The organism is Roseomonas sp. BN140053 (genome assembly GCF_047690175.1).
Lineage (GTDB): Bacteria > Pseudomonadota > Alphaproteobacteria > Acetobacterales > Acetobacteraceae > Roseomonas.
Genome location: NZ_JBLLEB010000003.1, coordinates 166,455 through 222,497 on the forward strand (window position 1 = coordinate 166,455; position 56,043 = coordinate 222,497).

The 56,043-nt window shown below is 73.2% G+C and carries 49 protein-coding genes (1 of these 49 cut by a window edge); 24 read left to right on the top strand and 25 right to left on the bottom strand.

All coding sequences use genetic code 11. From position 1 onward, the window contains the following. Positions 1–244 precede the first annotated feature (244 nt). Positions 245–1,138, bottom strand: coding sequence for a LysR family transcriptional regulator (locus ACLIBK_RS04745; protein ID WP_415386076.1), 894 nt, complete (start codon positions 1,136–1,138; stop codon positions 245–247). 28 nt (positions 1,139–1,166) lie between these two features. Then, the gene (gene trxB, locus ACLIBK_RS04750) at positions 1,167–2,183 is read right to left on the bottom strand and encodes a thioredoxin-disulfide reductase (RefSeq protein ID WP_415386077.1); all 1,017 of its coding nucleotides are present in this window, start codon (positions 2,181–2,183) and stop codon (positions 1,167–1,169) included. Positions 2,184–2,303: 120 nt separating this feature from the next. Between trxB and ACLIBK_RS04755 the strand changes: the two genes are divergently transcribed. Next, a complete protein-coding gene (locus ACLIBK_RS04755; RefSeq protein ID WP_415386078.1) occupies positions 2,304–2,792 on the top strand; it encodes an Lrp/AsnC family transcriptional regulator in 489 nt (162 codons plus the stop codon). 121 nt (positions 2,793–2,913) lie between these two features. On the opposite strand, the gene ACLIBK_RS04760 is transcribed toward ACLIBK_RS04755, so the two are convergent. The 6 genes from ACLIBK_RS04760 to carA all read right to left on the bottom strand — a co-directional run bounded on the left by ACLIBK_RS04760 (position 2,914) and on the right by carA (position 10,640). Continuing rightward, a complete protein-coding gene (locus ACLIBK_RS04760) occupies positions 2,914–4,140 on the bottom strand; it encodes a threonine ammonia-lyase (protein WP_415386079.1) in 1,227 nt (408 codons plus the stop codon). A gap of 315 nt (positions 4,141–4,455) precedes the next feature. Beyond that, positions 4,456–4,926, bottom strand: coding sequence for a transcription elongation factor GreA (gene greA, locus ACLIBK_RS04765; RefSeq protein WP_415386080.1), 471 nt, complete (start codon positions 4,924–4,926; stop codon positions 4,456–4,458). Positions 4,927–5,077: 151 nt separating this feature from the next. After that, positions 5,078–8,323 carry a carbamoyl-phosphate synthase large subunit gene (carB, locus tag ACLIBK_RS04770; protein ID WP_415386081.1) on the bottom strand — a complete coding sequence of 1,082 codons (3,246 nt, stop codon included), beginning with the start codon at positions 8,321–8,323 and terminating at the stop codon, positions 5,078–5,080. Positions 8,324–8,357: 34 nt separating this feature from the next. After that, positions 8,358–8,651: a hypothetical protein gene (locus tag ACLIBK_RS04775; protein ID WP_415386082.1), complete on the bottom strand. Its 294-nt coding sequence runs from the start codon at positions 8,649–8,651 to the stop codon at positions 8,358–8,360. 52 nt (positions 8,652–8,703) lie between these two features. Beyond that, complete coding sequence (locus tag ACLIBK_RS04780) at positions 8,704–9,258, bottom strand: hypothetical protein (RefSeq protein WP_415386083.1); 555 nt, start codon at positions 9,256–9,258, stop codon at positions 8,704–8,706. Next, positions 9,255–10,640, bottom strand: a complete 1,386-nt coding sequence (gene carA, locus ACLIBK_RS04785) for a glutamine-hydrolyzing carbamoyl-phosphate synthase small subunit (RefSeq protein ID WP_415386084.1) — start codon at positions 10,638–10,640, stop codon at positions 9,255–9,257. Before carA ends, ACLIBK_RS04780 begins: the two co-directional genes overlap by 4 nt. 96 nt (positions 10,641–10,736) lie before the next feature. Between carA and ACLIBK_RS04790 the strand changes: the two genes are divergently transcribed. From ACLIBK_RS04790 to ACLIBK_RS04805, 4 genes are all read left to right on the top strand, one after another. Beyond that, the gene (locus ACLIBK_RS04790; protein ID WP_415386085.1) at positions 10,737–11,195 is read left to right on the top strand and encodes a GatB/YqeY domain-containing protein; all 459 of its coding nucleotides are present in this window, start codon (positions 10,737–10,739) and stop codon (positions 11,193–11,195) included. A 325-nt stretch (positions 11,196–11,520) separates the two neighbouring features. After that, on the top strand, positions 11,521–13,428 hold the full coding sequence (dnaG, locus tag ACLIBK_RS04795) for a DNA primase (protein WP_415386086.1): 1,908 nt from the start codon (positions 11,521–11,523) through the stop codon (positions 13,426–13,428). 325 nt (positions 13,429–13,753) lie between these two features. Continuing rightward, entirely contained in the window at positions 13,754–15,679 is a 1,926-nt protein-coding gene (rpoD, locus tag ACLIBK_RS04800; RefSeq protein ID WP_415386087.1) for an RNA polymerase sigma factor RpoD, read from the top strand. Beyond that, complete coding sequence (locus tag ACLIBK_RS04805) at positions 15,679–16,260, top strand: GNAT family N-acetyltransferase (RefSeq protein WP_415386088.1); 582 nt, start codon at positions 15,679–15,681, stop codon at positions 16,258–16,260. Before rpoD ends, ACLIBK_RS04805 begins: the two co-directional genes overlap by 1 nt. 187 nt (positions 16,261–16,447) lie before the next feature. Here ACLIBK_RS04805 and ACLIBK_RS04810 read toward each other — a convergent pair whose 3' ends face one another. Further along, the gene (locus ACLIBK_RS04810; protein WP_415386089.1) at positions 16,448–17,329 is read right to left on the bottom strand and encodes a hypothetical protein; all 882 of its coding nucleotides are present in this window, start codon (positions 17,327–17,329) and stop codon (positions 16,448–16,450) included. Positions 17,330–17,409: 80 nt separating this feature from the next. Between ACLIBK_RS04810 and ACLIBK_RS04815 the strand changes: the two genes are divergently transcribed. Together ACLIBK_RS04815 and ACLIBK_RS04820 are read left to right on the top strand one after the other, a co-directional pair. Further along, the gene (locus ACLIBK_RS04815; protein ID WP_415386090.1) at positions 17,410–17,895 is read left to right on the top strand and encodes a DUF3237 domain-containing protein; all 486 of its coding nucleotides are present in this window, start codon (positions 17,410–17,412) and stop codon (positions 17,893–17,895) included. A gap of 85 nt (positions 17,896–17,980) precedes the next feature. Then, positions 17,981–19,198 (top strand): ABC transporter substrate-binding protein, encoded by a 1,218-nt coding sequence (locus tag ACLIBK_RS04820; RefSeq protein WP_415386091.1) that lies wholly within the window; start codon positions 17,981–17,983, stop codon positions 19,196–19,198. A gap of 351 nt (positions 19,199–19,549) precedes the next feature. On the opposite strand, the gene ACLIBK_RS04825 is transcribed toward ACLIBK_RS04820, so the two are convergent. The 3 genes from ACLIBK_RS04825 to ACLIBK_RS04835 all read right to left on the bottom strand — a co-directional run bounded on the left by ACLIBK_RS04825 (position 19,550) and on the right by ACLIBK_RS04835 (position 21,238). Beyond that, positions 19,550–20,029 carry a CinA family protein gene (locus ACLIBK_RS04825; RefSeq protein ID WP_415386092.1) on the bottom strand — a complete coding sequence of 160 codons (480 nt, stop codon included), beginning with the start codon at positions 20,027–20,029 and terminating at the stop codon, positions 19,550–19,552. Continuing rightward, positions 20,026–20,334: a putative quinol monooxygenase gene (locus tag ACLIBK_RS04830; RefSeq protein ID WP_415386093.1), complete on the bottom strand. Its 309-nt coding sequence runs from the start codon at positions 20,332–20,334 to the stop codon at positions 20,026–20,028. The genes ACLIBK_RS04825 and ACLIBK_RS04830 overlap by 4 nt, the downstream gene beginning before the upstream one ends. Positions 20,335–20,518: 184 nt before the next feature. After that, a complete protein-coding gene (locus ACLIBK_RS04835) occupies positions 20,519–21,238 on the bottom strand; it encodes a histidine phosphatase family protein (RefSeq protein WP_415386094.1) in 720 nt (239 codons plus the stop codon). A gap of 139 nt (positions 21,239–21,377) precedes the next feature. On the opposite strand from ACLIBK_RS04835, the gene ACLIBK_RS04840 reads away from it, so the two are divergent. After that, a complete protein-coding gene (locus tag ACLIBK_RS04840; RefSeq protein WP_415386095.1) occupies positions 21,378–23,672 on the top strand; it encodes a xanthine dehydrogenase family protein molybdopterin-binding subunit in 2,295 nt (764 codons plus the stop codon). Positions 23,673–23,851: 179 nt separating this feature from the next. Here the strand turns inward: ACLIBK_RS04840 and ACLIBK_RS04845 are convergent, their stop codons facing one another. Further along, entirely contained in the window at positions 23,852–24,637 is a 786-nt protein-coding gene (locus ACLIBK_RS04845; protein WP_415386096.1) for a hypothetical protein, read from the bottom strand. A gap of 122 nt (positions 24,638–24,759) precedes the next feature. Between ACLIBK_RS04845 and ACLIBK_RS04850 the strand changes: the two genes are divergently transcribed. From ACLIBK_RS04850 to ACLIBK_RS04860, 3 genes are all read left to right on the top strand, one after another. Then, on the top strand, positions 24,760–27,024 hold the full coding sequence (locus ACLIBK_RS04850) for a hypothetical protein (protein WP_415386097.1): 2,265 nt from the start codon (positions 24,760–24,762) through the stop codon (positions 27,022–27,024). A gap of 328 nt (positions 27,025–27,352) precedes the next feature. Next, a complete protein-coding gene (locus ACLIBK_RS04855; protein WP_415386098.1) occupies positions 27,353–28,363 on the top strand; it encodes a tripartite tricarboxylate transporter substrate binding protein in 1,011 nt (336 codons plus the stop codon). A 136-nt stretch (positions 28,364–28,499) separates the two neighbouring features. Next, complete coding sequence (locus ACLIBK_RS04860) at positions 28,500–28,979, top strand: cupin domain-containing protein (RefSeq protein ID WP_415386099.1); 480 nt, start codon at positions 28,500–28,502, stop codon at positions 28,977–28,979. A gap of 288 nt (positions 28,980–29,267) precedes the next feature. Here the strand turns inward: ACLIBK_RS04860 and ACLIBK_RS04865 are convergent, their stop codons facing one another. After that, complete coding sequence (locus tag ACLIBK_RS04865; RefSeq protein WP_415386100.1) at positions 29,268–31,100, bottom strand: gamma-glutamyltransferase family protein; 1,833 nt, start codon at positions 31,098–31,100, stop codon at positions 29,268–29,270. 339 nt (positions 31,101–31,439) lie between these two features. Here ACLIBK_RS04865 and ACLIBK_RS04870 point away from each other — a divergent pair, with 339 nt between their 5' ends. Both ACLIBK_RS04870 and ACLIBK_RS04875 read left to right on the top strand, forming a co-directional pair. Then, positions 31,440–32,120 carry a hypothetical protein gene (locus tag ACLIBK_RS04870; protein ID WP_415386101.1) on the top strand — a complete coding sequence of 227 codons (681 nt, stop codon included), beginning with the start codon at positions 31,440–31,442 and terminating at the stop codon, positions 32,118–32,120. A 251-nt stretch (positions 32,121–32,371) separates the two neighbouring features. Further along, positions 32,372–33,703: an MFS transporter gene (locus ACLIBK_RS04875; protein WP_415386102.1), complete on the top strand. Its 1,332-nt coding sequence runs from the start codon at positions 32,372–32,374 to the stop codon at positions 33,701–33,703. 120 nt (positions 33,704–33,823) lie between these two features. On the opposite strand, the gene ACLIBK_RS04880 is transcribed toward ACLIBK_RS04875, so the two are convergent. After that, the gene (locus ACLIBK_RS04880; protein ID WP_415386103.1) at positions 33,824–35,089 is read right to left on the bottom strand and encodes an alpha-hydroxy acid oxidase; all 1,266 of its coding nucleotides are present in this window, start codon (positions 35,087–35,089) and stop codon (positions 33,824–33,826) included. Beyond that, on the bottom strand, positions 35,086–35,784 hold the full coding sequence (locus ACLIBK_RS04885) for an HpcH/HpaI aldolase family protein (protein WP_415386104.1): 699 nt from the start codon (positions 35,782–35,784) through the stop codon (positions 35,086–35,088). Before ACLIBK_RS04885 ends, ACLIBK_RS04880 begins: the two co-directional genes overlap by 4 nt. Before the next feature lie 95 nt (positions 35,785–35,879). Between ACLIBK_RS04885 and ACLIBK_RS04890 the strand changes: the two genes are divergently transcribed. Then, entirely contained in the window at positions 35,880–36,635 is a 756-nt protein-coding gene (locus ACLIBK_RS04890) for an IclR family transcriptional regulator (RefSeq protein WP_415386105.1), read from the top strand. A gap of 119 nt (positions 36,636–36,754) precedes the next feature. Here ACLIBK_RS04890 and ACLIBK_RS04895 read toward each other — a convergent pair whose 3' ends face one another. Together ACLIBK_RS04895 and ACLIBK_RS04900 are read right to left on the bottom strand one after the other, a co-directional pair. Next, the gene (locus ACLIBK_RS04895) at positions 36,755–37,726 is read right to left on the bottom strand and encodes a Bug family tripartite tricarboxylate transporter substrate binding protein (protein WP_415386106.1); all 972 of its coding nucleotides are present in this window, start codon (positions 37,724–37,726) and stop codon (positions 36,755–36,757) included. 56 nt (positions 37,727–37,782) lie between these two features. Then, positions 37,783–38,754 carry a 2-hydroxyacid dehydrogenase gene (locus ACLIBK_RS04900; RefSeq protein ID WP_415386107.1) on the bottom strand — a complete coding sequence of 324 codons (972 nt, stop codon included), beginning with the start codon at positions 38,752–38,754 and terminating at the stop codon, positions 37,783–37,785. A gap of 317 nt (positions 38,755–39,071) precedes the next feature. Between ACLIBK_RS04900 and ACLIBK_RS04905 the strand changes: the two genes are divergently transcribed. Then, on the top strand, positions 39,072–40,412 hold the full coding sequence (locus ACLIBK_RS04905) for an MmgE/PrpD family protein (RefSeq protein ID WP_415386108.1): 1,341 nt from the start codon (positions 39,072–39,074) through the stop codon (positions 40,410–40,412). Between the two features lie 150 nt (positions 40,413–40,562). Here ACLIBK_RS04905 and ACLIBK_RS04910 read toward each other — a convergent pair whose 3' ends face one another. After that, on the bottom strand, positions 40,563–41,219 hold the full coding sequence (locus tag ACLIBK_RS04910) for a TetR/AcrR family transcriptional regulator (protein ID WP_415386109.1): 657 nt from the start codon (positions 41,217–41,219) through the stop codon (positions 40,563–40,565). A 292-nt stretch (positions 41,220–41,511) separates the two neighbouring features. On the opposite strand from ACLIBK_RS04910, the gene ACLIBK_RS04915 reads away from it, so the two are divergent. The 3 genes from ACLIBK_RS04915 to ACLIBK_RS04925 all read left to right on the top strand — a co-directional run bounded on the left by ACLIBK_RS04915 (position 41,512) and on the right by ACLIBK_RS04925 (position 44,017). Beyond that, complete coding sequence (locus ACLIBK_RS04915) at positions 41,512–42,834, top strand: MFS transporter (protein WP_415386110.1); 1,323 nt, start codon at positions 41,512–41,514, stop codon at positions 42,832–42,834. A gap of 115 nt (positions 42,835–42,949) precedes the next feature. Then, a complete protein-coding gene (locus ACLIBK_RS04920) occupies positions 42,950–43,348 on the top strand; it encodes a hypothetical protein (protein WP_415386111.1) in 399 nt (132 codons plus the stop codon). Between the two features lie 126 nt (positions 43,349–43,474). After that, a complete protein-coding gene (locus ACLIBK_RS04925) occupies positions 43,475–44,017 on the top strand; it encodes a DUF1003 domain-containing protein (protein ID WP_415386112.1) in 543 nt (180 codons plus the stop codon). 422 nt (positions 44,018–44,439) lie between these two features. Here the strand turns inward: ACLIBK_RS04925 and ACLIBK_RS04930 are convergent, their stop codons facing one another. Next, the gene (locus tag ACLIBK_RS04930) at positions 44,440–44,658 is read right to left on the bottom strand and encodes a tautomerase family protein (protein ID WP_415386113.1); all 219 of its coding nucleotides are present in this window, start codon (positions 44,656–44,658) and stop codon (positions 44,440–44,442) included. Between the two features lie 23 nt (positions 44,659–44,681). Next, the gene (locus ACLIBK_RS04935; protein ID WP_415386114.1) at positions 44,682–45,422 is read right to left on the bottom strand and encodes an SDR family oxidoreductase; all 741 of its coding nucleotides are present in this window, start codon (positions 45,420–45,422) and stop codon (positions 44,682–44,684) included. A 102-nt stretch (positions 45,423–45,524) separates the two neighbouring features. On the opposite strand from ACLIBK_RS04935, the gene ACLIBK_RS04940 reads away from it, so the two are divergent. After that, entirely contained in the window at positions 45,525–46,460 is a 936-nt protein-coding gene (locus tag ACLIBK_RS04940; protein ID WP_415386115.1) for a LysR family transcriptional regulator, read from the top strand. An 83-nt stretch (positions 46,461–46,543) separates the two neighbouring features. On the opposite strand, the gene ACLIBK_RS04945 is transcribed toward ACLIBK_RS04940, so the two are convergent. Beyond that, positions 46,544–47,224, bottom strand: coding sequence for an alpha/beta fold hydrolase (locus ACLIBK_RS04945; RefSeq protein ID WP_415386116.1), 681 nt, complete (start codon positions 47,222–47,224; stop codon positions 46,544–46,546). Between the two features lie 271 nt (positions 47,225–47,495). On the opposite strand from ACLIBK_RS04945, the gene ACLIBK_RS04950 reads away from it, so the two are divergent. After that, entirely contained in the window at positions 47,496–47,972 is a 477-nt protein-coding gene (locus ACLIBK_RS04950) for a hypothetical protein (protein ID WP_415386117.1), read from the top strand. Positions 47,973–48,260: 288 nt separating this feature from the next. Next, complete coding sequence (locus tag ACLIBK_RS04955; RefSeq protein ID WP_415386118.1) at positions 48,261–48,881, top strand: pyridoxamine 5'-phosphate oxidase family protein; 621 nt, start codon at positions 48,261–48,263, stop codon at positions 48,879–48,881. A gap of 37 nt (positions 48,882–48,918) precedes the next feature. Here the strand turns inward: ACLIBK_RS04955 and kynA are convergent, their stop codons facing one another. Next, a complete protein-coding gene (kynA, locus tag ACLIBK_RS04960; protein WP_415386119.1) occupies positions 48,919–49,758 on the bottom strand; it encodes a tryptophan 2,3-dioxygenase in 840 nt (279 codons plus the stop codon). A 116-nt stretch (positions 49,759–49,874) separates the two neighbouring features. Beyond that, the gene (locus ACLIBK_RS04965; protein WP_415386120.1) at positions 49,875–50,474 is read right to left on the bottom strand and encodes a DUF938 domain-containing protein; all 600 of its coding nucleotides are present in this window, start codon (positions 50,472–50,474) and stop codon (positions 49,875–49,877) included. Positions 50,475–50,568: 94 nt separating this feature from the next. On the opposite strand from ACLIBK_RS04965, the gene ACLIBK_RS04970 reads away from it, so the two are divergent. Beyond that, positions 50,569–52,380: an ABC transporter transmembrane domain-containing protein gene (locus tag ACLIBK_RS04970; RefSeq protein ID WP_415386121.1), complete on the top strand. Its 1,812-nt coding sequence runs from the start codon at positions 50,569–50,571 to the stop codon at positions 52,378–52,380. A 254-nt stretch (positions 52,381–52,634) separates the two neighbouring features. On the opposite strand, the gene ACLIBK_RS04975 is transcribed toward ACLIBK_RS04970, so the two are convergent. Next, positions 52,635–54,134 (bottom strand): ABC transporter substrate-binding protein, encoded by a 1,500-nt coding sequence (locus ACLIBK_RS04975; RefSeq protein WP_415386122.1) that lies wholly within the window; start codon positions 54,132–54,134, stop codon positions 52,635–52,637. A 124-nt stretch (positions 54,135–54,258) separates the two neighbouring features. On the opposite strand from ACLIBK_RS04975, the gene ACLIBK_RS04980 reads away from it, so the two are divergent. Next, a complete protein-coding gene (locus tag ACLIBK_RS04980) occupies positions 54,259–55,764 on the top strand; it encodes an ABC transporter substrate-binding protein (protein ID WP_415386123.1) in 1,506 nt (501 codons plus the stop codon). 64 nt (positions 55,765–55,828) lie between these two features. Continuing rightward, positions 55,829–56,043, top strand: partial view of an ABC transporter permease gene (locus ACLIBK_RS04985; protein ID WP_415386124.1) — the 5' portion only. The gene runs 706 nt beyond the window's last position; 215 of the gene's 921 nt are visible here — the first part of the coding sequence; it begins with the start codon at positions 55,829–55,831; its stop codon lies off the right edge, out of view.

Below are 56,043 nucleotides of genomic sequence, written 5' to 3' on the forward strand. Positions count from 1 at the left end.
CGAAGCCTTTGTCCCGAGCCGGGGAGTTACGAACTCCCCGGACCCCGCGTTGAGTGCCTCCGGCGGGGGCGGGATGGCAAAGGTTGGTCATCCGGGTAACGGTGTCCTGACCCGCCCCCGCCGGAGGCACTCATAAGGTCGAGGAGCCTAAGCTCCTCGCGGGGGCTCCAAGGGGGCAGAGCCCCCTTGGCCACGGCCAGCCAACCCAGGCGCAACCGGCCACCGACGAGGCCGGTGCGGGATGTCAGGCCTGCAGGCGGGCCAGTTCGGTGACCAGGAAGTCGCGGAACACGGCCACGCGCTTGGAGTGGCGCATTTCTTCCGGGTACACGAAGAAGGCCTCGATCTTGGGCGTCTTCAGGTCCGGCAGCACGGGGACGAGGTCGGCGATGTCCTCGTCCATGTAGTCCGGCAGCGCCGCCAGCCCGAGGCCGGAGCGCACTGCCCGCAGCATGGCCGGCAGGCTGTTCACCTCCACCGCCGCGCGGCGTGGGCTGCCGGGGCGGCGGCCGGCCTCGGTCAGCCAGTTGATGTCCTCGACGGGCGGGTGATAATCGCCGTAGGTGACGAGGCGGTGGCTATCCAGCTCCTCCGCCCGCTTGGGCGTGCCGGCCGATTTCAGGTAGTCGGCCGAGGCCACCACCTTCCAGCCGAAGGTCGCGACGTGGCGCTGGATCAGGTCCGGCTGCCGCGGCGGGTGCATGCGGATGGCCACGTCCGCCTCGCGCATCGCCAGGTCCAGCTCCGTGTCGTCCAGCAGCAGCGTGATGGTGACGTCGGGATGCTTTTCCAGGAAGCGGTTCAGCCGGGGCGCCAACCACAGCGCGCCGAAGCCGGTGGCGGTGGTGACCTTGAGGCGGCCGGCGGCGCGTTCGCGGCTTTCCGTCAGCAGCGTTTCGGTCATCGCCAGCTTGGCGAAGACCTCGCGCACCGTTCGGTTCAGCGTCTCGCCCTGCTCGGTCAGGATCAGTCCGCGGGCGTGGCGGTGGAACAGCGGCACCGCCAGCGCTTCCTCCAGTGCCTGAATCTGCCGTGACACGGCGGATTGGCTGAGGTTCAACGACTCGCCGGCATGGGTGAAGGACCCGGCCTCGGCCACGGCATGGAAAACCCGCAGCTTGTCCCAATCGAGCGGCATATCTGTTCCTCGGTCCGGGTCGCGCGCGTCAGGTGTAGGCGGCGGGGGCGGGGGCATCCTCGGGGATGCCCGCCAGCCATTTCTCGGCATCCAGCGCCGCCATGCAGCCGGAGCCCGCGGCGGTGACGGCCTGGCGGTAGATGTGGTCCTGCACGTCGCCGGCGGCGAAGACCCCCGGCACGGAGGTCCGCGTGCTGCCGGGGTCGGTCAGCAGGTAGCCGGATTCGTCGGTGGCCAGCTGCCCGGCAAACAGCGCGGTGGCCGGGGCATGGCCGATCGCCACGAAGACGCCGTCCACCGCCAGTTCCGAACGTTCGCCGGTGCGGGCGTGGCGCAGCGCCAGGGCGCGGGCCACCGGCACGCGGCCGGACGGGTCGGACAGCACCTCCTCCACCACCGTGTCCCACAGCACGCGGATGTTGGGCTTGGCGAAGAGGCGGTCCTGCAGGATCTTCTCGGCGCGGAAGCTGTCGCGGCGGTGGATCAGCGTGACCTGCGCCGCCAGCCCCGATAGGTAGAGCGCTTCCTCCACCGCGGTGTTGCCGCCGCCGATCACCGCGACGTTGCGGCCGCGGAAAAAGAAGCCGTCGCAGGTGGCGCAGGCGGACACGCCGAAGCCGGACAGCTCGCGCTCCCCGGGGATGCCCAGCCACTTGGCCTGCGCGCCCGTGGCCACCACCAGGCAGTCGGCCAGAAAGGTGTCGCCCGAGTCGGCCTCGCAGCGGAAGGGCCGGCGGGACAGGTCCACCTGCGTGATGGTGTCGGCGATGATGGTGGTGCCGACATGCGCGGCCTGGGCGTGCATCTGCTCCATCAGCCAGGGCCCCTGGATGGGGTCGGCGAAGCCCGGGTAGTTCTCCACCTCGGTGGTGATGGTCAGCTGCCCGCCCGGCTGCAGCCCCGACACGAGCAGCGGCTTCAGCCCGGCCCGCGCGGCGTAGATCGCCGCCGTGTAGCCGGCCGGGCCGGCGCCAAGGATAAGCATGCGGGTGCGATGGGTTTCGGGCACGAGTTCTTCCTGCGAGTCGCCGGCTACGCGCAGCATATCGGTCAGCCCTGCGCGCGTCGCAACCCAAAGCCGAGAGGGATGGCGCGACGCCTGGGCTGGACGGCACGGCGCATGCAAGGATATTGCGCCGCAACGCCACCACGGGCAACGAACCCTATGTCCAACGACGCGACCGAGCTGGACGCGACCGATCTGCTGATCCTCGACGAGCTCCAGAACGACGGCCGCATGACCAATGTGGAGCTGGCCCGCCGCGTCGGCCTCAGCGCCCCGCCCTGCCTGCGCCGCGTCCGCCGGCTGGAGGAGGCCGGGGTGGTGCGCGGCTACCACGCCGAGGTGGAGCCGGCGGCGCTGGGCTGGGAGATCACCTTCTTCGCGCTGGTGGGGCTGGAAACCCAGAAGCTCGCGGTGCTGGAAGCCTTCGAACGCATGGTGACCGCCTGGCCGGAGGTGCGGGAGTGCCACATGATCCGCGGCGGCGGTGACTTCCTGTTGCGCCTGGTGGCCCGCGACACCGCGCATGAGAACGCCCTGACCTCCCGCCTCACCGGCGCCGACACCGTTTTGCGGGTGCAGACCCTGCAGGTGATCCGCACCGCCAAGGACGCGGTGGGGGTGCCGATCCGCGGCGAAGGCGCCGCCTAGCACCGGCCATGCCGCGGCCCGACCCCGCCCAGCCCCCGGACGCCTTGCTGCGCCGCTTCGCGCGTGGCGGCCGCAGTGCCCCTGCCGGCCCGCCGCCTTGGGCCGCGCCGGAGGCGGCTGATCAGCCCCGGCGCACCACGTAGCTCCCCGCTTCCAGCGCCGCGACGATGGCGTTGCCCTGGGCGGTGTCGCGCACCTCCACCATCAGCTCCAGCTCCGCCGTCTGCACGGAGGGCGCGGCGAAGAGGCGGCGATGGCTCACCTCGATCACGTTGCCGCCGACGGAGGCGACGCGGGTGGAGATGTCGGCCAGCACGCCGGGGCGGTCGGGGATGTCGAGGTGCAGGCGCAGGATGCGCCCGTCGCGCAGCATCTCGCGCAGCAGCACGTTGGCCAGGATGCGCGGGTCGATGTTGCCGCCGCAGACGGGGGTGGCCACGCGCTTGCCGGCGAAGCGTTCGGGAAAGGCCAGGATGGCGGCCAGCCCGGCGGCGCCGGCGCCCTCGGCCACCACCTTGGCGCCCTCGGCCAGCAGCACGATGGCGCGCTCCACCGCGCGTTCCGGCACCACCAGCACTTCCGTGCCGAGCTGCTGCAGCATGGCCGCCGGCAGCTCGCCCACGTCGCGCACGGCGATGCCCTCGGCGATGGTGGGGCCGCCCACGGCCACCGGCTGCCCGGCCAGGCGCTGCGCCATGGCCGGGTAGCCCTCGACCTCCACGCCGAAGACCGGCATCCCCGGGCGCAGCGCCGAGACCACCGCGGCGCAGCCGGCCACCAGCCCGCCGCCGCCCGTGGGGATCACCAACGCGTCCAGGTCGGGCGCGTCCTCCAGGATTTCCAGCGCCAGGGTGCCCTGGCCGGCCACCACCTCGGGGTCGTCGTAGGGGTGCACGAAGACCAGCCCCTCGCGCAGCGCCAGCCCGTGCGCGTGCGCCGCCGCCTCGGCCAGGGTTTCCCCGTGCAGCACCACCCGCGCGCCCCAGCTTTCCGTCCGCACCACCTTGGTGGCAGGGGTGAAGCGCGGCATCACGATGGTGGCAACGACGCCCAGCAGGTGCGCGTGCCGCGCCACCGCCTGGGCGTGGTTGCCCGCGCTCATGGCGATTACGCCGGCTTCCCGCTCGCGCGCGCTCAGCAGCGCCATGCGGTTGGCCGCGCCGCGTTCCTTGAAGGCGCCCGTGGGATGCAGGTTGTCCAGCTTGAGCAGCACCTCCGCCCCCGCCACCCGCGACACGGCGTGCGAGGCCACCAGCGGCGTCCGCAGCACCGTGCCCGCAATTCGCTCCGCCGCGGCCCGCACCTGGGCCAGCGTCACGGGGCGAAGCGGCGCGGTCACGTCGGACATGATGCCGGGGATTCCCTTGCGGTGGTGATGTGTTGCGCGGGTGGCCCGTGGGGGCTCTGCCCCCACGCCCCCGCCGGGGACCTAGGAGGTCCCCGGTGTCCCGCCGTGAGTTGGCGCTGGTGGATGGGGTGTGCCCCACGACGGCGAAGCCGCGTCGTGGGGCACACCCCATCCACCAGCGCCGTAGTTTTACGAATGGGAGGTCCAGGAACATCAGGTTCCTGGCGGGTGGCTCACGAGGGGGCAGAGCCCCCTCGTGAGCCACCCGCGCAAACCCTCCACCACCCCGGGGGAACACCCCCGAGGCATCCGTGTTCAGAACGCGACCGCGGTGATCTCGACCGAGCGGGCGCCGCCGGGGGCGGGGACTTCGACACTGTCGCCGACGCTCTTGCCGATCAGGGCGCGGGCGAGGGGGGAGGAGATGGAGATCGACCCGTTCTTCATGTCGGCCTCGTAGGCGCCGATGATGCGGTAGGTCTTCTCCTCGTCCGACTCCTCGTCGACGATGGTGACGCGGGCGCCGAAGCGCACCTGGTCGCCGGCCATCTTGGAAACGTCGATCACCTCGGAGGAGGGGATGATGGATTCCAGCTCGGCGATGCGGCCCTCGATAAAGGACTGGCGCTCGCGGGCGGCGTGGTACTCGGCATTCTCGGACAGGTCGCCATGGGCGCGGGCTTCGGCGATGGCGCGGATCACGGCGGGACGTTCCTCGGAACGCAGCACCCGCAGCTCGTCCTCGAGCCGGGCCAGCCCTTCGGCGGTGATGGGTAACTTCTGCACGGGCGTCCACCTTCCCTAGAACGCGACGCAACCGCGGCAGCCTCCCGGAGAGTGGGCGGGAAGCCGGCGCGGCGCCGGATACAACTGAAAGGGGCGGGCCCCGGTTCGGGACCCGCCCCGTTGCACTTCGCCCGCTCAGCGGGCGGAATGCTCAGAACGAAGGGACAAAATAGGACTGGAGCGGGGCCACATCAAGCGTGCCGGCCCGCAGCGCCGCGATGGCGTGCACGGCGGCCCTTGCACCCGCGATGGTGGTGTAGTGCGGCACCCCCTGGGTCAGGGCGCCGCGGCGGATCTCGAAACTGTCCGACACGGAACGCCCGGTGCCGGAGGTGTTGATCACCAGGTCGATGGCGCCGGACTTGATGCTGTCCACGCAGTTGGGGCGGCCTTCCAGCACCTTGTTCACCACCGCGACCTCCAGCCCGGCCTCGCGCAGCCGGGCGGCGGTGCCGCGGGTGGCCATCAGCGAGAAGCCCATCTCCGCCAGCCGCCGCCCCAGCGACACGGCGGCCGCCTTGTCGCCGTCGCGCACGGAGATAAAGGCGGTGCCGCGTTCCGGCAGCTTTACCCCCGCGCCCATCTGCGACTTCAGGAAGGCGCGCTCGAAGGAATGGTCGAGGCCCATCACCTCGCCGGTGGACTTCATCTCCGGGCCCAGCAGCACGTCCACGCCGGGGAAGCGGGAGAAGGGGAAGACGGCTTCCTTGACCGCGACATGCGGCGCCACGGCGTCGTCGTCCAGGCGGAACTCGGAAAGCTTGGCGCCGGCCATGACGCGGGCGCCGATCTTGGCCACCGGCACCCCCGTGGCCTTGGCCACGAAGGGCACGGTGCGGGAGGCGCGCGGGTTCACCTCGAGGACGAAGATCTCGTTGTCCTTGACCGCGTACTGCACGTTCATCAGCCCGCGCACCTTGAGCGCCTTGGCCATCGCCTCGGTCTCGGCCTTGAGCTCGGTGATCACCGCGGGGGAGAGCGAGTAGGGCGGCAGGGAACAGGCGCTGTCGCCGGAATGGATGCCGGCTTCCTCGATGTGCTCCATGACGCCCGCGACGTAGACGGCGCCGTCGCTGTCGGCGATGCAGTCCACGTCCACCTCGATGGCGGCGGACAGGTACTGGTCGATCAGGATCGGGTTCTCGCCCGACACCTTCACCGCCTCCGCCCCGAAGCGCATCAGCTGCGCCCGGTCATACGCGATCTCCATGGCGCGGCCGCCCAGCACGTAGGAGGGGCGCACCACGACGGGGTAGCCGATGCGTTCGGCCTCCACCGCGGCTTCCTCCAGCGTGCGGGCGGTGCCGTTGCGCGGCTGCTTCAGGCCGAGGCCGTGCAGCAGGTGCTGGAAGCGCTCGCGGTCCTCGGCGATGTCGATCGCCTCCGCCGAGGTGCCCAGGATGGGGATGCCGGCCTTGTTCAGCGCTTGGCTCAGCTTCAGCGGCGTTTGCCCGCCGTACTGCACGATGCAGCCCAGCACCTCGCCGCGGCTCTGCTCCACCCGCACCAGGGCGATCACGTCCTCCGCCGTCAGCGGCTCGAAGTACAGCCGGTCGGAGGTGTCGTAGTCCGTGCTGACGGTTTCGGGGTTGCAGTTGACCATGATGGTCTCGAACCCGGCCTCGCGCAGCGCGTAGGCAGCGTGCACGCAGCAGTAGTCGAACTCGATGCCCTGGCCGATGCGATTCGGGCCGCCGCCGAGGATCACGATCTTCTGGCGGTCGGTCGGCCGGCTCTCGCATTCCGGGACGCCGAAGCCGCCCTCGTAGGTCGAGTACATGTAGGGCGTGTCGGAGCCGAACTCGGCGGCGCAGGTGTCGATGCGCTTGAACACCGCGCGCACGCCCAGCTCCTCGCGCAGCGCGGCCACGGCGGCTTCCTCCACCCCGGCGAGGGTCGCCAGGCGGCGGTCGGAGAAGCCCAGCGCCTTGAGGCCGCGCAGCGCCGTGGCGTCGCGCGGCAGCCCCTTCGCCCGCACGCCTTCCTCGGCGCGGACGATGCGCTCGATCTCGCGCAGGAACCACGGGTCGAAGCGGCAGGCCGCGTGGATCTCCTCGATGCCCAGGCCGGCGCGCAGCGCCTGCGCCACCACCAGCGAACGGTCGGGGGAGGGGGTGGAAAGGGCGGCCACGTAGGCTTCGCGCGAGCCGTCGCCGGGGGCGGGGATGTCGTCCAGCCCGGTCAGCCCCGTCTCCAGCGAGCGCAGCCCCTTCTGCAGGGCCTCGGCGAAGGAGCGGCCGATCGCCATGGCCTCGCCCACCGACTTCATGGAGGTGGTCAGCGTCGCGGGGGTGCCGGGGAACTTCTCGAAGGTGAAGCGCGGGATCTTCACCACCACGTAGTCGATGGTCGGCTCGAAGGCCGCCGGCGTGGTCTTGGTGATGTCGTTGGCCAGCTCGTCCAGCGTGTAGCCGACGGCCAGCTTGGCGGCGATCTTGGCGATCGGGAAGCCGGTGGCCTTGGAGGCCAGCGCCGAGGAGCGCGACACGCGCGGGTTCATCTCGATCACCACCATGCGGCCGTCGGCGGGGTTGATGCCGAACTGCACGTTGGAGCCGCCGGTGTCGACGCCGATCTCCCGCAGGCAGGCGATCGAGGCGTCGCGCATCCGCTGGTATTCCTTGTCGGTCAGCGTCAGCGCCGGCGCCACCGTCACGGAATCACCCGTGTGGATGCCCATCGGGTCCAGGTTCTCGATGGAGCACACGATGATGCAGTTGTCCGCGCTGTCGCGGACCACCTCCATCTCGTACTCCTTCCAGCCCAGCACACTCTCCTCGATCAGCACCTCCGTGGTCATGGAGGCCGCGAGGCCGGAGGAGACGATCTGCTCGAACTCCTCCTTGTTGTAGGCGATGCCGCCGCCGGTGCCCCCCAGCGTGAAGGAGGGGCGGATGACGCAGGGCAGCTTGACCTGCTCCATCCCCGCCCAGGCTTCCTGCATGGTGTGCGCGATGGCGGAGCGCGGGCTCTCGATGCCGATCTTGCTCATCGCGTCGCGGAACTTCAGCCGGTCCTCGGCCTTGTCGATCACCTCCGCCTTGGCGCCGATCAGCTCGCAGCCGTATTTCGCCAGCACGCCGGCCTCGGCCAGCTTCAGCGCGGTGTTCAGCGCGGTTTGCCCGCCCATGGTCGGCAGGATCGCGTCCGGCCGCTCCTTGGCTATGATCTTCTCCACCACCTCGACCGTGATCGGCTCGATGTAGGTCGCGTCCGCCAGGCTCGGGTCGGTCATGATGGTGGCGGGGTTGGAGTTCACCAGGATCACCCGGTAGCCCTCGGCGCGCAGCGCCTTGCAGGCCTGGGCGCCGGAATAGTCGAACTCGCAGGCCTGCCCGATCACGATGGGGCCGGCGCCGATGATCATGATGGACTGGATGTCGGTGCGCTTGGGCATGGTGTCTCGCTCGAAACGGGGCGGCGGGCCGGGATCAGCTGTGCAGGGTCGCGCGCCAGGTGAGCCAGGCGACGGGCGGGATGTGGAACAGGATGGCGATGTAGAAGGCCTCGATCGGGCCGTTCACCGGAAAGCTCGGCGGCCCGTAGTCGCGCAGGGCGAAGATCAGCACCGCCGTGGCCGCCAGCGAGATCAGCACGCCCGAAGCGCCGGGGTGCCGCCAGTCCGTGTAGCGGCGCAGCAGCACGCGCAGCAGCAGGCTGACGCCCAGGCAGACCAGCGGCGGCAGCACCAGGAAGGCGACCTCGGGGCCGAAGAGCGGGTTCATCGGGAGCCTCCCTGATTCCGGAAACGGCGCGCGGCCGGAACAGCGCGCGGCATCAGCGGAAGGCCTCATCGGGCGCCACGAAGCCCAGCAGGGCGCGCCATTTCCACAGCCGGTCGCGCAGGAAGGCCAGCGGCAGGGCGGTGTCCGCCGGGCGCGCGAACTCCGCCCGCCCCGGCAGCACGGCCGCGTCGGCGGTCCAGCGCACCGGGCCGGGGGCATCGCCCACGCGGCCGAGATCCACCACCCCCGCCACCAGGTCGCGCGCGTCGCGGAGGGAGATCCAGCCGCGCAGCGCCGCCGTGTCCACCGGCGGGGCCTCGCCCTCGCTGCCGGCGGGGGCGACGTTGGGGCTGACGAAGTTCGGCGTGCGGGCGCAGAGCAGCACGGCGGCGTCGCCCTCCGGGCTGGCATCGCGCCACACGGGATCGTCGCAATCCACCCGCACCGGCGGCCACCACAGCACCGCCAGCACGCCCAGCAGCAGCAGCCCGCGCAGCCAGCGGCGCCAGCGCGGCAGGCCCTGGCCGCGCGCCGCGGCGGGCCCGGGCCGGGCCGCGCCCGCGCTGCCGGGGCGCCCGCGGCCCGGCGGCAACCGCGTTTCGCTCACGCCTTGCTCCGGTCCATCATCCCGGTGAAACGATGGAACAGGTGGTGGCTGTCGCTGGGGCCGGGCGAGGCTTCCGGGTGGTACTGCACGGAAAAGGCGCGCTTGCCCTCGCAGGCGATGCCCTCGTTGGAGCCGTCGAACAGCGACACGTGGGTCACCGTCACGCCCTCCGGCAGCGACTTGTCGTCCACCGCGAAGCCGTGATTCTGCGAGGTGATCTCCACCTTGCCGGTGGCGAGGTCCTTGACCGGCTGGTTGCCACCGCGATGGCCGCGGTCGAGCTTGAAGGTCTTGGCCCCCAGCGCCAGCGCCAGCAGCTGGTGGCCCAGGCAGATGCCGAACACCGGCACCTCGCGCTCCAGCACACCGCGGATCGCCGGCACTGCGTATTCCGCCGTGGCCGCCGGGTCGCCGGGGCCGTTGCTCAGGAACACGCCGTCGGGCTGGTGGCGCAGGATATCCTCGGCGGAGGCGTCGGCCGGCACCACGGTTACGTCGCAGCCGGCATCGGCCAGGCAGCGCAGGATGTTGCGCTTGGCGCCGTAATCCACCGCCACGACCTTGTGCCGCTTGGGCGGGTTGGCGGCGTGGCCCTCGCCCCAGCTCCAGAGCCCTTCTTCCCAGCGGTAGGACTGGCGGGTGGAAACCTCCTTGGCCAGGTCCATCCCTTCTAGCCCCGGCCAGCCGGCGGCCTGGGCGCGCAGGGCGGGCAGGTCGAACACGCCGTCGGGCGCGTGGCAGATCACCCCGTTGGGGGCGCCGCCGTCACGGATGCGGATGGTCAGCGCCCGGGTGTCCAGCCCGGCGATGCCCGGCACGCCGTGCGACTTCAGCCAGTCGTCGAAGTGCCGCGTCGCCCGCCAGGAGGAGGGCTCGGTCACGTCCTGCTTGGTGATCAGGCCGCGCGCCGCCGGCGTCGTCGCCTCGATATCCTCAGGGTTGGCGCCGACATTGCCGATATGCGGGAAGGTGAAGGTGATGATCTGCCCGGCATAGGAGGGATCGGTCATCACCTCCTGGTAGCCGGTCAGGGAGGTGTTGAAACAGATTTCGCCCACCGTGGTGGCCGCTGCCCCGAAGCCGCGGCCCCAGAACACCGTGCCGTCGGCCAGCACCACGCAGGCGGTGGCGCCGGGGGGCACCGCGTCGGCGGGGTTCGCAGCGGGGGTGGCGTCGGGCATCGGGCTCTCCGGGATGGGGGTGGCGGCGCCGGGCATCTCGGCGAAGCCCAGTCCGGTGGCCGCCACCAGGGCAGGCCAGTGCTTGGCGGGAATGGCGCGAGCCTGCCGCCACTTGCGCACGGCTTCCTGCCCCACGCCGCAGCGGCCGGCCACGGCCTCGGCGCCGCCGGCCTGCGCGATGATCTCTTCCACGGACCGCATGATGGTGTTTATGTGGGAAGAGAGTTCCCAAGTCCACCAGGGTTTCCGGGTGACCTTGGGAAAAAATTTCCCAACTGCCGGAAACGAGCCCCTGTCATGGACCTCCGCACCCGTTTCACCGCCGAGCTGAAGAGCTCCATGCTGGCCGGCACCGCCCCCCGCACCTCCGCGCTGCGGATGATCCTGGCCAAGCTCAAGGACACCGACATCGCCGCCCGTCCCTCGGGCGTGGACAAGGTGCCGGACGAGCAGATCGTTGCCATGCTGCGCGGCATGGCCAAGAGCCGGCGCGAGAGCGTCGAGATGTACCGCCAGGGCAACCGCCCCGAACTGGCCGAGAAGGAAGAGGCCGAGATCGCCGTGATCGAGTCCTTCCTGCCACAGCAGATGGACGAGGCCGCCACCGCCGCCGCCGTGGACGCCGCCGTGGCGGAAACCGGCGCCACCTCGATCAAGGACATGGGCAAGGTCATGGCCGCCCTGAAGGCCAAGCACGCCGCGACGCTGGACATGGCCAAGGTCGGCCCCCTGGTGAAGGCCCGCCTGGGCGGCTGACGAGGTTGCGCCCGGAGTGTTCGGGCGTCGGCCAAGGGGGCTCTGCCCCCTTGGATCCCCCGCGAGGAGCTTAGGCTCTTCGACCTCATGAGTGCCTCCGGCGGGGGCGGGATGGCCGACGGCAGCCAGGATGGACAGCACTGTCCAACCCGCCCCCGCCGGAGGCACTCAAAGTGGGGTCCGGGGAGTTTAAATTCCCCGGCTCGGGACAAAGGCTTCGCCTTTGCCCTGGGGCCCAGGGGCAGCGCCCCTGGCCAACGTCAGCAAACCCAGACGCAACCCGTCATCGCCGGGCGGGCTGCGCCGGGCTAACCTGGGTACTGCCATGCCCTTGCCGCCGAACTTCCTGGACGAGTTGCGCGCCCGGACGCCGCTGCCGCCGCTGGTGGGGCGCAAGGTCAAGCTGGCGCGCAACGGGCGGCAGTGGAAGGGCTGCTGCCCCTTCCACAACGAGAAGTCGCCCTCCTTCTACGTCTACGACGACCACTACCACTGCTTCGGCTGCGGCGCGCATGGCGACGCGCTGAGCTTCGTGATGCAGACGGAGGGCAGCCCCTTCCGCGAGGCGGTGGAGCGCCTGGCCGGCGAGGCCGGGCTGGAGGTCCCCAAGGAAAGCCCTCGCCAGGTCGAGCGCGAACAGCGCGCCCGCGACCTGCACGACGTGCTGGACGCCGCGGCGGAGGCGATGGAACGCCGCCTGCGCACCCCCGAGGGCCGCCCGGCCCTGGACTACCTGCTGCGGCGCGGGCTGACGGAGGACACCATCGCCCGCTTCCGCCTGGGCTGGTCCGGTGGCGGCCGCGGTGCCCTGGCCGCCGACCTTTCCCCGCTGGGCATCGAGCCGGCGCGGCTGGCCGAGGCCGGGCTGACCAAGCCCAACGAGCGCGGCGAGGGCTGGTCCGACTTCTTCTTCAACCGCGTGATGTTCCCCATCCGCGACAAGCGCGGCCGCACCGTCTCCTTCGGCGGGCGCATCCTGGGGGACGGGCAGCCCAAATACCTGAACGGCCCGGAAACCGAGCTCTTCTCCAAGCGCCGCGTGCTGTTCGGCCTGGACATGGCGCGGGAAGCGGTGTTCCGCGGCAAGGCGACGCTGATTGCCGTCGAGGGCTACATGGACGTCATCGCCCTGCACCAGGCGGGGTTCGGCGGCGCCGTGGCCCCCTTGGGTACGGCGCTGACGGAAGACCAACTGGGCGAGATGTGGCGCGTTTCGCCCGAGCCGGTGCTGTGCTTCGACGGCGACCCCGCCGGGCAGCGCGCCGCCGCCCGCGCGGCGGAGGTGGCGCTGCCGTTGCTGGCCCCCGACCGCACCCTGCGCTTCGCCACGCTGACGGGCGGCGAGGACCCCGACACGCTGGTCAGCAAGGGCGGCCCGCCCGCCTTCCAGGCCGTGCTGGACGCCGCCCGTCCGCTGCACGAGGCGCTCTACGATATCCTGGCCGGCACCGCGCCGCGCACCACCCCCGAAAGCCGCGCCGCCCTGCGCAACGAGCTGGTGGAGCGCGCCGGCCGTATCCCCGACAGGGCGCTGGCCGCGGAATACCGCAAGGCGCTGCTGGACCGCTTCTTTGAAAGCAGCCGCCCGGCCCGCAACGGCGGCGGCAACGGCGGCGCCTTCAAAGGGGGCGGCCAGCGTTTCGGCGAAGGCGGCGGCCAGCGCTTCGGTGAGGGCGGCCGTCGCCGCGGCTTCGGTCCCCCACCGCCGCGCATCGAGCGCCGCACCATCGACGGCGAAAGCACCCGGCTGGAACAGGCGCGCTGCCTGCTGGCCATCACCCTCGCGCATCCCTGGATCCTGGAGGAGGTGGAGGAAGCCTGCGCCCTGCTGGAACTGCCCGAAGGCGGCTGCTCGCAGCTGCGGAGCGCGATGCTGTCCTGGCACGGCAGCCATGGGCAGGGTGACCGCGACGTCGCCTCACATTCGCTTGACTCCGCCGCCTTGCTGAACCACCTGCACGCCGCTGGCCACGGAGATGCTTTCGCCTGGGCGACGCGCGGCACCGGCCTGCCCGAGGCCGCCCGCGCCGACGCCCAGCCGGCGGAGGCGCTGCGGGGCTGGTGGCATTTCTACGCCCTGCTGCGAGGAGAGGCCGCGCTGGTCGAGGATCGGCAGGCCGCGGAGCGCGACCTGATCGCGAGCAACGATCCCGCCGCGCAGCAGCGGCTGATCCGCTTGTCCGAGGCCCTGGCCGCGGTGCGGCGGGGGGAAACCGGGCTCGAAGGGGTTTGAGGGGCCACGTCGGGGCGCGGGACCCGAAGCCCGGGGCCTGAACGGCCGGGCCCGGAAACGGGGCCCCGGCGAAACGGGCCCGGAGGGGGAAGATTTCCGCGCGCTTCGGGCGCGTGGACACGACGGGCACCGCCGGTGGGCCGCGGATTTCCGCGCCGGGCGGTGCGGACCGCCTTCCGGCGGCTGGGCCGGCTTCCCATCTGGGAGCGCGGGCCGGAGCGGGCGAGCCGGGCATGCGCCGGAACGTCCATGGGGTTTGAGGCATTCTTCGGAAGGCGGCGCCGCGCAGGGGCCGCCCCTTCCGTTCTTTTCTGGAGGCGTCGGCATGGCGACCAAGACGGCGAGTGGCACGGAAACCGTCGAGACCCGCGACGAGCAGGTGGAGGGCGCGCTGCTCGACACCATGACCGCCATGGTCAAGAAGCTCGTCGCCCGCGGCAAGGAGCGGGGCTACGTCACCTACGACGAGATCAACCAGGCGCTGCCGTCCGAACAGGTGTCCTCCGAGCTGATCGAGGACACCATGGCGATGCTGAGCGAGGGCGGCATCAACGTCGTCGAGGCGGAAGAGAGCGCCGACGAGGACGGGGCCGAGAAGAAGCCTGCGGCCAAGTCCGAGGACGAGGAAGAAAAGGCCGAGGACGAAGAGGCCGGCGGCAACACCAACGAAGAAACCATGGGCCGCACCGATGATCCGGTGCGGATGTACCTGCGCGAGATGGGCAGCGTGGAGCTGCTGTCGCGCGAGGGCGAGATCGCCATCGCCAAGCGCATCGAGGCCGGGCGCGACATGATGATCAACGGGCTCTGCGAGAGCCCGCTGACCTTCAAGGCGATCCTGACCTGGTACGCGGCGATCAAAGAGAACCGCATGCTGCTGCGCGACGTGATCGACCTGGAGGCCACGGCCGCCGGCGACAACGACGCGCCCCCGCCCGCCGAGCCGGAAGAGGTCGAGGAGGGCGAGGAAGGCGAGGGCATGGGCCTGTCCCTGTCCGCCCTGGAAGAGAAGCTGAAGCCCGAGGCGCTGGCCAATTTCGAGGCCATCGAGAGCCTGCTGGGCAAGCTCGACAAGCTCTCGGCCAAGCGCATGGAAGCCTACACGGCGGGCGGCGAGCTCGCCGGGCGGTCGGAGAAGACCTACGAGAAGCAGCGCGTCGAGCTGGTGGCGCTGGTGGAGAAGGTGCGGCTGCACAACAACCGCATCGAGGAGCTGGTGGACCAGCTCAAGGGCCTCAACCGCCGCATGACTGCGTTGGAAGGCCAGGTGCTGCGCATGGCCGAGGGCTCCAAGGTCAAGCGCGACGAGTTCATCCGCCACTGGCGCGGCGCCGAGCTGGACCCGGGCTGGTTCGACCGCGTCGAGAAGCTGCCGGGCAAGGCCTGGAAGGCCTTCGTGGCGAAAAGCCGCGACGAGGTGGAGCTGGTGCGCGCCGAGATCGGCAAGACCGCCGGCATCACCGGCCTGCCGGTGAGCGAGTTCAAGCGCGTCTACGCCACGGTGAGCCGCGGCGAGCGCGACATGACGCAGGCCAAGAAGGAGATGATCGAGGCCAACCTGCGCCTCGTGATCTCCATCGCCAAGAAATACACCAACCGCGGCCTGCAGTTCCTGGACCTGATCCAGGAGGGCAATATCGGCCTGATGAAGGCGGTGGATAAGTTCGAGTACCGCCGCGGCTACAAGTTCAGCACCTACGCCACCTGGTGGATCCGGCAGGCCATCACGCGGAGCATCGCCGACCAGGCGCGCACCATCCGCATCCCCGTGCACATGATCGAGACGATCAACAAGCTGGTCCGCACCAGCCGCCAGATGCTGCACGAGATCGGCCGCGAGCCGCAGCCGGAGGAGTTGGCCGAGAAGCTCGGCATGCCGCTGGAGAAGGTGCGCAAGGTCCTCAAGATCGCCAAGGAGCCGATCTCGCTCGAGACGCCGATCGGCGACGAGGAGGACAGCCACCTCGGCGACTTCATCGAGGACAAGGCGGCCATCATCCCGCTGGACGCCGCGATCCAGACCAACCTGCGCGAGGCCACCACGCGGGTGCTGAGCAGCCTCACCCCGCGTGAGGAGCGCGTGCTGCGGATGCGCTTCGGCATCGGCATGAACACCGACCACACGCTGGAAGAGGTCGGCCAGCAGTTCAACGTGACGCGCGAGCGCATCCGGCAGATCGAGGCCAAGGCGCTGCGCAAGCTTAAGCACCCCAGCCGCAGCCGCAAGCTGCGGTCCTTCCTGGACAACTGATGTCCGCGGCGGCGGCGGTGACCCCGGTCGAGGTCGAGGTCACCTTTCTGCGGATGGACCGCCCACCCGCCGACCCCGCCCCGGCCTTGCCGGAGGGGGTGCGGGTGGAGCGGGTGCGCCGCTGCACCACCGCCTTCTACCGCTTCCTCTACGACACGGTGGGGCAGGACTACCTGTGGTGGTTCCGCCGCACCGTGTCGGATACCCATCTGGGGGCCATCCTGGCCAGCCCGCAGGTCTCCATCCACGTGCTGTACAATGACGGCGAGCCGGCCGGCTTCTATGAGCTGGAGCGCCGCTCCAACCGCAGCACCAACATCTCCTATTTCGGGCTGCTGCCGCACGCGGTGGGGCAGCGCATGGGCCGCGCCTTCCTGCGCCACGCCGTGGACCTGTGCTGGGCCGAGGGCGCCGCCGCGGTGACGGTGAACACCTGCACTGCTGACCACCCGCGCGCCCTGCCCAACTACCTGGCCAGCGGCTTCACCGTGTACCGCCGCGTGCGCGAGGAATGGCCGGTGCCGGGCAATCTCGGCCTGAAGCTGCCGAGCCAGCCGGCACGGACCTCCCCGGCCCGGTGATGCCCCCTGGCCCCGAGGGATGTTTTCCGGCGGGGACGGTGTGGGAGGGGGCGCCCCGGGGTGCCTGGGACGGCGGATGCTCCGCGGGCTTCGCCGGCGGTCCGAAGCGCCGGCGCCGCCCCGCACGGCCGGTCCGGACGGCGCCGGTTGTGCGGGATCGGGGGATTGTGTCCCGCGTGCCGGTGGATCAGTAGTCGACGCGAAGCTTGATCCCGAACTGCTTCCGGAAATGGTTCTCGGTCACGTGCTTGGTTCCGGCCCAGCGACCCACGCCCGTGGTTTTCAGTTCCTCGTCATCGCCGTCAGGGGCCCGCACGCCGTAGAGGCAGTGGTAGGAATGGATGAGCTCGTGCGCGAGCACGAGGAAGGGTTGCGTGGCTTCGCCCTTGGACGTGATGACCTGGGTGTTGGTGAACAGCATGTTGCATACGGTTCCCGTGCCATCCTGCGCGGCCATCACATCCACGGCCGCATTGGCGCTTCCTCCCACCACGCAGAACGGGCATTTGCGCGGGGTGCCGCCGTCGTCGCTCTGCATCGTGGGATTGTAGGCCGGCGTCGGGTTGGGGACGCCCTGCCCGAACGCGAACTGATAACCGGCCTGCGAGAACTTGCCCTTCTGCGGCTTCACCATCACGTTGATCCCCACGGGAAAATCCCCCCGCTGGCGAGGTGCTGCCCGGCCGATGCGCCGGAGCAGGGTTTTCCCGAGTTCCACGGTTTGCAGTTTACGGAGATTTTCCAGGACGATCGGCTTGAAGAACGGGTTGGCAGATAGATCGTATCGGACCGCAAAACCCGGAAATTCCGCGAGATGCTCGGTGATTTCTGCCATGTTCGGCTTCCTCCTCGATGGACGCCAGGAGAACCGATCGTTTGATCGAATTTCGACCTGCCGGTTCCAGACGGTCGTCACGCAGCCAGATTGAATGAATCGAGGCGCGACGTCGAGGATCACGGCAGGTTGATCCTCAGCCCAGTATTTCGCGCGATCCGCCGGTGCGATCGCCACGATGCCCGTAGCGCGGCGGGGGGGCCGGGCCGGTTGTTCCCGGTGTTCGGGCGCCATGCGGCCCACATCATCCCGCTTGAAAGGTTATGATCCATAACCTAGCCTCGCCCGTAACGAGAATGGGGGAGGCGAGACGCGTGGCACAAGGGCTGCCCGGGGCCGGGGACGACCCGCTTCCCACGCCGCGTTTCGTGGCCGCCCTGCGGGTGCAGGTGGCCGTCCCCATCATGGTCGGCCCGGTGGCGGGCGGCGAGCGGCGCATCGTCCCCATCCTCGGCGGCACGCTGTCCGGCCCCGGGCTGGAGGGCGAGATCCTGCCCGGCGGCGCCGACGTGCAGCTGATCCGCCCCGACGGGGTGACCGAGGTGGAAGCGCGCTACGCGATCCGTCTCGCCGACGGCGCGCTGCTCTACGTCAACAACCGCGGCCTGCGCCATGCCGCGCCGGAGGACATGGCGCGCCTGCTGCGCGGCGAGTTCGTGCCGCCGGAGCGCGTGTATTTCCGCACCACGCCGGCCTTCGAAACGCCGTCCCCCGCGCTGGCCTGGATGCACCGCACGCTGTTCACCGGCCTGGGCGAGCGCTTCCCCGACGAAGTCCGCCTGCGCGTCTTCGCCCTTTAACTCCCGAAAATAGATGGGGGTCCGGGGGAATACCTTCCCCCGGCTTGCTTTTCAAAACCCGATCACAACGAGGAGGAAACCAAGAATGCCCAACACCTGGTGGCGCACCGCGCTGGCCGCCGGCTGCCTGTTCCTGGCCGCCGCCCCGGCCCGCGCGCAGCTCTCCGACGGCGTGCTGCGGATCGGCGTGATGGACGACATGTCCACCGGCATGGCCGACACCTTCGGCCAGGGCGAGGTGGTAGCCGCGCGCCTAGCAGTCGAGGATTTCGGCGGCTCCGTGCTGGGTGTGCCCGTGGAGATCCTGGGCGCCGACCACCAGAGCAAGCCGGATGTCGGCACCGCCATCGCCCGCCGCTGGTTCGACACGGAACGGGTGGACATGATCACCGGCCTGGCCAATTCCGCCATCGGCCTGGGCGTGCAGGGCATGGCGCGCGAGCGGAACCGCGTGACGCTGACCACCGGCTCCGGTGCCACGGAGTTCACCGGCGCGCAGTGCTCCCCCACCGGGGCGCACTGGGTGATCGACACCTTCGCGCTGGCGCGCACCGTGGCGCAGCCGATGGTGCGCCAGGGGCTGGACAGCTGGTACTTCGTGGCCGCCGACATCACGCTGGGCCGCGCCCTGGTGCGCGACATCACCCCGGTGATCCAGGCCGGCCAGGGCCGCGTGCTGGGCAGCATCTTCCACCCGCTGCTGACCACCGACATGTCCTCGCCCCTGGTGTCGGCGCAGGCCTCGCGGGCCAAGGTGGTGGCGCTGGCCAATGTCGGCGCCGACGCGGTGAACAGCGTCAAGCAGGCGGCCGAGTTCGGCATGCTGCAGCGCGGCCAGCAGGTCGCCGGCCTGTACATGACGGTGACGGACGTGAAGGCCATCGGCCTGCCCAGCGCCCAGGGCATCTTTCTGGCCGAGGCGTATTACTGGGACCTCGACGACGCCACCCGCGCCTTTGCCCGCCGCTACGCCGCGCAGCGCAACGGCGCCATGCCCAACGGCTACCAGGCCGGCGTCTACAGCGCCGTGCTGCACTACCTGCGCGCCGTGCAGGCCGCCGGCACCGACGCCGCCCCCGCCGTGATGGCCAGGATGCGCGAATTGCCGATCGAGGACTTCATGACCCGCAGCGGCCGCCTGCGCGAGGACGGCCGCGTCATCCGCGACGTGCACCTGTTCCAGGTCAAGCCGCCCGGCGAGAGCCAGGGCTCCTGGGACCTCCTCCGCCACGTCGCCACCGTGCCCGGCGCGGACGCCTTCCGCCCGATCTCAGAGAGCGACTGCCCGCTGGTCCGGCGCTGAAGATCCGGGTCTGCTGGGGGAGGGATGTTCCTGCGTGTTCGGGCGGCGGCCAGAGGGGCGCCGCCCCTCTGGACACCCCGCGAGGAGCTTAGGCTCCTCGACCTCATGAGTGCCTCCGGTGGGGGCGGGTTGGACAACGCCGCCCATCATGACTGCCGTCAGCCATCCCGCCCCCGCCGGAGGCACTCAGCGCGGGGTCCGGGGAGGCCGGGCCTCCCGGCTCGGGACAAAGGCTTCGCCTTTGCCGTGGGGGCCAGGGGCAGCGCCCCTGGCCCAGGCCCGAACACCAAGGACCATCCCCACCCCGGCAGACCCGGAACTCCGCCCCCGACCAGCGGATGGCCTCCCGGGTCAGCGGCGCAGGGCGTCCTCCAGGCTTTCCAGGGCCGCGGTGGCGAAGGCGTCCATGTTGGCCGCGCGGTCGGGCGAGGCGGTTTCCAGCGTCCGGGCCAGGGGGGTGGGGCCGGCGACCGCGACGCAGGCATGCCCGGCCGCGTCGCCGTAGCGGTTGCCGGAGGGGCCGGCCGCGCCGGTTTCCGCCAGCCCCCAGTCCGCCCCCAGCCGCTCCCGCACCCGCGCCGCCAGCAGGGCGGCATAGGCTTCGGTGGCGGGGCGCATCCCCGTCAGCTCCTCCGCGGTGATGCCCAGCAGCGCCGACCGCGCGGCGGCCGTGTAGATCACGCCGCCGCCGAGGAAATAGGCCGAGGCCCCCGGCACGGCCAGCAGCCGCGCCGCCACCAGCCCCCCGGCCGCGGATTCCGCCACCGCCACGGTGTGCCGGCGCGCGATCAGCAGCGCCGCGACCCGCGCGGCGACGGCCTCGCCGCTCACGCCCCGGCCAGCACGTGCACGGCGCGGGCAGCCACCAGGTCGCGCGAGGCTTCGCCGTAGGCGCGCATATGCGGCGCGGCGCCGTGGGCGCGCAGCGCTTCCGGCGATGCCCATTTCTCGATCACCATGAAGCTGTCGGGACCCAGCGGGGTCTGCGGCGGGCCGAACTCCGGCACGTCCACCGCCGGCCCGTATTCCAGGCAGCCTTCCTCCGCCCGCACGGCGGCGAGGTTGGCGCGCACCAGCGCCAGCAGCGCCTCCCGCTGTCCGGGCTTGGCGGTGATGATGGCGATGACGTGCAGCATGGGCCGGTTCCTCCGTGCGGGTGTTCGGGGGAACAGGCTAGGCCGATCCCGGCGCGGCCGGAATGTACCCCAGCGCCCCGGCACCCTGCGGAGGCAAGGCAGCCGGACGTCCCGGCAGGCGCGAGGGTGGAAGGCCCCCGCGCAGCCGCCGGCGCCGCGGAACCGGACCGCCCTCCCGCACCGCTCAGCAGCCGTGGAACCCGCCACCCGGCAGCGGCGCCAGTTCCAGCACGCCCAGCACCTGCGGCGCCCCGCCCGGCGCTGCCACCGCGAAGCTTCCCTCGGGGAGTGCCCGCCCACCCACCGCCGGCCCCGCCACGGTGATCAGCGGCGTGCGGTGTCCCACCAGCACCCGGTTCACCCCCGCCGCCACGGGGGCCGAGAGCAGCTGCCGGTGCCCGTCCAGCACCTCCGCCAGCCGGGCGCCGGCGTAGTCGTCGGCCAGCAGCGCGTCGGTCACCCGCACCCGCTCCGCGCCGAAGGCGATTTCCGCCGTGTCCCGCGCCCGGAACACCGGCCCGGCCAGCACGGGGAGTTCCACGGGGATGCCCAGCTCCGCCAACTGCCGCCCGATCGCCGCGGCCTGGTCCCGCCCCAGCGCCGAAAGGTTGCGCTGCCCCGCCCGGTCCCCCACCCGGAAGGAGCGGTCGCAGGGCTCGCCCCGGGTGTCCGCGTGGCGCAGGAACAGCACCAGCCCTCCCGCCCGCAGCCGCGCCACCAGCGCGTCGCCCTCCGGCGTGCCGGGGCGCGCGGGGACGAGTTCCTGCGCGACGGCTGCAATGGGCAGCAGCAGCGCCAGCGCGAGCAGCGCGGGGCCGAGCCGGCGCACGGCGAGCCACAGCAGCACCGGAGCCTTGCCGCCCCCGGGCTGGACGCGCCGCCATCCCCTGCCGATCGCCGCCATGCACCGCCCTCCGCCCGCCACCGGTGCCCCGTTCCACCGTGAATCGCGCCCCGGTTGGCATCCTCCGATGACTCACCATAGTTTCGCGCCACGGCCGCTGCGCCGTTTGTTTTTTCCGGCCGGGGGGAGTTCCAGCATCATGGGTTTCACGGGACGCAAGGAGGATGTGCGGCTGGTGCAGGGCGCCGGGCGCTACACGGCGGACTGGAACCTGCCGGACCAGCTCTACGCCGCCTTTCTCCGCTCCCCCCATCCGGCGGCGCGCATCGCCTCGATCGACACCAGCGAGGCCGAGGCCGCCCCGGGCGTGGTGGCGGTGCTGACCGGCGACACCGTGGCCAGCATGGGCACCGTGCCCGCTGCCATGCCGTTTCCCGGCACCGACGGCGCGCCCCTGCGCACCCCCTCCCGTCCCGCCCTGGCCCGCGGCCGCGTCCGCTTCGTGGGTGAGGAGGTCGCCTTGGTGGTGGCCGCTACCCGCGCCCAGGCGATGGACGCGCTGGAACTGATCGCGGTGGAGTACGAGGACCTGCCCTTCGCGGTGGGCTTCGACGCCGCCCTGGCCCCCGATGCCCCGCTGGTCCATGACGAGGTCCCCGGCAACGTCGTGTTCGAGCACCAGTTCGGCGACGCCGCCGCCACGGAGGCCGCCATCGCCGGCGCCGCCCACGTGGTGCGCCTCACGCTGGAAAGCCCCCGCGTCGCCGCCAACCCGATGGAACCGCGGGCCGTGCTGGCCTGGTTCGACGCCGCCACCGAGACCTTCGAGATCCGCTGCCCCAACCAGGGCGGGCGCGAAATGTCGCACGGGCTGGGCGTGCAGCTCGGCGTGCCGCAGGAGAAGGTGCGGGTGAACATGGTGGATGTGGGCGGCGCCTTCGGCCCGCGCGGCTCCGCCTATCCGGAATATGCCGTGCTGCTGTTTGCCGCCCGGCAGCTCGGCCGCCCCGTGAAATGGGTGTCCACCCGTTCCGAGGACTTCCTGACCGACAGCCACGGCCGCGGCATCCGCCTGGAAGGCGAGCTGGCCCTGGACGCGGAGGGCAACTTCCTGGCCCTGCGCTCCTCCTGGCTCTGCGACGAGGGCGCCTATCTCACCGCCGCGGGGGCGCTGACCAACACCTCCAACAACCTGATGATCGCCGCGGGGCCGTATAAGACGCCGGTGATGCACAGCCGCAACCGGCTGGTATTGACCAACGCCAACCCCACCGCGCCCTATCGCGGCGCCGGCCGCCCCGACGCCGTGTACCTGATCGAGCGGCTGGTCGACACCGCCGCCGCCGAGCTGGGGATGGACCCCATCGCGCTGCGCCGCCGCAACGCCCTGCCGGCCGAGGCCATGCCGCACCGCTCGCCCTCCGGCAGCGTCTTCGACAGCGGCAACTTCCCCCGCCTGCTCGACACCGCCGAGCGCGAGGGCGACTGGGCCGGCTTTCCCGCCCGCCGCGCCGCCGGTGCCGCCGCCGGGAAGCTGCGCGGCATCGGCTGCGCCCTGTTCCTGGAACCCTCCGGCGGCGGCGCCGCGCCCAAGGACCAGGCGGCGCTGCGCTTCACCCCCGACGGCAAGGCGACGTTGTTCATCGTGTCCACCTCCAACGGCCAGGGGCACGAAACGGTGTTCGCCGAGCTGGTGGCGGGCTGGCTGGGCCTGGACCGCGCCGACGTCACCCTGCGCGGCAGCGACCCGGACGGGCCGGCGCTGATCGGCAGCGGCTCCTTCGGCTCACGGTCGCTGATGACCCAGGGCAGCGTGCTCAAGCACGGCAGCGATCTGGTGATCGAGAAGGGCCGGGCCCTGGCCGCCGACCTGCTGGAAGCCGCCCCCGCCGACCTGGAATTCGCCGACGGTGCCTACACTGTCGCCGGCACCGACCGCCGCGTGAGCATGACCCAGGTGATCGCCGCCGGCGCCCTGCCGGAGGGCGGCCACGCCCTGGACACCGAGGCCGAGCTGACCATCCCGCGCGCCTTCCCGAGCGGCGCCCACGTGGCGGAGGTGGAGATCGAGCCCGACACCGGCGTGCTGGAGGTGGTGCGCTACGTCGCCGTGGACGATGCCGGCAAGATCTACAACCACGTCCTCGCCGCCGGGCAGCTGCAGGGCGGGCTGGTGCAGGGCGCCGGCCAGGTCTTCGGCGAGCACTGCCACTACGACCCCGACAGCGGCCAGCTGCTGGCGGCCTCCTTCATGGACTACCTGATGCCGCGCGCCGACAGCTTCCCCGGCGCGAAGCTGCACGACGCCTCCACCCCGTCGCCGACCAACCCGCTCGGCGCCAAGGGCGTGGGGGAATCCGGCACCATCGGCGCGGCGCCGGCGCTGATGAACGCCGTGGTGGACGCGCTGCGCCCGGCGGGCATCGCGGAGTTCGACATGCCCGCCACCCCCGCCCGCCTCTGGGCCGCCCTGCACGCGGCCGGGCGGGCCTGAGGACGGCGCGGCACGGCCGCCGGGCGCGGACCCCGCGCTGCGGCGGCCAGGCATGCCTGAAGGCGCCGCTGCACGCGGACCGGCGGGCCTGACGGCGGCGCAGCACGCGGCGGGGCAGGGGCTTGGCGCCGCCCGCCGGCGTCGCCCGGGGGCACGGCCCCGGGGTTACGGCCCCGGGGTTACGGCACGGTGTAGTCCGAACAGTCCGGCAGCGGCCGGTCCGGCCGAAAGGCACCCGCCGCCGCGTCGAAGCGGAACTGGCGGGTGATGCTGCAGCGCGCGTCGCGCTGCCGCACCAGGTCCGCCTGTTGCAGCGGCCGCATCGCGGTGGAATCGCCCGCCCGCGACACGCCGCGCGGAAAGTTCCAGGCTTCCGTCGCGTAGCGCAGCACCGGCTCCCCGGCCGCGCTGCCGGGAACCAGCCCGAGGCTGGCGGAGAAGCCGTACTCGTCATGGCAGGCGCCGCGGCGCCGGCGCATGTCGCGCTCGCCGAAGCAGGCGCGGATGGTCAGGGACGCGGCCAACGGCACCTCCAGCACCGGCACGGCGGCCGCCGTGCCGCCGGCGGCCACGCGGAACAGCCGCAGCCCGGTGGCGCTGCCGCCGCCGCCGGAATAGCCCGTGCTGCTGCGCGTCTCGACCCCGGCCAGGAAGCTGCAGTCGCCCAGGACGAACAGGTTGGGCCAGACCGCCTGCGACTCGCCCCCATCCGGATCCTCCGCGGGCGGCTGCGGCGCCGGGGCGGCCGCGCCCCGGGCCCGCAGCGCCGGCCGCACCGCGCCGCCTTCCTCCGGCTGGGTCAGCACCACGCACCAGCGCCGGTCCCGCGTGCAGGCCTCGCTGCCCCCGGCGCCACGCGGCACCAGGGACACCAGGCGATCACCGGCGGGCGGCGTCCCGGCCCCGGCCACGCCGGAGACCGCGGCCTGGGCGACGAGCAGGCTGAGGAAAAGAAGGCGGAACATGCGCGTCTCCTGCGGGCGGCCGCCGGTGTCCTGCAACACCGCACGCTGGGCAACCGCCGCGCATTGGCTTTCGCCGTCCCATCGTCCAAGGGATGCGGCCGGAACCGCCGGATCGACGCCGCATGCCGTCCGCCACCCCTGACCCGCCGACCCGCCCGGCCCTGGCGGCCGGCTCGCACGCCACGGCGCGCGGCTTGCGGGCCGTGGTGCAGGCCTCGTCTGCCCTGGCGGGTGCCTTGCGCCCCAGGGCGCGCCTGCTGCGCGACAGGGCGCGCCTGCTGCGCAACGGGGCGCTGGCGGCGATCCTCGCCCTGGCCGCCGCGCTGTTCCTGCGCGCGCATGCCGGCTACCGCGACCTGCCGACCGGCCCAGCCGACGGTTGGTGGAGCTGGGTGGACCAGCTGCGCTACGCCCGCGCCGCCCTGGCCTGGGCCGAGGGCGCGCTGGACCCGGCGCGGCACTGGTACCTGCCGGGCTATCCGCTGCTCGGCGCGCCCTTCGCCCGCCGGATGCCGAACGACCCCTTCCTGCTGCCGGATCTGTTCTGCTTTCTCGCCGCGCTGTGGCTCTTCGGGGCGCTGGCGAAGCGGCTGGCGGCGGCACTGCCGCAGCCGCGGCTCCTGGGGGCGGGGCTGTTCCTGCTCACCGCCGCGCTGGAATTCCGCGTGCTGGAAGCCTGGGTGATCCCCTGGACCACCACGCCCGCGGCGGCCCTGACCCTGGCCGCCCTGGTGCTGGCGCTGCGATTCGCCGCGGCGCCCGGGCCTCGTGACGCCGGCCTCGCCGCCCTGTGCCTCTGCGCCCTGGCCTGGTTCCGTCCCACCGACCTGCTGGCGCTGGGGGCGGCGGTGGTGCCCTTCATGCTGTGGGCACTGCTGCGCGCGCGGCCCGGGGTGGCGCGCGCGGCGCGGGTGCTGGGGGCGGCGCTGTTCGGCGCGGCGCTGGCGCTGCTGCCGCTGCTGGCGGCGCATCTCGCCGTGCACGGCGCCGCCCCCGGCGACTACCTCGCGCAATCTGCCGCCATGGGCTTCGAATGGCGGCTGGTGCCGCTGCGCTGGGTGACGCTGGTGCTGTCGCCGCGCCCGCTCTTTCCCTCCGGCGAGGGGCTGGGGCAGGTGTTTCCCTGGGTGCTGCCGGGGATCGCCGGCCTCGCCGCCATGCTCATCGTGCCCGACCGCGCTGGGCCTGTTCGCGGCCCCGCCGTGCCCGCTTCCGGCCGGGGCGCGTCTGCCCCTGGACACGTCGCGCGCCCGTCCGGTGCGCCTGCGCCTGCGCCTGCGCCTGCGCCTGCGCCGGTTCCCGGTCCCGCCGTGCCGGCCTCCCCTCGGGCGCCGCACCTGCTGATGGCGGCCGCGGTGGCCGCGCATCTCGTGGCCTATCTCGCCTATCGCGACCTGCACCCGCAGGGGCTCTGGCGCTACGGCAACTTCCACTACTTCAAATGGGTGCTGCCGGTGCTGGCGCTCTACGCGCTGCTGCTGCTCGCCGGCCTCGTCGCCTCGCCCCGGCGCGGGCGGCTGGCGCTGGCCGCCGCGGCCGTGCTGGCGGTGCTGCTGCCCTGGCGGGCGGAGTGGCGCCCCGCGGCGGCTTCCCCCGGCGACCGGGTGGTGACCGGCCCGCAGGAGGTCCTGTTCCGCACCGGCCTGCCCGCGCTGGACGAGGCGGTGCTGCTGGCGGCCGAGGGCGAATGGCGCAGCATCTTCCTGGAGCTGCACGCCTCGCAGGTGGGGGAGGCGGAATTCGGCGCCAACGCCGCCACCAAGGCCGTGCCGGTGCCGGGCGGTCTGTTGTTCTTCGCCCTGCGTCCCCTGCCGCCCGGACCGGCCGTGCTGCGCTTCAACCCCGGCGTCGCCCTGGACCCCGGCATGGTGCCGGTGCCCGGCCGCGTGGCGCTGCGCTTCGGCCTGCCCTGCGTGGTGGCGCGCGCGTCCCGCCGCTGCGGGGAAATCCAGCAGGACGTGCCCCTGCCGGTCCTGCCGGCCGGCGACTGGCGGGACGCGCAAGGCGCCGCGGCCTCCCTGTTCCCCGAAGGCTGGGCGCCGCCGGAAGGCGACGGCCGCTGGACCCTGGCGCGCCTCGCCCGGCTGCGCCTGCCGCTCGGCACGCCCGGGCAGGGCCGGACGCTGGAACTGCACGCGCGCGCCCTGTCCCCCGACCCGGCGCAGCCGCTGCGGGTATCGGTATCGGCCGGCCCCCCGGGCGAGGAGCAAACCCTGGCGGAATGGCGCTTCCCCGACGCCCAGCCGCGCCGCCTGCGGCTGGACGTGCCCGCCGCGGCACTGAGCCCATCGGGGGTGCTGTGGCTGCGGCTGGAGGTCGCCAACCCCGCCCGGGACGCAACGGGCCGGCGGCTCGGCCTGCTGCTGCAGCGGTTCCGGCCGCTGTAGCGCGCGGGACGGACGGAAGCCCCGGGCCGGCTCCCGCCGCAGAGCCGGCCCGCTCCCGAAAGCTGGCGACGCGGCCTGGGCCGGCAGGGCCACCGCCCTCGCCCCCTGGGGCGCAAGCCCTGCGCGGCCCGCGGGACAACGGCGCCTTGGGCCCCTGGTTGTTCCGCCCCGCGATTCCTGTTCAGCTTCCCCCGCCCGGGTCGCGCAGCGCGCCCCGGGCCGGACGCCGCCGCCGGTTCCCGCACCGCCACCGCCTGGGCGGCGGGCCGGAACCGCGCGGCGCGGCGTTCGGAACGCGGGCCGCAACGGCCCCGGGGGAGGAAGCACCATGCTGCGCCGTTCCGCCTTTCTGCTGGCGGGCTCGCTGCTCGCGCCCGGCCTCGCCCGGGCCCAGTCGGGTAGCCCCGCGGGCAGCCCGCCCGGCAGCGCCGCCGTCCCCTCCGGCTATCCCGACAAGCCCGTGCGAATCATCGTGCCCTCCGCCCCCGGCGGCGGCACGGACATCGTGGCGCGGGTGCTGGCGGAACGCCTGTCGCAGGCCTTCAACCGGCAGTTCGTGGTGGAGAACCGCGCCGGCGCCGGCCAGATGATCGGCATCGAGGCCGTGGCCCGCGCCCCCGCCGACGGCTACACGCTGCTGCTGGCGGCCAGCACGCTGGTGCTCAACGGGCTGATGTTCCGCAACGTGTCCTACGACCCCGTGCGCGACTTCGCCCCCGTGACGCAGATCGCCGTGCTACCCAACGTGCTGCTGGTGCACCCCGCCGTGCCCGTCCGCACGGTGGCGGAGCTGATCGCCCTGGCCCGCGCCAGGCCGGGCGAGCTGAACTACTCCTCCGCCGGCATCGGCACCTCGCCGCACATGTCCATGGAGCTGTTCAAGAGCATGGCCGGCATCAGCATGGAGCACGTCGCCTATCGCGGCACCGCCCCCGCCATGACCGACCTCCTCGGCGGCCGCGTTTCCGCCACCATGGCCAACGTGCTGACCGCGCGCCCGGCGATCGAGGCCGGCACCGCCCGGCCCCTGGGCGTCACCGGCACCACCCGGGTCCCCAGCCTGCCCGACATCCCCACCGTCGCCGAGGCCGGGCTGCCCGGCTACGCCGCGCCGCAATGGTACGGGCTGCTGGCCCCCGCCGGCACGCCGCGCCCGATCGTGGAGCGCCTGCAGGCGGAAGCCGCCCGCGCCCTGGCCGCCCCCGACCTGCGCGACCGCCTGGCCGCCGACGGCGCCGAGCCCGTGGGCAACGCCCCGGACGAGTTCGCCGCCCAGATCCGCGCCGAGATCGTGAAATGGACGCAGGTCGCCCAGGCCGCCGGCATCCAGCCGGAATAGCCGCCGCGCCCCTTCCCGGCATGTCCGCGCGAACACGTCCCGCGCGGGCCGCCACCGCGCCGCCAAACCGTCGCGGCCCGCCCGCGCGGCCCTGCCACGCTTCCCCGCACCCCGCCTCCCCGAAAGGAATCCGCCCGTGACACTCCAGATCCGCCGCGTGGTGACCGGCCACGACAGCGAGGGCCGCGCCGTGGTGCTGCACGACGGCATCGCCCCCAACGTGGTGTCCCGCCGCGACAAGCATTCCAGCTGCGTGGTCTGGAGCACCGACCGCTTCCCCAGCGACAACTCCGCCGCGGCCGAGGCCGCCGGCGCCCGCGCCGTGGTGGGCACGGACCCTGGTGGCTCCGTGTTCCGCATCGGCCGCTACGAGCCCGGCGTGGCCTCCCGCAACCACCGCACGGAATCCCTCGACTACGCCGTGATCATCTCCGGCGAGATCGAGATGACCCTGGACACGGAAACCGTGACCCTGCGCCAGGGCGACGTGCTGGTGCAGCGCGGCACCATCCACGACTGGATCAACCGCGGCACCGAACCCTGCATCATCGCCTTCGTGCTGCTGGCCGCCGAGCCGGTCGTCGCCGGCGACCGGGTGCTGTCCGCGACGGGGTGATGGAGCTCTTGGTGTTCAGGCCTGGGCCAGAGGGGCGCTGCCCCTCTGGACACCCCGCGAGGAGCTTAGGCTCCTCGACCTCATGAGTGCCTCCGGCGGGGGCGGGATGGCCCACGTCGTCCACCCGAGCAACGTGTCCCGGCCCGCCCCCGCCGGAGGCACTCAACGCGGGGTCCGGGGAGTTCGTAACTCCCCGGCGGGGTCCAGGGGCAGAGCCCCTGGCCACGGCCAGTTCACCAAGAACCGACCAGCCCACCGGGACAGGCCCAGCCGACCAGCGCGCGCCGATCAGCGCGCGACGGCGTAGCCCTGCATGCCGCGCGGGTTGGCGGCGGCCTTGATCTGCACGTCCTCGCCGTCCGGCTCGCGGCCCACGGCGCAGAGGCGGCCTTCGGTCCAGCCTTCGGCCACGGTCACCGTGTGGCCGCGATCGCGCAGCGCCTCGGCGGTGCCCGCGGGGAAGCGGTTTTCCAGCGTCAGGGAGCCCGGCGCCACCTCGCGCGGCCAGAAGGAGGAGAGGAGCCCGTCCGTGTGGAAGGCCGGCGCGTCGATGGCCTCCTGCAGGTTCATGCCGTGGCGGGCGTGGTGCAGGAACAGCAGCAGCGACCATTGTTCCTGCTGGTCGCCGCCCGGCGTGCCGAAGGCGAGGTAGGGCTTGCCGTCGCGGAAGGCGAAGGAGGGCGTCAGCGTGGTGCGCGGCCGCACGCCCGGCGCCATGGAGGAGGCCAGGCCGTCCTGCAGCCAGAACATCTGCCCGCGCACCGTCAGGCCGAAGCCCAGCCCGGGGATCACCGGGCTGGACTGGAACCAGCCGCCCGAGGGCGTGGCCGCCACCATGTTGCCCCAGCGGTCGGCGGCATCGACGTGGCAGGTGTCGCCGCGATGCGCGCCCCCGCGGGTGGTGACCGGCTCGCCCTGGCCGTCCAGCGTGGTGGGCAACTCGCGCGACATGGTGGGCTCGCCGCCACCGCGCATGTCGGCCTGCGAGATCGTGCCGGTCAGGCGCTGCGGCGGCAGCACCGGCGCGCGGCCGTCCGGGCTGCCCGGGCGCAGTTCCAGCGACGCGCGTTCGCCGATCAGCGCCCGGCGCGCCGCGGCATAGGCAGGGTCCAGCAGCGCGGCCATCGGTACGGGCGCACTGTCACCGTACCAGGCGTCGCGATCGGCCATCACCAGCTTGGTGGTTTCCGCCACGGCATGCACGAAGTCCGGCCCCAGCGGATCCATCGCCGCCACGTCCAGGCCTTGGAGAATGTTCAGTGCCTGCAGCATCGCTGGCCCCTGGCTCCAGGGGCCGCACTTGAACACCCGGTACTCGCCGAAATCGGCCGAGAGCGGCGCTTCCACCGGCGGCGTCCAGCGCGCCAGGTCATCCGCCGTCAGCAACCCGCGATGCCGGCGGCCCGACACGTCCCAGACCTCCTGCTCGGAAAAGCGGCCCATCGCCTCGGCCACCGGGCCCCGGTACCAGTAGTCCAGCGCCCGCTCGATCTGCGCCTCGCGCGAGCCGGCGGTTTCCGCCTCGCGCAGCAGCGTTTCGTAGAAATCCGCCAGCACGGGGTTGCGGAACAGTTTGCCCGGCTGCGGCACCCGCCCGCCCGGCAGGTACACCGCGGCGGAACTGGGCCAGTGCGTCTCGAACAGCTCGCGCACGCTGGCGATGGCGGCGGGGATGCGCGGCGTCAGCGCGTGGCCGTGGCGGGCATAGCCGATGGCGGGCGAGAGCACCTCGCGCAGCGTCGCCGTGCCCCAGTCGCGCAGCAGGGTGAGCCAGGCGCCGAAAGCCCCCGGCACGCAGGCGGCGAGGTGGCCGGTGCCGGGGACCAGCTCCAGACCCAGCCCGCGCAGCCGTTCCAGTGTGGCGGCGGCGGGGGAGGGGCCCTGGCCGCAGATCACCGTGGGCGCGTCCTCGCCGGGGCGGCAGGCCAGGATCGGCACCTCGCCGCCCGGCCCGTTCAGGTGCGGCTCCACCACCTGCAGCACGAAGCCCGAGGCCACCGCCGCGTCGAAGGCGTTGCCGCCGCGCTCCAGCACCCCCATCCCCGCCGCCGAGGCCAGCCAGTGCGTGGAGGACACGGCCCCGAAGGAGCCGCGCAGTTCGGGGCGGGTGGTGAAGCTCATGGGCGGGAAGCACTCCTGTGCGCGCCGGCCGCGCCGGGCGGCCAGGAAGAACGGCGGCGGGGCGGAAGCCGCCGCGCGAGGCGCGCAGCCTATCGGCGCCACCCCCGCGGCGCCAGCCAGGGCCGCGGAACCAAGGCTGGCCGCGGGGGCAGCGCCAGCCCCGGCAGCGCGGCCTGCGGACCAGCCCTGCCACCGCCACCCGCACCGGCAACACCGTCAATGGCTCCGGCCGGACCTCACGGCGGCGCCATGCTTCGCGAGGATGTTCCAACCGCTCCCGGGGACCGGAAGCGGTCGCCGGAGTTCCCCCTGGCACACCCGGTCCAGCAGGGACAAAGAATGAGCAAGAGCCTCGCCGACCAGCCATGCAGCCCCGAGATGGCGCAGCAGCACGCCGCCCTCGGCCGTTTCGTCACCGTGTTCGAGGACACGGTGAACCTGATCCGCACCGCCACCATCGGCCTGCTGGCCGCCGACCGCCGCTCCGAGAAGCTGGTCAGCATCGCCTTTCACAGCAGCGTCATGACCGCAGCACCCCTGTTCCAGGTGTTCCGTGCCGCGGTGGGGCAGATCGCCACCGACCCGGAGTTCCAATACCCGGAGCGGCAGGGCCAGGACCTGCTCTCCGTGATGAACCAGGTCGCCGGCGAGTTCGAGGCCATCCAGGCCACGCGCAACAGCCTGCTGCACGGCACCTGGGAGGTCGGCTGGTGCGGCGAGCCCGGGGATGGCCTGCCGGTGTTCGCGGTGGCGCGGCTCAAGCCGTCCCGCACCGGCCTCAGCCGCACGGAGGTCCCCTCCCGCCCCGGCGAGCTCGACGGCTGGGCTGAGCGCTGCCTGGCCACCCAGGCCCTGATCGAGCGCGTGATCGAGGCGGTGGCCGCCAGGCCGGTGCCGGCCACCGAAGCCTGCTTCATCCGGGAGAATGACCGCTGGCGTCCCAGCGATCGTCCGGAGGAAGCGGAACCCGGCACCGCGGTGCCATCCACCCCGGCGGACGAGGAGGCGCGCGCCGCCTGAAGGCCCGCCGCACCGGCCCGGCCGCCGCCACCAGCCCCGACGCGTGCCGCTACCGGCTTCGACGGCCGCGGCCAGCCCCGACGGGTGCCGCTGCCGGCTTCGACGGCCGCCGCCGGCCCTCGACGGGCAGCGCTGCCCGCCGCAGGACAGCACGGCCGGCCCTCGGGGCCGGCCGGCAAGGGCGCGGCGCATGGCCGGCATGTTCAGCCCCCGCGCGACATTCCGCCGCGTGCCGCTGCTATGCTGCGGGCATGAAGCCTGCCGAGATCGCCGCCCCCGCCCTGTCCCTGGCCGCCGGTCACGCCGCATCCCCCGCCCAGCTTTCCGGCGCCCAGCCGTCCGGGACCCAGCTCCCCGGCGCCCAGGCCTCCGGCGCCCAGATCGCCGGCGCCAGGGCATCGGCCACCGGCCGGATGGCGGTGGGCATCCTGCTCGCGGTCAGCGCCGGGCACCTGCTGAACGACCTGATGCAGTCGATGATCCCGGCGATCTACCCGATCCTGAAGGCCGAGTTCGTGCTGAGCTTCACCGAGATCGGCCTCATCCAGCTCTGCTTCCAGCTCACCGCCTCGCTGCTGCAGCCGGCCGTGGGGCTGTTCACCGACCGCCGGCCGCAGCCCTTCTCGCTGGTGCTGGGCATGGGCCTCACCTTCGTGGGGCTGCTGATCCTGTCGGTGGCCAGCGTTTATCCCGCGCTGCTGCTGGCGGTGGCGCTGGTGGGCATGGGCTCCTCCATCTTCCACCCCGAGGCATCGCGCGTGGCGCGCATGGCCTCGGGCGGGCGGCACGGCGCCGCGCAGTCGGTGTTCCAGGTGGGCGGCAACCTCGGCTCCGCCATCGGGCCGCTGCTGGCCGCGATCGTGGTGATCTCGCGCGGGCAGGCCAGCGTCGCCTGGTTCTCCCTGGCCGCGCTGCTGGGCATGGTGCTGCTGGCGATGGTGGGCCGCTGGTACCGCGAACAGCAGCGCGCGCCCAAGCCCGCCGGCGTATCCCGCCCCGCGCCCTTTCCGCGCGCGCTGGTGCAGCGCGCCCTGGTGGTGCTGGTGGCCCTGACCTTTGCCAAGAACGTCTACACGGCGTCCCTGTCGAGCTACTACACCTTCTACCTGATCGAGACCTTCGGCGTGTCCGTGCGCGACGCCCAGCTCTACCTCTTCGCCTATCTCGGCGCGGTGGCGGTGGGCACGATCGCCGGCGGCCCGTTGGGCGACCGCTTCGGGCGGCGCGCCGTGCTGTGGGGCTCCATTGTCGGCCCGCTGCCCTTCACCCTGCTGCTGCCCTATGTCGGCCTGGGCTGGACCTGCGCCTTCACGATCATCATCGGGCTGATGATGTCCTCGGCCTTTCCCGCCATCCTGGTCTACGCGCAGGAACTGCTGCCCGGAAAGGTCGGGCTGGTGTCGGGCATCTTCTTCGGGCTGGCCTTCGGCCTGGGCGGCATCGGCGCCGCCGTGCTCGGCCTCATCGCCGACCGCGCCTCCATCGGCGTGGTGTACCAGCTCTCCGCCCTGCTGCCGCTGCTCGGCCTCCTTATCGTCGCCCTGCCCGACCTGCACGAGGCCCGCCCCGCCGCAGCGCGGTGACGGGGCGGTCCGTTCCGGTGGCGGCGCCTGGGTGGGCTGACGTCGGCAAGGGAGCTCTCTGCCTTCCTGGCCGACGCCCGGGCCACCCAGGCCAACCGCAGCCGCCGGACACCGCCGCCCTCAGCCATCCGCGTCCGGCGGCGCGGGGCGGAGCAGCCCGGCGTCGAGCTGCGACAGGTCGGTGCGGCCCAGCATGGCCAGGCTGCGGTCGATCTCCGCCTGCAGCAGCGCCAGGGCGCGGCGCACGCCGGGCTCGCCCGCCGCGGCCAGCCCGTACAGCGTGGCGCGGCCCAGCAGCACGCCCTGCGCGCCCAGGGCCATCGCCTTCACCACGTCGCTGCCCCGCCGTACGCCGCTGTCGAACAGCACGGTCAGCCGCCCGCCCACCGCGGCCACGACCTCCGGCAGCACGGTGATCGGGGCTTCCGTGCCGTCCAGGTTGCGGCCGCCATGGTTGGACACCACCACCGCATCCGCCCCGCGGGCGGCGGCCAGCAGCGCGTCCTCGGCGCACAGGATGCCCTTCACGATCAGCGGGCCGCGCCAGCGGTCGCGCAGCCGCCCCAGGTCGTCCCAGCACACGGAAGCGGAATTGGCCTGCCGCCGCGGCCCGCCGGTGACGGTGCCGCGCAGCTCCGCCGGATAGTTCACGAATTGCGGCATTCCCCCGGCCGCGAGGTAGCGGCCCATCACCCCGAACAGCCAGCGCGGGTGCCGCATCAGGTCGGCGGCGACGCGGGCGTTCAGGCGGAACGGGTTGCGGAAGCCGTTGCGGTCGTTGAACTCGCGGTTGGCCATCACGGGCGTGTCGGCGGTCAGCACCAGCGCCGCCACGCCGCAGGCCGCGGCGCGGTCGAGCAGCTGGAAGGACAGCGCGCGGTCCTCCCACAGGTAGAGCTGCAGCCAGGTGGTGCCGCCCGGCACTGCGGCCACCGCCTCCATCGCCGTGGTGGAGGAGGTGGCGAGGGTGAAGGGGATGCCCGCCGCGGCCGCCGCCCGCGCCAGGGCCAGCTCGCCGCCGTGCCACAACAGGTCTGCCACCCCCGTGGGGCCGATCAGCAGCGGCGAGGGCTGCGCCCGCCCGAACAGCGTCACCGCCTGCGAGCGCGCCGACACGTCCACCAGCACGCGCGGCCGCAGGCGGAGGCGGCGCAGCGCTTCCACGTTGTTGCGCAGGGCGAACTCGTCCTCCGTGCCGCGGTCGAGATACTCGAACAGCGCGCGCGGCAGGCGGCGCCGGGCGCGCTCGCGCAGGTCGGCGATGTTGAAGGCGCCCAGGTCCGGCCCGGACAGCCCGCCCGTCGCGACGCCGCCCGGCAGCACCGCATCCACCCGCGTTGCGGCTCCCCCCGGCGCCGCCGCCCCGGCCCGGGAAGGGGCGCTCACGCTTCCGCCTCCAGCCCGGCGCGAAACGCGGCGATGCCGCCCGCCAGCAGCTCGTCCGCGGACACCATCAGGATATTGGCCCCGGCCTCGCGCAGGGCGGCGGCGCCGAAGCGGCCCACCAGACCGCCGCAGGACCGGCCGGCCGCGGCGGCACGGCGGAACAGGTCCAGGCTCGCCGCCATCACCGCCGGGTGCCGGCCGCGCCGCGGCAGGCCCATCGACACGGCCAGGTCGCCCGGCCCCACCTGCACCCCGTCCACCCCCGGCACGCCCAGGATGGCGTCCAGCGCCCCCAGCCCCGCCACGGTCTCGATCAGCGGGATCAGCACGATGTTGCCGGCATCGGGCGGGTCGCCCGCGGCGATGGCCGCCGCCACCGCCCGCGCTTCCGCGGCGTCGCCGATCTCCGGCGCGATCAACCCGTCCACCCCGCAATCCAGGTAACGCCGGATCAGTCCGGGATCACGCGACCACGGCCGCAGCACGGAAGCCCCACCGCCCGCCCGCACCGCGCGCGCCATCTCCGCCACCCGCTCGATCCCCGGGCCGCCATGCTCGCAATCGATGAACACGAGGTCGAAGCCGGCTCCCGCCAGCCGCTCCGCCAGCGCGGGCGAGGGATAATCCACGCCGACGCCCAGCACGCGCTCCCGCCGCGCCAGCTTGCGCTTCAGCGCGCCGCGCGCCGGGTTCACGCGCGGCACCGCGGCAGCACCGCGCGCCGGGTGGCGCGGTTGACGCCCCGCGGCGCGCCCCGCAGTTTCGCCGCGGCGGATACGGGTGGCGGGGCATGTCGAAGATCGTCGATCGGACGCTGGATTTCCTGGAACTCTTCGCCGAGCACAAGAAGCCGCTGTCGCTGTCCGACATTTCCCGCCTGCTGCGCATCCCCGTGTCCAGCTGCCACGACGTGCTGCAGGCGCTGCAGGCGCGCGGCTACCTGTACGAGATCGCGCCGCGCGCCGGCTACTACCCCACGCTGCGGCTGCGCGACCTGGCGCAAACCATCGCCGCGCACGACCCGGTGCTGCAGCGCGCGGAAGCGGCGCTGGCGGAACTGCGCGACGCGCTGGACGAATCCGTCTCGCTGGCCCGCATCAACGGCCTGCGCGCCACCTACCTGCTGGTGTTCGAGCCTTCGCATCTCTTGCGCTTCCTGGTTCGGGTGGGCGACGACGCGCGCAGCCTGCACGCCACCTCGGCCGGCAAGGCGCTGCTGGGCAGCCTGGACGCGGCCGCTCTCGAGAACTTCCTCGCCGGTGCCGCGCTGCCGCCGATGACGGAGCGCACGATCACCGACAAGGACGCGCTGCGCCGCGACATCGCCGAGGCGCAGCGCCGCGGCTGGTACCTCAACCGCGAGGAAAGCGTGACCGGCGCTACCACCCTGTCCGCGCGCTTTGCCTGGAACGGCTCGCACTACATCGTCACCGTGGCCGGCCCGGCCTCGCGCATGGAAGGCAAGCTGGACCGCGCGGCGGTGCTGCTGGCCGAATGCTGCCGCCGGCTGGAAATGCGCGCCGGCCCGGACGCCGCCCGGCGCTGAACCCGGCCCGCCCGCGCTGCAAGCGCCCGAGCGGGACCGCTGCGTGGCAGGCCGCGCGGAAGCCCGGGCGCGCCGCGGCCCGCGCGCCGGAGCCGGGCCGCGGCCGGCACGGCCCGCCGTTATTCCGGCCGGATGCCCAGCTCGGGCAGGCGGCGCTGCCAGAAGGCGGATTCCGTGCGCACGGTGTTGCCGAAATCGGCCGAACTGTCCGCCACCACCGCCAGCGCCAGATCCTGCAGCTTGCCCTGCACCTCCGGCGTGCGCAGCACCGCCACCAGCTCGCGGTTCAGCCGCTCCACGATCGGCTGCGGCGTGCGGGCGGCGGCAAAGAAGCCCAGCCAGGTCGTCGCCTCGAAGCCCGGCACGGTTTCCGCCACCGTGGGGATCTCCGGCCGCCCGGCGAAGCGCTGCGGCTCGCCCACCGCGATCACCCGCAGCGCGCCGGCATCGAACTGCGGCAGAAAGGCCGACAGCGTCGCGATGGCCATGCTGACATGGCCGCCGATCACGTCGGTCACCGCGCCGGCGCCGCCGCGATAGCCGACATGCAGCATGTTGACGCCGATGGCCCGTCCCAGCACCTGCCCCGCGACGTGCTGCGGCGACCCCGCGCCCGCGGTGCCGTAGGTGGCCTTGTCCGGGTTGGCGCGCAGATACGCGATCAGCTCGGGCATCGTGCGCACCGGCAGCGCGTTGGGCACCGCCACCGCGATCACCGCGCGCACCGCGTTGGTGATCGGCACCAGGTCGCGCACGGGATTGTAGCCGATGTCGGGATACAGCACCGGGTTCATGGCGATGGCGGCGCTGGTGGTCAGCAGCACGGTGTGCCCGTCCGCCGTGCCGTGCGCGACGTAGGCCGCGCCGATGTTGCCGTTGCCGCCGCCGCGGTTCTCGATCACCACCGGCTGGCCGAGCGCGCGGCCGAGCCCGGGCTGCACGATGCGGGCGATCTGGTCGGTGGACGCGCCGGGCGGGTAGGGCACCACCAGCGTCACCGGCCGGGTGGGGAAATTCTGCGCCGCGGCGGGGCCGGGCAAGGGGGCGGCCAACAGCGCCAGCCCCGCCAGCACGAACAGCTTCCTCAACATCCCTGAACTCTCCCTCTCGTTGTTCTTGTTTCCGCCAGCCGCCAGGCGGCGCGGCGTCACAGCAGGATCTCGTGCCGCAGCGGCTGCCCGGCGCGGAAGCGCGAAATATTGTCGCCGATCACCCGCATCTTGTCGCGGAACGCGTCGGCCGTGCCACCCGCCAGATGCGGCGTCAGCACCACGTTGGGCAGCCCCGCGAGCCGGCCCGTGGCCGGGTAGGGCTCGTGCTCGAACACGTCCAGGCCGGCGGCCAGCACCCGGCCGTCCTCCAGCGCATCGGCCAGCGCTTCCTCGTCCACCAGCCCGCCGCGGGCGGTGTTGATCAGGATGGCGCCGGGCTTCATGCGGGCGATGGCCGCGGCGTCGATCATGCCGCGGCTGGCGGGCGTCAGCGGCAGGTGCAGGGTGATGATGTCGCTCTCGCGCAGCACCTCCTCCAGCCCGGCCTTGCGCAGGTTCCACGCGGCCTCGCGCTCGGGCGGCAGCTGCTTGGAACGGTCGAAATACAGGCCGGTGGTTTCGAACCCCGCCAGCCGCGCCGCGACCTCCTGCCCGATGCGGCCCATGCCCAGGAAGCCGACGCGCTTGCCGCGCAGCTCGCGCGACACCGGGCGCAGCGCCAGGCGGTGGAAGCGGCCGGCGCGCAGCTCGGCATCGGCATGCGGCAGGCGGCGGCAGGCGGCCAGCATCAGCAGCACGGCGTGCTCGGCCACGCTGGTGATCGTGCCCTCCGGCGTCACCGCCAGCCGGATGCCCCGCGCCCGCATGGCGTCGAGGTCCAGCGTGTCCTGGTAGCCGACGCCCTGGTGCAGCACGAGCTTCAGCGCCGGTGCGGCGGCCATCAGTTCCGCGGACAGAAACATCGTCGCCATGATGGCGACCTCGCAGCCCGCGATGGCGGCGCGGCGCTCCGCCTCGCTGTCTTCGGACAGGGTGACGAGCCGCGCATCCGCCGGCAGCTCGCGGCGGATCGCGTCGTAGACCACCTCCGGCGCGAAGGCGGTGTAGAACACCCGGATCGTGTCCAACCCCTGGTCTTTCCTCGTTCCGGAAAGGTCCTGCTCGCCGGAATGGCCCGGGACGGCCGGGCCATCCCTGTCCTATCGCCAAGGCGTAGGAAGCTTCGTTGCGGCGGAGACTTCCCGAGGGGGCCGCAACTGTCAAGCAATCCGTCGCCGCCACGCGCCTCACCCGCGGCCGGCCCGCCACCTCCCTTGACTCCCGGCCGGTGGCGCCGCCTATCTCACGTCTCCGCGCAACACGATCCGCCAAGACGAAAACCAGCCCGCAGCCGGGCCGCCTCGTCCGACACGGGAACGGGCGCGCTCCTGCTCGGGAACCGCCGATGCCTCCTTCCCTGTCCCAGGCGATCGGAACGCTGGTCGCGCGAACCGGCCCGGACGCCATCCCGCCCGCGGTGCTGGAACGGGCGCGGATCAGCCTCGCGCACAACCTCTGCGTCGCCCTGGCCGGACGGCCGCGCGAGGCGGTGGCGCATCGCCTTGCCAAGAGCAGCGCCGCGCTGCCGGCGGTGGCCACGCTGCTGCAGGACGGCACGCGCGTCAGCGCCGAGGGGGCGGCCCTGGCCAATGCCGCACTGATGCACGCGCGCTCGCAGGACGACACGCATCCCGCCTCCACCTCGCATCCCGGCTCGCCCGTGACCGCCGCCGCCCTGGCCCTGGCCGAGGTGCGCGGCCGCACCGGCGCCGAGTTCCAGGCCGCGATCGTGCTGGGCTACGAGGCGATCGGCCGCATCGGCCGGCGCTGCGACCAGCGCGTCGCCGCGCGCGGCTTCCGCGCCGCGGGCGTGTTCGGCGTCTTCGGCGCCGCCGCCGCTGCCGCGCGGCTGCTGCACCTTTCCGACCAGCAGGCCGCCCACGCGCTGGGGCTGGCGGCGCAGATGGCCGGCGGCCTGTCGCAGGTCTGGGTGGAGGGCAGCGCCGAAGGGCCGCTGCAGCTCGGCTTCGCCGCGCGCAACGGCGTGCTGGCGGCGCTGGCGGCGGAAGCCGGCGCCACCGCCGCGGCCGGGGCGCTGGACGGCCGCAACGGCTTCCTGCGCGCCTATGGCGACACGGCCGAGGCCGCCGCGGAACCGCCCGGCCCCCCCGACACCTGGCAGATCGCCGAGGCCACGGTGAAGCCGCACCCCGTTTGCGCCATCCTGCAGGGACCGCTGGAACTGCTGGCGACCCTGCCGCGCGGCGTGGATTTCGCCCCCGACGCCCTGGCCGAGGTCACGCTGGAGCTCAGCCCCTTCGAGGCGGCATTTCCCGGCGTGAACAACCCCGGCCCCTTCGGCAGCCCGATCGCCACCAAGCTCAGCGCCCAGTTCTCCCTGGCGCTGGCCCTGGCCGAAGGCCGCGCCACCCTGGACGGCCTGGGCCGGCTGGAGGACCCGGCGATCCTGGCCCTGGCGGAACGGGTTCGCGTGGTGGCCGACCCGGCCCTGGAACCGCGCCTCAGCCGCCTTTGCCTGCGCCGGGCGGACGGGCGGGCGCTGCGGGCGGCGGTCACGGCGCCGGTGGGGCGGCCGGACTGGGCGGGGATCGGCGCCTTTGCCCATGCCCTGGCGCCGGAAATGGCGATGTCCGCCGCAGCGGTGGACCGGCTGCTGGACGCGGTGGCGGGGCTGCCGGCGGCGCCGGACCTCAGCGCGCTGGTGGCGGCCCTGGGCGGGCGCTGAGAGAGGCCAGCAAGCCGGGGGGAAGTATCCCCCCGGACCCCCTTCTATTTTCGGGAGTTTGGGGGTGCCTTCTGAGGCACCCCCAAACTCCCGAAAGAAGGAGGGGGCTCGGGGGAGTTCACTCCCCCGACCTTTCTCCCCTCCATCAGGTCAGCCCTCCGGCGCGGCCACCAGCGGCAGCAGCTGCGCCCGCAGCGCGTCCATGATCTCGCGGGAAAGCTCCGGGTCCGCTTGGCCGGCGGCGCGGGCCAGCGCGAGGCCGCCCACCAGGGCCGAGAGCACCAGCAGCGCCCGTTCCCGGCGCCCGCTTTCTTCCGGCGGCGCGGGCCGTTCCGCCGGCGTCGCCTCGGGCCGCGGCCGCGCTGCCGCCGGCTCGCCGGGCGCCGCCCCGGCCGGCAGGCGCTGCTGCAGCGCCTCGGCGAAGCGGCGCGTGCCCGCAGCGAAGCGCGCCTGCACCGACAGGTCCTGGCCCAGCACCTCCGTGGCCAGGGCGACCAGCGGGCAGTCGCGGTCGCGCCGGTCGCGATGCCCTTCCGACAGGTAGGAGGTCACGAAGCCTTCCAGCCCGGCCGCCTCGCCGTCGGCGCGCAGCCGCGCCACCGCCGCGGCGAAGACCTGCTCGCAGGCGTCGCGGGCCAGCGCCTCCTTGGAGGCGAAGTGGCCGTAGAAGCCGCCATGCGTCAGCCCGGCGGCGCGGGTGATCTCCGCCACGCTGACGTCGTTGAAGCCGCGCGCGCGAAACAGCCGGCCGGCCGCGTCCACGATGGCGCCGCGGTGCTGCGCGGCCTTTTCCCTGCTGACCTTCACGCCCGAACTCCCCGGCGCCCTGCGGAGCCGCTTGACCGTATTCATGACGTATATCATCAATATCCCCGCGATGCCATCCCGGGGCCGCGAAGCGGGACATCCGGGATGGCGCAGCCCGATGCGGCTCGCAGGAGAACGAACCATGTGCGACATGATGGGCGGCCGGCACGCCGCCGGCGCCGCATCCGGGGCCATCCTCGGGGCTGCCGGAAAACCCCGATGACCCCGCCGCACCCCACCGCCCCGCGCGCCGCCACCCCGCCCTTCCGCCCATCCTGCAGGACCCGCCGCCATGCTCGCTGAGCCCCTTGCCCGCTTCCTGGCGCGCCGCGGCATCCATTACGGCTGGGCCGTGGTGGCGGTGACCTTCCTGGTGATGCTGTCCACCGCCTCGGCCGTGGGGATGCCGGGCGTGCTGATCCGCCCCCTGGGCGAGGAGTTCGGCTGGAGCATCAGCAGCATCTCCGGCCCGCTGGCGCTGCGGCTGTTCCTGTTCGGCGCCATGGCGCCCTTCGCCGCCGCCTTCATGGTCCGCTACGGGCTGCGCCGGGTGATCCTGTGCGCCCTGGGGCTGATCCTGGCCGGGCTGGGCACCGCCGTGCTGGGCATGGGCGAGCTGTGGCAGCTCTGGGCGCTGTGGGGGCTGGTGCTGGGCTTCGGCACCGGGCTGACCGCCATCGTGCTGGGCGCCACCGTGGCCGGCCGCTGGTTCAGCGCGCGGCGCGGGCTGGTGGTGGGGCTGCTGACCGCCAGCTCCGCCACCGGGCAGCTGGCCTTCCTGCCGCTGGCCGCCTGGCTGGCGGAACACCACGGCTGGCGCGTCGCGCTGCTGCCGGCGCTGGGCTCCTGCGCCGTGGCGGCGGTGCTGGTGCTGCTGTTCCTGCGCGACCGCCCCGCCGACCTCGGCCTGCGGCCCTTCGGCGAAGCGCCCGATGCGCCGATCGTCGCCGCGCCGGCCGCAACCGGCTCCCCCGTGGCGGCCGCCTTCGCGGCGCTGCGCGACGCCGCGCAGCTGCGGATCTTCTGGGTGCTGTTCGGCACCTTCTTCATCTGCGGCCTCTCCACCAGCGGGCTGGTGCAGACCCACTTCCTGCCCTTCTGCTCCGACTTCGGCGTGGCGGAGGTGCAGGCGGCCTCCCTGCTGGCGATGATGGGCGCCTTCGACTTCATCGGCACCATCGGCTCCGGCTGGCTGTCGGACCGCTACGACGCGCGCAAGCTGCTGTTCTGGTATTACGGGCTGCGCGGGCTGTCGCTGCTCTACCTGCCGTTCTCCGACTTCTCCTTCTACGGCCTCGCGATCTTCGCGGTGTTCTACGGGCTGGACTGGATCGCCACCGTGCCGCCCACCGTGCGGCTGGCCGGCGCCGCCTTCGGGCGGGAACGGGCACCGATGGTGTTCGGCTGGATCTTCACCGGCCACCAGATCGGCGCCGCGGTGGCTGCCTTCGGCGCCGGCTGGTCGCGCGACGAGCTGCTGACCTACCTGCCGGCCTTCCTGGGCGCCGGCGCCGCCTGCCTGGTGGCGGCAGTGGCCTGCCTGCTCGTGCGGCGTCCGGGCGTACCGGCGCCCGTGCGGCTGCCCGAAGGCGCCGCGGTACCCGCCCGCGCCTGAGGCAGCGTCTGGCGCCGCGCCGGAGGCCACGCGGCCCGGGGCGGCGGCGCGACCCGCCGCCCTGGTCCGCTGCGCCCGGCCCGGGCATGCTCCGCCGCAACGCGGGGAGGATAGGTTGCGGATCGGCACGACGCGCGGGGCGGACGACCTGGTGGAACTGGCGGAACTCTGGCGCGCGGCCCTGCAGGCACCGCAGCACGCGCCGGGCTGCGCCTGCAGCGGCGGCTTCGCCCTGCCGCTCCTGGCCGCGGGCGACCTGGAGGAAGACATCCTCGACTTCCTGCAGACCCGCTACGCCGCCGAAGGCCTCACGGCTCTGCTGCCCGCCCTGCACGCCCGCGCCGCCGCCCGGGCCGCCGGCGGCATCGTGCCGGGCTTCGGCACCTGGTTGATGGGGCTGGACGCGGCGGCACTGCCGCCGGCCGCACGCGAGCGGTTGGTGGACGACCTGCGCCGGACGCTGCTCTCCTTCGGCGGCACCGCGGCCCGCGCCGGCCGCTTCGCCTGCACCTGACCCGCCGCGCCCCGCGAACCGCCGGCCGGCGCGGTCACGTCCGGAACAGGCCCGCAACCCGCGGGCTCCCGCGGCACTAACCTCGCAGCCCCGGCCGCCCCCCGGCGCCGTCGCGGAGGAGGTCCCATGCCCGCACCCACCCCCACCGTTCCGCCGCCCACCCCGGACAGCCTCAGCTCCGCGCTGCGGCGCAACATCCAGGCCCTGGAACAGCGCCGCGAGCAGGACGCGGCCGAGGCCACGCGCGAGGAGCGCATCGCCGCCGCCATCACCGCCTTCACCGGCAGCATGAACTTCGTTTATCTGCACCTTGCCCTGTACGGCGCCTGGATCCTGGTCAACCTCGGCGTCGTCCCCGGCGTGCCGCGCTTCGACCCCAGCTTCGTGGTGCTGGCCATGGTGGCCTCGGTGGAGGCGATTTTCCTGTCCACCTTCGTGCTGATCAGCCAGAACCGCATGGCCGCCGCGGCCGACAAGCGCGCCGACCTGGACCTGCAGATCAACCTGCTGGCCGAGCACGAGCTGACCAAGCTGGCCGAACTGGTCACCGCCATCGCCGAGAAGCTGGAGGTTCGCACCACCGCCGACCCCGAAATGGCCGAGATCCGCAAGGATGTCGCCCCGGAAGCCGTGCTGGACGCCATCGAAGCGCAGCAGGACACCCGCTGACCGCTGACCGCTGACCGCTGACCGCTGACCGCTGACCGCTGACCGCTGACCGCTGACCGCTGACCGTGCCCGGCTGCGCACGTCGGTCCCGCGTGGTTGCAGTCCTCGTTGGTGCCGGTTGGGCCTGGGTGTTCGGCCGAGGCCAAGGGGGCTCTGCCCCCTTGGAGCCCCCGCGAGGAGCTTAGGCTCCTGACCTCATGAGTGCCTCCGGCGGGGGCGGGATGACCGACCGCAGCCATAATGGACCGCCCTGTCCAACCCGCCCCCGCCGGAGGCACTCAAGTGGGGTCCGGGGAGTTTAAACTCCCCGGCGGGGTCCAGGGGCAGCGCCCCTGGCCGACGCCAGCACACCCAGGCCCAACCAGCACCACGAGAACGGCAGCCGCCCGCCGCCCGCACGCGCGGCTGGGCCCGGGGCGGGGTCAGGCGTCGGGTCGTGCGCGAAAGGCGTCGGGGACGATGAAGACCTCGTCGGCGCGGCCGTAGCCGCCGTCGGGGACTTCCTCGATCAGCACCATGGTGTGCGGGCGCGCGGCATCGCCGAAGTATTCGGCCAGCAGGGCCGTGGTGCGGTGGATCAGTTCGGCCTTCTGAGACCGGGACAGGGCGGCCTGCGGCAGCTTGAAATTGGCGAAGGGCATGGGGGTTCTCCTCGGTTCGGGGGTTAGATCGCGCCGCCGTTGGCGCGCAGCACTTGGCCGTTGACCCAGCCGCTGTCGGGGCCGGCCAGGAACGACACCAGCCCGGCGATGTCCTCCGGCTGGCCGAGGCGGCCGAGCGGGATCATCCGCGTGATGGCGTCCAGCTGCGCCTCGCTCTTGCCGTGCAGGAACAGCGCGGTTTCCACCGGGCCCGGTGCCACCGCGTTCACGGTGATGCCGCGCGCGCCCAGTTCCTTGGCCAGGATGTGGGTCAGCGCCTCCACCCCCGCCTTGGTGGCGGCATAGGCGCCGTAGCCGGGCTGGAAGAACCCCACCACGGAGGAGGAGAAGCTGATGATGCGCCCGCCGTCGCGCAGCCGCCGCGCCGCTTCCCGCATGCCGCGGAACACGCCGCCGAGGTTGAGCGCCAGCTGCGCCTCGAAGGCCGCGTCCGTGGTTTCCGCCACCGGCGACAGCGTCATGATCCCGGCATTGTTGACCAGGATGTCGACCGGCCCGAGCGCCCGCTCCGCCGCGTCGAACAGCGCCGCGGCACCCCCGGGCGTGCCGAGGTCGGCTTCCACCGCCACCGCCCGGCCGCCGGCCGCGGCGATGTCGCGCACCACCGCCTCCGCCTCCGCCTGCCCGCGGGCGTAGTTCACCGCCACCGCCACCCCGTCCTGCCCGAGGCGGCGGGCGATCGCCGCGCCGATGCCGCGCGACCCCCCGGTCACCAGCGCCGTCCGCGAATGCTGCTCAGCCATGGCCCTGTCTCCGATCCGTTACGTGGATCCGGAGATAGCGGGGCGCAGCGCGCCCATAATCACCCCTGGTCCGGCATCACCGTTCGGGATAGCGGAACAATCATGCTGGACCGCCTGGACGCCATGCGCCTGCTCGTCCGCGTCGTGGAACGGCGCAGCTTCACCGCGGCCGCGGCCGATCTCGGCCTGTCGCGGTCCACCGCCACGGCCGCGATCCAGGCGCTGGAAGCCCGGCTCGGCGCCCGGCTGCTGGAGCGCAGCACGCGCCACGTCGCCCCCACCCTGGACGGCGAGAGCTATTACCGCCGCTGCCTGGCCATCCTGGCCGAGGTGGAGGAGGCCGAGGGCGCCCTGCGCGGCGCCCAGCCGCAGGGCCTGCTGCGGATCGAGGTGCATCCGCTGCTGACCCGCACCTTCCTGCTGCCGCAGCTGCCCGCCTTTCTCGGCCGCTTCCCGCGCATCGACCTGCATCTCGGCCAGGGCGACCGCCTGGTGGACCTCCTGCGCGAAGGGGTGGACTGCGCCATCCGCGCCGGCACGCTGGCCGAGAGCGGCCTGATCGCCCGCCGCCTGGCCACGCTGGAGGAGGTCACCTGCGCCAGCCCCGCCTACCTGGAGCGGCACGGCACGCCCGCCTCGCCGGAAGCGCTCGACGGCCACCGCATGGTGGGCTTCGTGTCGTCCCGCACCAACGAGGTGATGCCGCTGGAATTCACCGTCGGCGGCCGGCTGCGCGAGGTGCTGCTGCCCAGCCGCGTCACGGTGAACAATTCCGACACGCTGGCCGAGCTGGCGCGGATGGGCTTCGGCCTGGTGCAGGCCCCCCGCTACCGCTTCGCCGAGGATTTCGCCGCCGGCCGGCTGGTGCCGGTGCTGCCGGACTTCCCGCCCTCGCCCACGCCCTTGTCGGCGCTCTACCCGCAGAACCGGCAGCTGGCGCCGCGGCTGCGCGTGTTCCTGGATTGGGCGGCGCAGGTTTTCGCGACCGCCAGCCTCGCGGGCCCCGCCGGGCCGGGTACGCCGCACCGCCCGGCCTAGCCCGCCCGGCTTGGCCCGCCCGGCGCGACCGGGGCGGCGCAGCCTCCTCCCCGTGACCCCCCCGCGATGGCGCGGCGCCCCCGTCAGGCCAGCGGCAGCAGCAGCGCCGCCAGGGCGTCCGGCGCGGTGATGTTGGGGCTGTGGCTCGCATCCAGCGCGTGGAAGCGCCAGGCCGGGTCGTCGCGGAAGCGCTCGGCGAAGCGGGCGAAGCTGTCGCCGCCGGGCTTGCGCGTGCAGTGGATGTAGCTGCGCGGGAAGGGCGGCGCCTCGCCGGACAGCCGCAGCTTCTGGCTGAAGCACCGCGCGGGCTGCTGCCGCCGCCGCGGCCCGATCCAGGCCAGGTCGGCGGATGCGGTGTCGGGCGGCGGCGGGTTGGACGGCACCAGCCAGCCGTCCAGCGGCGCGGCCGGCTCGCGCCCCGTGAGGTCGTTCAGCGACTGCCCGTCGCCGGGCACGAAGGCATCCACGTAGACGAGGTGCCGGATGCGCCCGGGCACGCGGTCGGCGACGCCGGTGGCCACCATGCCGCCGTAGCTGTGGCCCACCAGGATCAGCTCGCGCAGGTCCTCGCACTCGATCACGCCCAGCACGTCCTGGATGTGGGTGTCGAGGTCGATCATCGGGTGCACGAGGTGGGCGCGCTCGCCCAGGCCGGTGTAGCTGGGCGTGAAGATCTCGTGCCCGGCGTCGCGCAGGATCGGCCGCAGCTTCTTCCAGGCCCAGCCGGCCGACCAGGCGCCGTGGCAGATCAGGAAACTGGCCATGGTCGTGTCGCACCTCCCGCATTGCTGCGGCGGAGGCTAAGGGCGGTTGCGCCGCGTCGTCCAACCCGCCAGCGGGTCACGAAACGCCGGAAGTGTCAGAAAGCGCGGAATCTGCCACATCCCGCACGGCGCTTGACCGCCAAACTCCCGTTGTTCTAGGATTATTTTCCGGAAAACGCTCCGGCGCAGCGTTCCGCGGTAAGGAAGTAAGGGAGTAAGGAAGCAAGGCGAACCGCCGCACGGACCGCGGCGCGATGGAGGGACCCCAGCGATGCCGGCACGGCGCAAACGGGCGATCGGGGCCTGCCTGCTGGCGCTGCTGCTGGCCGGCGCCGAGGCACCGCCCCCGCCGACCCGGGTGACCTACCTGCTGGGCGGGCTGCTCAGCGGCCCCTACCGGCTCTCGGCCGACCTGGAAGCCCGCACCCTGGTTGAGGCCGCGACCCCGCGCGGCGCCCGGGGCGACGCCGCCCGCCTCCGCGCCGCCGACCTGCCCGACACCGCGCGCCACCCCCTGGCGCCGCCGGAGGCGGAGCGCATCGGCCGCTTGGCGGCCGCGGTGCTGGACCGCGGCGCGGCCCGGCCGGGTTGCCCGCCGATGGCGGACGCGCTGATGTCGCTGATCATCACTGCGGGCGCGGCCGAACGCCGCTTCGACCTGCCCGTGCCCTGCCTGACACCCGAAGCGCGCCAGCTGGTGGATCGCCTGCTCTGCACCGCCCATCCCGGCAGCACCGGCTGCCGCTAGGCGCCGCCCCGGCCGGGCCGCGCGCCCGCGATCGGCCCGCTGCCGCCCTGCGGTCAGTCCGCTGCCGCCCGGGTGCCGCCAGCTACGCCATGCAGTCCCGCGCCGCCGCCGGCCCCGCCCGTCCCGAGGGCAGCACCGCCGCCAGCCCTCCGGGAAATTCCGCAAGCGGCGCAGCAGCCTGTTTCCCCGGTGAGCCGGATGCAGGGCTGCGGCAGCCGAAATCGGTATCGCGCCGCCCGCCGCCTCGTCTACCCAGGCGCCTCCCCGACACGGAGCGCGCGTGAGCCCATGGCGATCATCGAGAGCATGGCGGAGTTGGAAGCGATCTACGGCCCGCTCGGCGCCGTGGGGGAAGCCTCCACCGCCAAGGTGGCGGACCACGTCACGCCGGACTACGCCCGCTTCATCGCGGCGGCACCCTTTCTGGCCCTGGCCACGGCGGGGCCGGAAGGGCTGGACTGTTCCCCGCGCGGCGACCGCCCGGGCTTCGTGCGCGTGGCGGATGCGCGCACCCTGCTGCTGCCCGACCGGCGCGGCAACAACCGGGTGGACAGCCTGCGCAACATCGTGCGCGACGGGCGGGTGGGGCTGATGTTCCTGATCCCCGGCATCGGCAACGCCCTGCGGATCAACGGCCGCGCGCATCTGGAAACGGATGCGGCGCTGCTGGACTCCTTCGCGGTGGACGGCAAGCCGCCGCGCACCGTGACGGTGGTCCGCGTGGCCGAAGTGTATTTCCAGTGCGCCCGGGCGCTGATCCGCTCGGGCCTTTGGAAGCCCGAGAGCCGGGTGGACCCGGCAAGCCTGCCAACGCCTGGGCAGATCCTGGCCGGCATGAGCCAGGGGCGGGTGGGCGGCGAGGATTACGACCGCAACTGGGCCGAGCGGGCGCGCCAGACCATGTGGTGAGGCGCTGCGCCGCCGCAGCGCGCGCCCCAGCCTGCGCCTAGATTTCCGTGCGCACTGACCACAGCTCGGGAAAAAAGGAGCGTTCCAGCGCGGTGCGCAGAAAGGCCACCCCGGCCGAGCCGCCCGTGCCGCGGCGGAAGCCGATGATCCGCTCCACCGTCTTCATGTGGCGGAAGCGCCAGGTCTGGAAGGCGTCCTCCACGTCCACCAGCTCCTCGGCCAGCTGGTACAGGTCGAAGTGCTTCCCGGAATTGCGGTAAACCTCCAGCCACACGGCCTGCAGTTCCGGGCTGGGCTGGTGCGGCTGCGTCAGGTCGCGCTCCACCAGCGCGCGCGGGATGGCGAAGCCGCGCCGGGCCAGCAGGCGGATCGCCTCGTCGTAGAGGCTGGGCTCGTGCAGCGCCTGTTCCAGAAGCGTGTGCGCCGCCGCGTTGTGCCGGTGCGGCAGCAGCATCCTGGGGTCCTTGGCGCCCAGGCGGAATTCCAGCAGCCGGTACTGGAAGGACTGGAAGCCCGAGGACTGCCCCAGCGCGTCGCGGAAGCTGAGGTAGTCCGCCGGCGTCATGGTGGACAGCACGTCCCAGGCGGCGATCAGCTGCGACTGGATGCGCGACACCCGCGCCAGCGCCTTGAAGGCCGGGTCCAGCTCGTCGCGCCGGATCGCCGCTATCGCCTCGTTCAGCTCGTGCGCGATCAGCTTGAGCCAGAGCTCCTGCACGTGGTGGATCACGATGAACAGCATCTCGTCGTGCCGCGGGCTCAGCGGCTGCTGCGCCGCCAGCAGCAGGTCGAGATGCAGGTACTCGCCGTAGCCCATGGAACGGGCGAAATCGGTGTGGATCTCCGCCGTGACCCGGCTGGCCGTTTCGTCCGTCATGCGGGGGTGTCCTGATCCATGCGCGGCACACGATGCCATTCCCGGGCCGGGGGTGCGAGCAAGCCGCGCGCCAGCCGGGCAGGGGCGGAAACCGGCCGATCCCGGCCCCGCGTCCTTCAGCGGCGGAACACCACCAGCAGGTTGTTGGCCGGCAGTTCCGCCACCGCGCGCGGCTGCAGCCCGGCGGCCTCGGCCTCGGCCTGCACCGTTTCCAGGTCGCGCACGCCCCAGTCCGGGTTGCGCGCCCGCAGGTCGGCGTCGAAGGCGGCGTTGCTGGGCGCGGTATGAGCGCCGCCGCGGCGGAAGGGGCCGTAGAGCGCCAGCGGCCCGCGCGGCGGCAGCACCCGCGCCGCCCCGCGCAGCAGCCCCAGCGTCGCCGCCCAGGGCGAGATATGCACCATGTTGACGCAGAGCACCGCCGCCGCCCGCGACACCGGCCAGCGTTCCGCCGCCGCGTCCAGTTCCAGCGCGGGCCGCAGGTTGGGCAGGCGGGCCTCCGCTGCCCAGGCATCGATGCTGGCGCGCGCGTCGGGGTCGGGGTCGGTGGGCTGGATCTCCAGCCAGGGCAGGGCGCGGGCCAGGTGCAGCGCGTGCTCGCCGGTGCCGCTGGCCACTTCCAGCAGCAGGCCGGCGGCGGGCAGGTGCTCGCGCAGCGCCTGCAGGATCGGCTCTCGGTTGCGCGCCGCGGCGGGGGCGGATCGGCGGGCGTCGGTCATGCGCGGCATCCTGGCCGATCGGTCACGCCCGCGCCACCGCGGCGGGGCTGCGCCGGGCTCGCCACGGGGCCGGCGGCGTGGGATGCCCTGCCGCGTGCCCGCACCCTCCGCCCGCCCCGCCCCGCCCCCGAGCGCCACCGCCGCGCCGCCCGGGACGGGCCGCCGCGCCTTTGCCGCCCTGGCCCTGCTGGGGCGCTTCCTGCGGCCGCATCGCGGGCGCGTGGCCGGCGCCACGGCGGCGATGCTGGCCGCGGCCGCCCTGCTGCTGCTGCTCGGCCAGGGGCTGCGCCACCTGATCGACGCGGGCTTCGTGGCGGGCGATCCCGGGCGGCTGGACGCGGCGGTGGGGCTGCTGCTGCTGGCGGTGGCGGCGCTGGCGGTGGCCACGGCCAGCCGCTTCTTCCTGGTCTCCTCCCTGGGTGAGCGGGTGGCGGCCGACCTGCGCGGCGCGCTCTTCGCCAAGGTGCTGAGCCTGTCGCCCGCCTTCTTCGAGACCGCCCGCACCGGCGACGTGCTGTCGCGGCTGACTGCCGACACCGGCGTGCTGCAGGCGCTCTCGACCTCGGTGATCTCGCAATGGCTACGCTCGGCGCTGACGCTGCTGGGCGCGCTGGCGATGCTGGTGGTGACCAGCCCGGAGCTGGCCGGCCTGGTGCTGCTGGTGGTGCCGCTGGTGCTGCTGCCGATGATCCTGTTCTCGCGCCGCGAGCGCGCCCTGTCGCGCGTGGCGCAGGACCGCGTCGCCGACCTGGGCGCCTATGCCGAGGAAACCCTGAACGCGCTGCGCACCGTGCAGGCCTTCACGCACGAGGCGCAGGACCGCGCCCGCTTCGGCGCGGCGGTGGACGGGTCCGTGGCGGCCTCACTGGCGCGGATGCGGGTGCGGGCGGGGCTGCTGTTCTGCGTGATCCTGCTGGGCTTCGGCGCCATCGGCTTCGGCCTCTGGGCCGGGGGACGCGCCGTGCTGGCGGGCGAGATTTCCGCCGGCGAAATGTCGGCCTTCGTGTTCTACGCGGTGATCACCGCCAACGCCGCTTCCGGCCTGAGCGAGCTGTGGGGCGAGGTGCAGCGCGCCGCGGGGGCTGCCGAGCGCATCGCCGAGCTGCTGGCGGAGGTACCCGCCATCGCCGCCCCCGCCCAACCGCGTCCCTTCCCGGAACCGCCGCAGGGCCGCGTCGAGTTCCGCGACGTGCATTTCCGCTACCCCGCCCGCCCCGACCGCGCGGCGCTGCACGGCTTCTCCCTCACCGTGGAGCCCGGGAAAACCGTGGCGCTGGTGGGACCTTCGGGCGCGGGAAAATCCACGGTGCTGCAACTGCTGCTGCGCTTCTACGACCCGCAATCCGGCTCCATCCGCGTGGACGGGGTGGAGCTGCGCGAGGCCGACCCGGCGGCGCTGCGCCGGCGCCTCGGGCTGGTGCCGCAGGACCCCGTGGTGTTCGGCGCCGATGCCTGGAGCAACATCCGCTACGGCCGTCCCGACGCCCCGGACGCCGCCGTGCGCGACGCCGCCCGGGCCGCGGCCGCCGGCTTCCTGGACGACCTGCCGCGCGGCTTCGGCACCTTCCTGGGCGAGAAGGGCGTGCGCCTGTCCGGCGGCCAGCGCCAGCGCGTGGCCATCGCCCGCGCCATCCTGCGCGACGCCCCGATCCTGCTGCTGGACGAGGCGACCTCCGCCCTGGATTCCGAGAGCGAGCAGGCCGTGCAGGAGGCGCTGGCCACGGCGTCCCGCGGCCGCACCACCCTGGTGATCGCCCACCGCCTGGCCACCGTGCGCCGCGCCGACCGCATCGTGGTGATGGAGGAGGGCCGCATCGTCGCCACCGGCCGCCATGAGGACCTGATCCGCCAAGGCGGCCTCTACGCCCGCCTCGCCGAACTCCAGTTCACCGACGCGACCCGCTGAGGAGCGCTTTCGTGTTCTGGCCGGGGCCAGGAGGCTCTGCCTCCTGGACCTCCGCCGGGGAGTTACGAACTCCCCGGACCCCGCGTTGAGTGCCTCCGGCGGGGGCGGGCCGGGGCACGTTTTCCGGGTGGACGACCTGGGCCAACCCACCCCCGCCGGCGGCACTCATGAGGTCGAGGTGCCCCGGGCTCCTCGCGGGGTGTCCAGAGGAAACGGAGCCCCTCTGGCCCCGGCCCGAACACCGAAGAGCGCGCTCACTCCGTCCAGCCGACGTCCATGAGCAGGAAGGATTCGTTCGCCGTGGGCTGGAAGCGGACGTGGCGGTTGGCGACGTGCATGGTCACGTCCTGGAACAGCGGCACGGCGGGGATGTCGCGGTGCAGCGCGTCCAGGGCGGTGCGATAGGCGGTGCGGCGGGCGCCCTCGTCCAGCGTGTTGCGGCCGGCCTGGAGTGCGGCGTCCACGGCGGGGTTGCTGTATTTCGCCCATTGGCTGGAAGAGTGGAACAGCGGGAACAGCGTGCCGTCGGCGTCCTGGCAGCCGCAGCTCCAGCGGAAGAAGGACACCTGCCCGGCCTCGTCGGGGCGGCCCTGGCGCAGCCGCAGGTAGTTGGCCAACTCCACCGTGTTGAGCTGCGCGTCCAGCCCGACCTCGCCCAGCATCTGCTGCAGCGCCTGCACAACGCGCTGGTCGAACACCGGCGAGGTCAGGAAGCTGACCTTCGTGCCCGGCGCCACCCCGGCCTCGCGCAACAGGGCACGGGCGCGGGCGATGTCGAAACCGTAGGCGGGGGCGTCGGCGAAGCCGAAGGAGGCCGGCGTCAGCGGCGCGTTCACCGGCCTGGCGTAGCCGCGCAGCAGCGCCTCGATGATCGTGTCGCGATCCACGGCATGGGCGATGGCCTCGCGCACGCGGGGGTCGCGGGTGGGGCCGTCCTGGGTGTTGAGCATCAGCAGGCTGACACGCTCGGTGGGCGCCCAGAGCACCTGCACCTGCCGGTCGTTGCGCAGCCCGTCCGCATTGTCCGTGCTGAGGATGCGGGCGATGTCGGCGCGGCCGGTGCGCACATCGGCGATGCGGGTGGACTCGTCGGGGACGGGCCGCATCTCCACGCGCGGAAAGGGCGGGGCGCCGCGCCAGTAGGAGGGGTTCGCCGCCAGCTCCACCCGCACGCCCTGGGTGCGCGCCGTCAGGCGGTAGGGCCCGCTGCCCACCGGCTGGGCGTTGAAACTCGCCCCCAGCCGTTCCGCTGCGGCGCGCGGCACGATCGACAGCTTGGTCAGCTGCGACAGCAGCACGGGATAGGCGCTGCGCGTGGTGATCCGCACCGTGCGTGGCCCCACCACCTCGGCCCCGGTGATCTGGTCGAACTGGCTCAGCTGCGGCGAGCGGAAGGCCGGGTCGGTGATGCGGCGGATCGAGTAGGCCACGTCATCGGCGGTCAGCGGCGTGCCGTCGGAAAAGCGGATGTCGTCGCGCAGCTCGAAACTGATCTGCGTGTCGGAATCGTAGCGCCAGGACGTCGCGACCTGCGGCACGATGGCGCCCGAAGCGTCACGGGTCAGCAGGTTGTCGAACAGGTTGCGGTACACCGTGTAGCTGTCGGGGTCCCATTGCAGGTGCGGGTCCAGCGAGGCCGGGTCGGTGGGCAGGTCCACCACGAACAGGTTGCGGTCCGCCCGCGCGGGGGCCGCAACCGCCGCGATGCCCCCCAGGGCCAGGGTGAGCAGGGCTGCGACGCGCGATGGGGACATGGGGCCTCGCCTTGGAGCGGCCGGTACGATATTTGCTGAAATCCGTGGCCACAAGCTGCGGCCCCCCCCGCCGGTTCTCCCACCCCCTGGGACGGGTCGCGCCGGACACCGAGGAGAGAGCGCGATGCGCAGGCGAACCCTGATGCTGGCGGCGGCTGTGCCGGCGATCCCGGCCCTGCCCGGCCCCACCCTGGCCCAGTCCGCCGCCAAGACCGACCTCGTGGTGGACCTGATCGGCGACGCCGCCACGCTGGACCCGCACCTGCAATGGGACACCAGCAGCTACACGGTGTACCGCAACATCTTCGACAACCTCGTCACCCGCGACACCGCCGGCACCATCGTGCCGCAGGTCGGCAGCAGCTGGCGCTACAGCGACGACACCACGCTGGTCTTCGCCATCCGCGAGGGCATCACCTTCCACGACGGCTCGAAGCTGACGGCCGAGGACGTGGCGTACAGCATCTCGCGGGTCATCGACCCGGCGCTGCGCTCGCCGCAGCTGAGCCAGTTCGACCAGATCACCTCCGCCACCGTGTCCGGCCCGAACGAGGTGACGCTGAAGACCAGGACGCCCTATCCGGCGCTGCTGGCGCAGCTGGTGAAGCTGTCCGTGGTGCCCAAGGCCTACGTGGAGCGGGTGGGGGCCTCGCGCTTCAACCAGGAACCCGTGGGCAGCGGCCCCTTCAAGCTGCGGCAATGGCAGCGCGGCGTGCAGACGGTGCTGGAGGCCAACGACGCGTACTGGCGCGGCCGCCCGCCCTTCCGCACCGTGACCTTTCGCGCCGTGCCCGATGTTCCCACCCGCGTGGCCGACCTGCGGGCGGGCCGGGCGGACATCGTCACCGGCCTGACGCCCGACGACGCGGAATCCCTCAAGAACGAGCGCGGCGTGCAGGTGCTCTCGGCGCCGACGGAGCGGGTGGCCTTTCTCAACCTCAACGCCCAGTTCGGCCCGACGCGCGACGTGCGCGTGCGGCAGGCCATCGCCATGGCGATCGACCGCAACACGCTGATCGAGGCGCTGCAGCAGGGCTACGCCAAGCCGGTCAACCAAGTGCTGACCCCGGCCAATTTCGGCTACACGCCGGAGGTGGAGGGCTGGCCCTACGACCCCGCCCGCGCCCGCGCGCTGCTCAAGGAAGCAGGGGCCGAGGGCGCCACGGTGACGCTGATCTCCTCCCCCGCCTATGACCGCCGCCTGAACGAGGCGGTGCAGCAGATGCTGAGCGAGGTCGGGCTGAAGCTGAACATCGAGATGATGGACCAGCCCACCTTCCTGCGCCGCCGCCAGGGCAACCCGGAAGAGTCCGGCGGCATGGCGCAGGGCCGCTGGAGCTGCGCCTGCCAGGACGCCGACGGCGTGATTTTCCCGCTGTTCCGCACCGGCTCCATCTGGAGCAAGTACAGCAACCCCGCCTTCGACACGGAGGTGGACGCCGCCCGCGCCACGCTGGACGAGGCCGCGCGCCGCGCCCACTACAAGCGCGCCTTCGAGATCCTGCGCCAGGACGTGCCGGGCATCGGCCTGTTCCAGGACGTGGCGATCTACGGCGCGCGCAACGGGCTGCAATGGACGCCCACCGCCAACGAGGCCTTCTTCGTGATGGACATGAAGTGGCAGGGCTGAGCGGCCGTCCCGCAATGCCGCGCAGCCCCGCACCGCGGCTGCGCCGCAGGGGACGCTGAGCGGCGTGGGACGCTTCCTTCTCGGGCGCGTGCTGCAGGCGGCGCTGGCCACCTTCGGCGTGCTGACGCTGGTGTTCTTCGTGATGCGCCTCAGCGGCGACCCGACGCTGCTGCTGGTGCCCGAAGGCGCCACCGCCGAGCAGATCGCGGCGCTGCGCCACGCGCTGGGCTTCGACCGGCCGCTCTGGGTGCAGTACGCCGAATACCTCGGCAACATGGC

Bases quoted from the DNA above. Each gene is read 5' to 3' on its own strand.
- ACLIBK_RS04845 (WP_415386096.1), bottom strand. From the start codon at position 24,637: ATGTTCCGCCTTCTTTTCCTCAGCCTGCTCGTCGCCCAGGCCGCGGTC.
- ACLIBK_RS04875 (WP_415386102.1), top strand. From the start codon at position 32,372: ATGAAGCCTGCCGAGATCGCCGCCCCCGCCCTGTCCCTGGCCGCCGGT.
- carB (WP_415386081.1), bottom strand. From the start codon at position 8,323: ATGCCCAAGCGCACCGACATCCAGTCCATCATGATCATCGGCGCCGGC.
- ACLIBK_RS04945 (WP_415386116.1), bottom strand. From the start codon at position 47,224: ATGGCCAGTTTCCTGATCTGCCACGGCGCCTGGTCGGCCGGCTGGGCC.
- ACLIBK_RS04925 (WP_415386112.1), top strand. From the start codon at position 43,475: ATGCCCGCACCCACCCCCACCGTTCCGCCGCCCACCCCGGACAGCCTC.
- ACLIBK_RS04850 (WP_415386097.1), top strand. From the start codon at position 24,760: ATGCCGTCCGCCACCCCTGACCCGCCGACCCGCCCGGCCCTGGCGGCC.
- ACLIBK_RS04840 (WP_415386095.1), top strand. From the start codon at position 21,378: ATGGGTTTCACGGGACGCAAGGAGGATGTGCGGCTGGTGCAGGGCGCC.
- trxB (WP_415386077.1), bottom strand. From the start codon at position 2,183: ATGCTGCGCGTAGCCGGCGACTCGCAGGAAGAACTCGTGCCCGAAACC.
- kynA (WP_415386119.1), bottom strand. From the start codon at position 49,758: ATGACGGACGAAACGGCCAGCCGGGTCACGGCGGAGATCCACACCGAT.
- ACLIBK_RS04835 (WP_415386094.1), bottom strand. From the start codon at position 21,238: ATGGCGGCGATCGGCAGGGGATGGCGGCGCGTCCAGCCCGGGGGCGGC.
- rpoD (WP_415386087.1), top strand. From the start codon at position 13,754: ATGGCGACCAAGACGGCGAGTGGCACGGAAACCGTCGAGACCCGCGAC.
- ACLIBK_RS04855 (WP_415386098.1), top strand. From the start codon at position 27,353: ATGCTGCGCCGTTCCGCCTTTCTGCTGGCGGGCTCGCTGCTCGCGCCC.
- ACLIBK_RS04865 (WP_415386100.1), bottom strand. From the start codon at position 31,100: ATGAGCTTCACCACCCGCCCCGAACTGCGCGGCTCCTTCGGGGCCGTG.
- ACLIBK_RS04895 (WP_415386106.1), bottom strand. From the start codon at position 37,726: ATGTTGAGGAAGCTGTTCGTGCTGGCGGGGCTGGCGCTGTTGGCCGCC.
- ACLIBK_RS04755 (WP_415386078.1), top strand. From the start codon at position 2,304: ATGTCCAACGACGCGACCGAGCTGGACGCGACCGATCTGCTGATCCTC.
- ACLIBK_RS04935 (WP_415386114.1), bottom strand. From the start codon at position 45,422: ATGGCTGAGCAGCATTCGCGGACGGCGCTGGTGACCGGGGGGTCGCGC.
- ACLIBK_RS04890 (WP_415386105.1), top strand. From the start codon at position 35,880: ATGTCGAAGATCGTCGATCGGACGCTGGATTTCCTGGAACTCTTCGCC.
- dnaG (WP_415386086.1), top strand. From the start codon at position 11,521: ATGCCCTTGCCGCCGAACTTCCTGGACGAGTTGCGCGCCCGGACGCCG.
- ACLIBK_RS04980 (WP_415386123.1), top strand. From the start codon at position 54,259: ATGCGCAGGCGAACCCTGATGCTGGCGGCGGCTGTGCCGGCGATCCCG.
- ACLIBK_RS04975 (WP_415386122.1), bottom strand. From the start codon at position 54,134: ATGTCCCCATCGCGCGTCGCAGCCCTGCTCACCCTGGCCCTGGGGGGC.
- ACLIBK_RS04775 (WP_415386082.1), bottom strand. From the start codon at position 8,651: ATGAACCCGCTCTTCGGCCCCGAGGTCGCCTTCCTGGTGCTGCCGCCG.
- ACLIBK_RS04965 (WP_415386120.1), bottom strand. From the start codon at position 50,474: ATGACCGACGCCCGCCGATCCGCCCCCGCCGCGGCGCGCAACCGAGAG.
- ACLIBK_RS04760 (WP_415386079.1), bottom strand. From the start codon at position 4,140: ATGTCCGACGTGACCGCGCCGCTTCGCCCCGTGACGCTGGCCCAGGTG.
- ACLIBK_RS04905 (WP_415386108.1), top strand. From the start codon at position 39,072: ATGCCTCCTTCCCTGTCCCAGGCGATCGGAACGCTGGTCGCGCGAACC.
- ACLIBK_RS04830 (WP_415386093.1), bottom strand. From the start codon at position 20,334: ATGCTGCACGTCATCGCCATCATCACCGCCAAGCCCGGACAGCGGGAG.
- ACLIBK_RS04820 (WP_415386091.1), top strand. From the start codon at position 17,981: ATGCCCAACACCTGGTGGCGCACCGCGCTGGCCGCCGGCTGCCTGTTC.
- ACLIBK_RS04915 (WP_415386110.1), top strand. From the start codon at position 41,512: ATGCTCGCTGAGCCCCTTGCCCGCTTCCTGGCGCGCCGCGGCATCCAT.
- ACLIBK_RS04870 (WP_415386101.1), top strand. From the start codon at position 31,440: ATGAGCAAGAGCCTCGCCGACCAGCCATGCAGCCCCGAGATGGCGCAG.
- ACLIBK_RS04745 (WP_415386076.1), bottom strand. From the start codon at position 1,138: ATGCCGCTCGATTGGGACAAGCTGCGGGTTTTCCATGCCGTGGCCGAG.
- ACLIBK_RS04950 (WP_415386117.1), top strand. From the start codon at position 47,496: ATGCCGGCACGGCGCAAACGGGCGATCGGGGCCTGCCTGCTGGCGCTG.
- carA (WP_415386084.1), bottom strand. From the start codon at position 10,640: ATGCGGTCCGTGGAAGAGATCATCGCGCAGGCCGGCGGCGCCGAGGCC.
- ACLIBK_RS04930 (WP_415386113.1), bottom strand. From the start codon at position 44,658: ATGCCCTTCGCCAATTTCAAGCTGCCGCAGGCCGCCCTGTCCCGGTCT.
- ACLIBK_RS04955 (WP_415386118.1), top strand. From the start codon at position 48,261: ATGGCGATCATCGAGAGCATGGCGGAGTTGGAAGCGATCTACGGCCCG.
- ACLIBK_RS04790 (WP_415386085.1), top strand. From the start codon at position 10,737: ATGGACCTCCGCACCCGTTTCACCGCCGAGCTGAAGAGCTCCATGCTG.
- ACLIBK_RS04940 (WP_415386115.1), top strand. From the start codon at position 45,525: ATGCTGGACCGCCTGGACGCCATGCGCCTGCTCGTCCGCGTCGTGGAA.
- ACLIBK_RS04805 (WP_415386088.1), top strand. From the start codon at position 15,679: ATGTCCGCGGCGGCGGCGGTGACCCCGGTCGAGGTCGAGGTCACCTTT.
- ACLIBK_RS04810 (WP_415386089.1), bottom strand. From the start codon at position 17,329: ATGGCGCCCGAACACCGGGAACAACCGGCCCGGCCCCCCCGCCGCGCT.